Raw genomic sequence first — 54,694 nt, 5'->3', positions numbered from 1 at the left:
TTGAGCTGTATGCCGTTCATGTCACCAGGGAATATCCCTAAGCGGGTGGCGGAGTTGGAGAAACAAGCGGGGCAGTTTGTGTTACCCGATAGGATAGAGCGAAGTTACCCCCGCTGCGTGAAGCCAAGACCGCAGAAGTACAGCGTGAAAAAATCCAATAAAAACAATGCCAGTCAGTCTTAACTGACTGGCATTAGGGCAACTGCCCGGGCTTTTCTATTGCAGCTATGCCCTCAGGGCAACTCGAAGGTCCACTCATCCTTGACGCGGCTAATGGCGTCCACTCGCCGTTTGGCGAGCTGCTCGCGGATCGCCTCCCCCTGATAGCCGGCAGCCACTATCTCCTTCACCGGCACGGTGGCGGCGGCGGCCAGTGCCTCGGCCACATAATCGGGCTGGCTGTAGACCTTCTCCTCAAACCCGGTACGACCGAAGAAATCGGCGCGGCAGGCATCCAGCAGCTGGGCGAAGCGCTCGGGCCTGCGCCAGGCATCCGCCTTGTCAAACACCTTGAGCAGGGTCGCAGGCTTGAGATCGAAGGCGATATGGATATGGGTGTGCAGATCGCTCACCAGCAGGGCCAGATCGCGACAGTCGTTGGGCACCCGCAGCCGCTCGCAGAGGGCACGGATCAGGGGGAGCCCCTTCTGACCGTGACCATGATGGCTCGGCCAGAAGGCCGGCGGAGTGAGCCCTTTACCGAGATCGTGACAGAGGGCGGCGAAGCGAACCGGCAACTCGGGAGAGAGGCGGCACGCCTGATCCAGTACCAGCATGGTGTGCAGGCCGGTATCCACTTCCGGGTGCCACTTGACCGGCGCCGGCACCCCGTAGAGGGCCTCCAGCTCGGGCAGCAACACCTTGAGGGCGCCGCACTCGCGCAGCACCTCGAAGAAGACCCGGGGAGCCGGCCCCAGCAGCACCCGCTCCATCTCCTTCCAGACCCGCTCTGGGGTCAGGTGGGCCAGCTCACCCGCCTCGGTCATTTGGCGCATCAGGGCCAAGGTCTCCGGGGCTATAGTGAACCCCTGGGCATGAAAACGGGCGGCGAAGCGGGCCACCCGCAGTACCCGCAGGGGATCCTCACCAAACGCCGGTGAGACGTGACGCAGCACCCGTAACGCCAGATCCCGCTGGCCGTGGTAGGGGTCTACCAGGGTGCCATCATCGTCTTCGGCAATGGCGTTGATGGTGAGATCCCGACGCAGCAGGTCCTGCTCCAGGGTCACATCGGGGGCGGCGTGGCAGACAAATCCCGTGTAGCCATGCCCCTGCTTGCGCTCGGTGCGAGCCAGGGCATACTCCTCCTGGGTGCGGGGATGGAGGAAGACGGGAAAGTCCCTACCCACCTGCTGATAACCCAGATCCAGCATCTGCTGCACCGTGGCGCCCACCACCACGTGATCCCGATCCCCCTGGGGCAACCCCAGCAGGCGGTCACGCACCGCTCCCCCGACCAGATAGACTCGCAACTTCTTCTCCTTTTCCGTTGACCGGGGGATTATACCCCCTTCATCACGCCCCTTCGATGTGGCTTTGACATCCCACGGCCCGCCCCTGTACCCTGCCGCCCATGGCAATGGAATGAATCCTATGTACACACAATTTTTCGGGCTTGCGGAGGCTCCGTTCTCCATCTCCCCCAACCCCAAGTATCTCTACATGAGCGAGCGTCACGGGGAGGCCCTCGCACACCTGGTCTACGGCCTGCAAGACGGTGGCGGTTTCGTGCTGCTCACCGGCGAGGTCGGCACCGGCAAGACCACCGTCTCCCGCTGCCTGCTGCAACAGCTGCCCGAGGGGACAGAGATCGCCTATATCCTCAACCCCTCCCTGACCGAGCGGGATCTGCTGGCGGCCATCTGCGACGAGTACCGACTCGCTTATGAGCCCGATGCGGGGCTCAAGATCCTGTTCGATCTCATTCGTGACCATCTGCTCGCCAACCTGGCGGCAGGCCGCCGCAGCGTGGTGCTCATCGACGAGGCCCAGCACCTGCTGCCCGACGTCCTCGAACAGCTGCGCCTGCTGACCAACCTCGAGACCGACGAGAAGAAGCTGCTGCAAGTGGTGTTGATAGGTCAGCCGGAGCTGCAGCAGATGCTGCGCCAACCCCTGCTGCGCCAGCTCGCCCAGCGCATCACGGCGCGCTATCACCTGCTGCCCCTGACCCGCAGCGATGTGGACGCCTATGTGCGTTTCCGTCTGCAGATCGCCGGTTGCCTGCAACCCGTCTTCAGCGCCAAGGCGATCACGGCTCTGCATCGCCTCAGTGGCGGCATTCCCCGCCTCATCAACCTGATCTGTGATCGGGCCATGCTGGCTGCCTATGCCCGTGGCGATCACCGCATCAATGCCCGCGACATCGCCCTGGCAGCCTTTGAAGTCACGGGTCAGCGTGACGATGGCAGCTGGGTCAGCACCCTGGGTGTCACCGCTGCCGGCCTGTTGATGCTGGCCGCCGGCTGGTTCGGTTGGCAATACGCCGGCGTGATGCCGGTGCGTCCCGTGGTCAAGGTCGAGGTACCGATCACCGAAGATGAGACCCCGGAGCAGCAGGTCCAACTGGAAGAGGCCATCTCCCAGGCTTACGATCCGGCCCTCGCCCTGCAGAATCTCTACCGGGTCTGGGGCTTCGAGCCCGAGCTCGAAGAGGCGACCTGTGACGAGGCCCCCCGCGCCGGCCTGCGCTGCCTGAATGGCACCGGCACACTGGCTGAGCTCGAGAAGATGCAGCACCCGGCCCAGGTGAGCCTCAAGGACGAACACGGCAACGGTTACTACGCAACCCTGGTCTCCCTCGGTGCCAAGCAGGCCCATCTGCTCATCGGTGAGCAGAGCTGGGACGTGGAGCGCGACTGGCTGACCAAACACTGGGGCGGCGACTACACCCTGCTGTGGCGTCTGCCCAAGGATGGCAGCACCATCATCGGCAACGGCGCCGGCAAGGCCCAGGCCCAGTGGCTGGAGAATGCGGTGAGCAAGGCTCTCAAACAACCCCCGCGCAAGGTGAGCCGTTTCGACGCCGAGCTCAAGCGCAAGGTCGAGCAGTTCCAGAAGTCGGCCGGGCTGGACGTTGACGGCGTGGCCGGCGGCAATACCCTGCTGCGCCTCAACGTCATCGCCGGCGATCCCATGCCCAAGCTGGAGGAGGCCTCCTGATGTCTACCCTGCTCAATGCCCTGCGCCGGGCCGAGACCCCGGTCGGAACACCCCATATTCCGGCCATGGGACTGGCCACACGACCCGAGCCCACCACACCGCGCTGGATCTGGCCCCTGCTGGCCCTGCTCGCCCTGCTGCTGGGGGCGGGTGCCAATTACGGCTGGCACTGGCTCAACAACAAGCCACTCGAGCAGAAGGTAGAGGTCACCCACAAGGTGGTCCCCCCCTTCGTTCGGGTGGAGCCACGCGAGTTTGATACCGAGCCTCTGCCCCCCCCTCTGCCCAAACCCGAACCCAGGGTCAGGACGCCCCAGGGCAGCCCACTACCCACCCTGCCCGGTTATGATCTGAGTGGCGTCTCTCCCGAGCTGGCGCGTCGTTTCGCCCAGGCGGTGGGCAACAGCCAACCCCAGGCCCCCATATCCGAGCCGGCCAACACCGGCAGTGGTGTGCCCTCCCTGGCCACTCTGCCCTATGAAGTGTCGCAGCAGGTACCGCCAATCTCGTACGGATCCCATATCTACTCCTCCAATCCCGCCAAGCGCAGCGTCATCCTCAATGGCCGCGAGCTGCGCGAAGGCGCTCCTCTTGCCCCCGGTGTCGTCATCAAGGGGATAGAGCAGGACGCGCTGATACTGCAGGTCGGCGGCCAACTGGCCAGCCTGAAGGCTCTGCAAGACTGGCATCCCTGATAACGGGGGGCATCCGCCCCCCTTTTTCGATGGACACTCACACGTGAATCACGCGACGTTCGCCAGCCGGGTGCTGGCGTGGTATGAACATTCGGGGCGCAAGACCCTCCCCTGGCAGCAGGAGAAGACCCCCTACCGGGTCTGGATCTCCGAGATCATGCTGCAACAGACCCAGGTCGCCACCGTCATTCCCTACTATGAGCGCTTCATGGCCCGCTTCCCCGATGTGGTTGCCCTGGCCGATGCGCCGGTGGACGAGGTGCTGCATCACTGGACCGGGCTTGGCTACTACGCCCGTGCCCGCAATCTGCACAAGGCGGCGCAGCAGATCCGCGACCGGCACGACGGCCTCTTTCCCGAGCGCATCGAAGAGGTGACCGAACTGCCGGGCATCGGCCGCTCCACTGCCGGCGCCATCCTCTCCTTCTCCCTCGGCCAGCCCCACGCCATCCTGGATGGTAACGTGAAGCGGGTGCTCACCCGCTGGCTGGCCCTGCCCGGCTGGCCCGGCCAGAAGGGGGTGGAGAACCAGCTGTGGGAGCTGACCATTCGCCTCACCCCGCGCCAGGGGGTGCAGCAGTACAACCAGGCCATGATGGATATCGGCGCCACCGTCTGCACCCGCAGCAAACCCAGGTGCGAGCTCTGCCCGCTACAGGCCGATTGCCAGGGGCGTCTGGAGGGGAATCCCACCCGCTATCCGGAAGGCAAACCCAAAAAGAGCACGCCGGTCAGAACGGGTCTCTTCCTGATGCTCAAGCAGAAGGGGGGCGTGCTGCTGGAGCGACGCCCCCCCCAGGGGATCTGGGGCGGCCTCTACTGCTTCCCCCAGTTCGACAACGAGGCCCAGCTCAACGCCAGAGTACGCGAGCTGGACCTGGATCCCGCCGGCTTGCAGGAGCTGGGCGGTTTCCGTCATACCTTCAGCCACTTCCATCTGGATATCCGCCCCTTCCTGCTGGAGGTCGAGGCCCTGCCCTCCCCGCGCCTCATGGAAGGGGATACCACTCTCTGGTATAACTTACGCCAACCCGAAGAGGTGGGACTGGCAGCCGCCACCCGGCGACTGCTCGCCTATCCGGAACTCGCATCATAGAGGTCAATCCATGAGTCGTACCGTTTTCTGTCAGCGTCTGCAAAAGGAGGCCCCTGGCCTCGATTTCCAGCTCTATCCGGGCGAGCTCGGCAAGCGCATCTTCGACAACATCAGCAAGGAAGCCTGGGCCGAATGGCAGAAGAAGCAGGTGATGCTGATCAACGAGAAGAAGCTCAACATGATGAATCTGGAGCACCGTCAGTTCCTCGAACAGGAGATGGTGCAGTATCTGTTTGAAGGGGCCGACGTGCAGATCGACGGCTACACCCCACCCAGCCAGTGATTCAGCCATGATTCGCCGTTTCTGGCCCTTGGCCGGCCTGCTTCTGCTGCTGGCCGGCTGCTCCTCAGCCCCCAAGCCTTCTCCGCAAGACGACGATCTGGTCAACGGCAAGGATGTGCGCGGTTTCGAGCACATGATCAGCGCCCTCTCCCATAACGTGAACGAGCTGTGGGGACGCGAGGCCCTGTTTGCCGGCCGCTTTGACTACGTCAAGTACACGGATCAATACAAGAGCCGGGCTCACATCGACTTCAACGGTGGTCTGATCCAGATTGAGACGGTCTCTACCGTCGATCCCAAGGTTCACCTGCGCCGCGCCATCATAGAGACACTGCTCACCCCGGACGATCCCGCCGAGGTGGATCTCTACTCGGATCGGGAGATCATGCCCGGCACCGATCCCTTCCTCTATGGTCAGGTGCTCGACAACCAGCGTCAGCCAATCCGCTTTCCCTGGCGTGCCGAACGCTACGCAGACCATCTGCTCGCCACCGCCCTCAAGCAGCGTACCCTGGGGATCCGCACCATCTACTACGTGGATATCCCCATGGTGGCGAACCACACGGACCAGCGGGGCTACAAGTATGCCGCCCTGATCCGTGAGGCCTCGCGCAAGTATGGAGTGCCCGAGAGCCTCATCTACGCCGTGATCAAGACAGAGAGCAGCTTCAACCCCTATGCGGTGAGCAACTCCAATGCCTACGGCCTGATGCAGGTGATCCCGGCCACCGCGGGACGCGATGTCTATGTGCGGGTAAAGGGCAAATATGGTCAGCCGACCCGGGAGGATCTCTTCAATCCTGCCTATAACATCGACATCGGCACCGCCTACCTGCACCTGCTGCAAAGCGTCTACCTGGCGGATATCCAGGATCCCCTGTCCCGTCGCTACTCGGTCATCTCCGCCTACAACGGTGGGGCGGGCAATGTACTGCGTACTTTCGCCGACGATCGCAATGCGGCCCCGGGGGTCATCAACCGCCTCTCCCCTCAGGAGGTCTACCAGATCCTCACCGAGCAGCACCCGCTGGCCGAATCCCGCCGCTATCTCTACAAGGTTCATCAGGCCGAACGTAGCTTTAAAGTCTCCCGGTTACGTGCTCCGGGTTGAGCAAGGCGCCCCACGGGGCGCCTCGTTTTTGTCGGCACAAAAAAACGGCAATCCGAAGATTGCCGAGAGGAATGTAGTAAATGCGACCGGGCGTGGGATGAGCGGGCCGCAGGGGAACCTCCCCGGGGAAGGCGAACCTTCTTACAGCAGTCCGGCGATACGCTCCCTCACGTCGGACGGCCACACACCAACCTGCACCTGCCCGATGTGCTCCTTTTGCAGCAGCAACATGGCCAGACGCGATTGTCCAATCCCTCCCCCAATGGTCTGGGGCATGCGACCGGCCAGCAGCGCCTGGTGCCAGTCGTAGGCCAGGCGATCCTCGTCGCCTGTGATGGCGAGCTGACGGCGCAGGGCCTCTGCATCCACCCGGATCCCCATGGAGGAGATTTCAAAGCTGTCTTCGAGTACCGGGTTCCACACCAGGATGTCCCCGTTGAGGCCGGCCAGCCCAGACTCACCCTCGGAGCTCCAGTCGTCGTAGTCCGGGGCCCGCACGTCGTGGCGCTCGCCGTGAGACAGGGCCCCGCCGATGCCGATCAGGAAGACGGCCCCCAGCTCCTTGGCGATGGCGTGCTCACGCCCCTTGGCGTCGAGATCCGGGTAACGGCTCAGCAGCGCTTCGCTGTGCACAAACTGGATCGCCTCGGGCAGGAAGGGGGTGAGCCCATGTTCGGCACAGATGGCACGTTCGGTGGCCTTGATGGCACCCCAGATGGCCTGCACCGTCTCTTTCAGGTAGGCCAGATCCCGGCGATCCTGCGGCATCACCCGCTCCCAGTCCCACTGATCGACGTAGACCGAGTGGATCGGGGAGAGACGGTCCTCATCCGGACGCAGGGCCTTCATGTGGGTGTAGAGTCCCTCGCCCGGCCCGAAGCCAAAACGACCCAGGGTATGGCGCTTCCACTTGGCCAGCGAGTGAACCACCTCGTAGCTCTCTTCGGGCAGTGTCTTCACCTTCACCTGCACCGCCTGTTCGCTGCCGGAGAGATTGTCCTGGGTGCCGTCACCGACACGGCTCAGGATGGGGGCTTGCACCTCCATCAGGCCCAGCTGCTGGGCGAGCTGGCGGGAGAAGATCTCCTTGACCAGGGTGATCTGCTGTTGGCTGCGAATGTAGTGCTGTTTCATGGCGAATCCCTGTTTCAAACTGCGTTGTTGTGTGGATTCTTCAACACAACGGTCATTAAATTCAATATTCAACAACACAAATACGCTTTACGCATTTTTTCATTCAATATAACCTCACCTTTAATATCGAATCGTTAAAGAGCGTTCAAAAAAATGGCGGAAAATTATCGGATCGACAATCTGGATCAGGGCATCCTGGAGGCCCTGATGGAGAACGCGCGCATCCCCTATGCCGAACTGGCCAAGCGCTTCGCGGTGAGCCCGGGCACCATCCATGTGCGGGTCGAGAAGATGAAGCAGGCGGGGATTATCGAAGGGACGCGGGTGCAGGTGAACGCCAAGAGACTCGGCTACGACGTCTGTTGCTTTATCGGTATCAATCTCAAGAGTGCGAAAGACTATCCTTCGGCCCTGGCCAAGCTACAGGCGCTGGATGAGGTGGTGGAGGCTTACTACACCACGGGCCACTACAGCATCTTCATGAAGGTGATGACCCGCTCCATCGATGAGCTGCAGACCGTGCTCATCAACAAGATCCAGACCATCGACGAGATCCAGTCCACCGAGACCCTGATCTCGCTGCAGAATCCCATTCTGAGGGATGTACGCCCCTGATCAGGGCTCCACGTAGGGGATCCCGTGCTTCTCGTAGAGGGCCCTGAGCCGGCCATCCCGCTTCATGCGTAGCAACTCGGCATCGTAGGCCTGCATCAGGGCAGGGGTCTGATCATCGGCGCGCGCCTTGCACCAGGCGTTGAAGTAGGGGCTCGACTTGAAGGGATGGGGCAGATAGTCCACCTTGCCCTCCATCCCCTCGGCATGGATCTGGGCGAAGGCCGTCACCAGCGGCATGGGCACCACATCGATACGCTTCATCACCAGCTTGCGCAGCTGCAGATCGTTCATGGTCACCATCTGCACCCGCCAGGCGGGATCATCTGCGATGGCATTGATCTCGGGGGTGTAGGCGTAGTCCCGTGTCAGGCCGATACGCCAGGGCTTGAGATCCGAGAGACGATCATAGCGAATACTCCCTGCGTCCTCCTTGCGCACGAAGAAGTGCCAACTGTGACGCAAATGGGATTGCTGGGGATAGATGAGATAGCTCTCCCGCTCCGGCTTGTAGGAGTGAGTGAAGACCATGTCGTAGACACCGATCTCGGCATTGCGGGTGAGGCGCGCCCCCGAGTCGGTCAGCTCGACCCGAAAAGGCTGTTTGAGGGCTGCAAACAGGGTGGCCAGAATATCCACATCCAACCCCGCCGGCTCCCCCTTCTCGTTTAAATATTTGAGGGGCGCCTCCAGAGTGCCACCCACCACCAGGGTCTTGGCCGACAGCCAGGGGGAAAGCAGCATGAGGAGTAACAGGAGGCGCATCATGGCGCTAGTCCATAGCGTGCCAACAGGCGGCGGTACTCGGCGGTTTTCTTGAAACGGACAAGCTCTTCAGAAAAACGCACCGCCAGGCGATCGTGACCCGGCTTGTGTGTAAAACCGAGGAAGTTGCGGTTATCCGTGGTGATGGTACGGGGGCTGTGGGTGATCTCGCCACCCAGTTCGAGCTGCCCGAGCCAGTAGGCGCCGACCCACTGGTTGAGCACGACCCCGTCCAGTCGCCTCTCCCGCAGCAGCTGCAACTGCTTGGGAACATTCTTCTCCCCCGTCATGGGCACCCGCTCAAAACCGGTCGCCGACAAAAACTCATGACCATAGGCGTAGTCCGCCTGCACGCCGATCCGCTTTCCCGCCAACGAGGCCGGCCCCTGGTAATCGATGTAGGCATCACGACGGGAGAAGAGCACCTCACCGCTGCGCGAGAGCGGCTCTGACGGGTAATAGACCCAACTCTCCCGCTCTTTCTCGTAGAAGATGTCAACCACCGCATCGCCCTTGGCCTGCCTGGCCTCGAGCAATACCCGCTTCCAGGGAAGTTGGCGTACTTCGACCCCGTAGCCCATTCGCTTGAGCACGACGCGGGCCAACTCCAGATCGGCGCCATCCCCATCGCGCTCCCGCTCTGCCATCACATAGGGGGGCCAGGGCTCGGTCAGCAAGACCAACGAGGGCTCACTCGCCCATGCGCCCCACATCCAGCAAAGTCCCACACATCCCAACCACTTCTTTCCCATACCCGATCCCTGGCAGGCGACACAACCTTCAGCCTATCTCAAAACTCCCCATAAAAAAAAGGAGGCCGATGGCCTCCTTACCTCACTCGGGGTCCCGATCACAGGGCCTTGAGGATTGCCTCGACGCTGGCCTTGGCATCGCCAAACAGCATCTGGGTGTTTTCCTTGAAGAAGAGCGGGTTCTGTACGCCGGCATAGCCGGTGTTCATGGAGCGCTTGAAACCGATGACGGTCTGCGCCTTCCACACTTCCAGTACCGGCATGCCGGCGATGGGGCTGCCCGGGTCTTCCATGGCGGCCGGGTTAACGGTGTCGTTGGCTCCGATCACCAGCACCACGTCGGTATCGGCGAAGTCTTCGTTGATCTCGTCCATCTCCAGCACGATGTCATACGGCACTTTCGCTTCGGCCAGCAGCACGTTCATATGGCCCGGCAGACGACCGGCCACCGGGTGAATACCGAAGCGCACCTTGATGCCGCGATCGCGCAGCTTCTGGGTGATCTCGGCCACCGGATACTGGGCCTGTGCCACCGCCATGCCGTAGCCCGGGGTGATGATGACAGAGCCCGCGCCCTTGAGCAGCTCGGCCACGTCCTCGGCACTGGTCTCGCGGTACTCGCCCATCTCCTGGTCGCTACTGGAGGCGACGCCGTCGGAGCCGAAGCCACCGGCGATCACCGAGATGAAGGAGCGGTTCATCGCCTTGCACATGATGTAGGAGAGGATGGCACCGGAAGAGCCCACCAGGGCACCGGTCACGATCAGCAGGTCATTGGATAGCATAAAGCCCGCCGCCGCCGCCGCCCAACCGGAGTAGGAGTTGAGCATGGAGACCACCACCGGCATGTCGGCGCCGCCGATGCTGGCCACCAGGTGCCAACCGAAGGCAAACGCGATCAGGGTCATGATCAGCAGGGCAGTGGTGGAGCCACCGACCTTGACGAAATAGACCATCAGAGCCAGGGAGACCAGCACGGCCAGCAGGTTCAGCTTGTGACGGTGCGGCAGCATCAGCGGCTTGGAGGAGATGAGACCACGCAGCTTGCCGAATGCCACCACGGAGCCGGTGAAGGTCACGGCACCGATGAAGACGCCGAGGAACACTTCCACCAGGTGGATGTTGAGCATGGCACCGGTCAGGTGCTCGGCCTGGGCAGCCTGGGCAGCCTGCTCGAAGGCGGCACGGGCGGCGGCCAGGGTGGCATCCAGGTTGGAGCCGACGCTCACTACCACTTCGGCCGGGGCGGCCGGGTGCAGATCGATGAAGCTGTTAAAGCCCACCAGCACGGCCGCCATACCGACGAAGCTGTGCAGCACGGCCACCAGCTCGGGCATCTCGGTCATCTCGACCTTGAGGGCCAGACGCACGCCGATGGCACCGCCGATCACCATGGCCAGGATGATCCAGTGCACACCACTGGTCTCCGGGTTGAAGATGGTGGCCAGCAGGGCGATGGCCATACCGGCGATACCGAACAGGTTGCCATGCTTGGCCGTCTCTTGCTTCGACAGTCCCGCGAGACTGAGGATGAAGAGCACGGCGGCAACGATATAGGATGCTGTTACCAATCCTTGAGACACGTTAAACCCCCTTAATCCTTACGGAACATCTTCAGCATGCGCTGAGTAACGGTGAAGCCACCGAAGATGTTGATACTGGCAATCAGCACGGCGATAAACGACAGCCCGGTCACCAGGGCCGACCCTTGACCGATCTGCAGCAGGGCGCCGACCACGATAATGCCGGAGATGGCATTGGTCACCGACATCAGCGGGGTGTGCAGGGCGTGGGAGACGTTCCACACCACGTAGTAACCGACCACGCAGGAGAGCACGAAGACGGTGAAGTGGGAGAGGAACTCTGCCGGCGCGACCGAGGCAATCCAGCCGAAGGCGGCGATACCGAGCGCTCCCCAGACAAACTTCTTGTTGGAGGGCTTGGCCTCCTCCTTCTTGGCGGCCGGCTTGGCGGCGGCAGGCTTCTGCGGCGCGGCAGAGACCGAGATGGCGGGGGGCGGGAAGGTCACTTCACCGGCCTTGATGACGGTCATGTTGCGCATGACAACGTCCTCGAAGTCGATGACGGCGTTACCATCCTTCTCCTTGCACATCAGCTTCATCAGGTTCACCAGGTTGGTGCCGTAAAGCTGGGAGGACTGGGCCGGCAGACGACCCGGCAGATCGGTGTAACCGATCACCTTGACGCCGCTCTCGGTGACGTGCAGCTCGCCCGGCACCGTGTATTCGCAGTTACCGCCGGTGGCGGCCGCCAGGTCGACGATGACCGAGCCCGGTTTCATGCTGTCGACCATCTCTTTGGTGATCAGCTTCGGCGCCGGCTTGCCCGGAATCAGGGCGGTGGTGATGATGATGTCCACTTCCTTCGCCTGCTCGGCGAAGAGGGCCATCTCGGCCGCGATAAACTCGTCAGACATCACCTTGGCGTAACCGTCTGAGGAGGAGCCATCCTCGCCGCCGAAGTCCAGCTTGAGGAACTCCCCACCCATGGACTCGATCTGCTCGGCCACTTCCAGACGGGTATCGAAGGCACGCACGATGGCACCGAGGGAGCCAGCGGCACCGATGGCAGCCAGACCGGCCACACCGGCACCGATGACCAGCACCTTGGCAGGGGGAACCTTACCGGCAGCGGTGATCTGACCGGTAAAGAAGCGGCCAAACTCGTGAGCGGCTTCCACCACGGCACGGTAGCCACCGATGTTGGCCATGGAGGAGAGGGCGTCGAGGGCCTGGGCACGGGAGATCCGCGGCACCATGTCCATCGCCATCACATTGATGTTGCGCTGGGAAAGCTTCTCGACCAACTCGGGATTCTGGGCCGGCCAGATGAAGCTGACGAGGGTAGCCCCCTCTTTGATCAGCGCAATCTCGGCGTCGGTCGGCGCATTGACCTTGAAGATCAGGTCGGCGTTCCAGACGCTCTCGGCCACCTCTGCCCCCGCAGCCACAAACGCGGCATCATCGAAGCTGGAGAGGCGACCGGCGCCGCTCTCTACCACCACCTCGAAGCCGAGCTTTTTCAGCTGCTCGACGGTGGCCGGGGTCGCGGCGACCCGGGTTTCACCGGCGAGACTCTCTCTCGGTATTCCAATCTGCATGACTATTCCCTGATGGTTATTAAATAATCGCAACCTTGCGCCTGTTTGATGACACAAACAGGCTCGGCCCAGCGCAGGCCGACAAGTGTTTTGTTAAGAAAATCAGTGGCAGGCACGACAACATCCTGTTACTGCCCCTCCCCCGCTTTTCCGGTGCGAACGTGATTAGTATCAAATTTTGGAGTTTTATGACAACCGGACCTTCTCCCCCCCCTGTACAGATTTCGAACCGGGGCACCCTTCGCACCAAAAAAACAAACTACATGAATCACTTATAACAAAGCGATTGACTGAATCGAGAACTCCAACCAGTCAAAAAAATTATTTTTGGCGGCCTCTAGCTTAGCGTTTTTTGTTATTACAAAAGTGGTCACTGGCCACGTTCTCGCCATCAAGTCTCAAAAAACAACACTTTTGTAACAGATGCGACCCCGTCGTCCGCCTGTCATGGCGTACGCGGGGTCCAGTGAGTCGTCCCTGTGGAAACGAGGCAGCCGGTTAGCGCGCCGCCTCATAAATATGCCGGCTCAGTGCCAGAGTGACCTTCCCCTGCTCGCCGAGGGCGGTATAACCGCGCGCCTCCAGCTTGGCCAGCATGGTCTCGATGTCCGGCTGCTCGATGCCGTAGTCGCGCAGCCGGGTCGGCACCCCCATGCGCTCGAAGAAGGCGCGGGTGGCGGCGATGGCGCCATCGATGCGCTCGGCCTCGCTGCCGTCGCGCAGATCCCACACCCGCTCGGCGTACTGCAGCAGCTTGGCGCGCTTGCTGTCGCGCTGCGCATCCAGCATCACAGGCAGCACCACCGCCAGGGTCTGGGCATGGTCCAGGCCGTGCCGGGCGGTCAGCTCATGGCCCAGCATGTGGGTAGACCAGTCATGGGGCACACCGGCACCAATCAGGCCGTTGAGGGCCAGGGTAGCGCTCCACATGATGTTGGCGCGCACCGCGTAGTTGTCGGGCTCGGCCAGCGCCTTGGGGCCTTCCTCCAGCAGGGTCAGCAGCAGCCCCTCGGCGAAGCGATCCTGCACCTTGGCATCGACCGGGTAGGTGATGTACTGCTCGATGACATGCACGAAAGCATCCACCACGCCGTTGGCCACCTGACGCGCCGGCAGTGTGTAGGTGAGCACCGGATCGAGCACGGCGAAGCGCGGTATGACAAAGGGAGAGAAGAAGTGCTGCTTGTCACCGGTGCTCTTGCGGGTGATGACGGCCCCCATGTTCATCTCGGAGCCGGTGGCCGGCAGGGTGAGCACGGCGCCAAGCGGGATGGCGCCTTGCACCTCGCCGCCGACGGTCTCCAGGATGTGCCAGGGGTCCTTGTCGGCCGCGTAGGGCGCCGCCGCCGCGATAAACTTGGTGCCGTCCAGCACAGAGCCGCCACCGACTGCCAGCAGGAAGTCGATACGCTCGGCGCGGGCCAGGGCTACCGCCCCCATCAGGGTCTCGTAGGAGGGGTTGGGTTCGATGCCGCCGAACTCGAACAGGGTCATGCCACTCAGGGCCTCGCGGATGCGGGTCAGCACGCCGGTGCGCAGCACGCTGCCGCCGCCATAGGTGATGAGGACGCGAGCATCGGACGGGATCTGATCGCGCAGGGCGGCGATCTGCCCCTCACCGAACAGGACCTTGGTCGGGGTGTGCAACATAAAGTTGTTCATGGGATCTCCTCGCTGGGAACAACCGAAACAGGATTTGTTGCATTTTTCTCCCAAACGCATCTACCATCAAGGCAACTTCCTGCCTATATATTGCCTATTCCTACTGAACTTAGAGAAATGAGCACAGTCAAGCGAATGACACACCAGTCGACCCTGGCCAGCCGCCTCTGCGCCCTGGCTCCCGGCCAGGGCATCACGCCGGCTCCGGTACCCGGGGTGCACCTCATCTACACCACCGAGCACCACGACCGCATCCCTGTGCTCTACCGGCCGCGCATGATCATCATCCTGCAGGGACACAAGGTGGGCTATCTCTCGGACTTCACCTTCCGCTACGACCCCAAGCACTACCTGATGATGACCCTGCCACTGCCGTGCGAGTGCGAATGCTTTGCCTCTCCCGAGCAACCTCTGGTGGGCCTCTCCATCGATATCGACATGGCCGCCCTGCAGGAGTTGTTGCTGGAGATGGGGGACGCCGTGCCGACCCCGATGGCCGACCCGGGACGCGGCGTGCTCTCGGTCCCCCTCTCCGAGATCATGCTGTGCGCCGTCGAGCGGCTCATCGAGGTGATGGACAAACCCTTGCATGCCCGGGTGCTGGGCCCCCAGATAGTGCGCGAGATCCTGTTCCATGCCCTGCACGACGGTGGCGGTCCCGCTCTGCTCGCCCTCGCCAGCCGCCACAGTCAATTGGGCCAGATAGCCCGGGTGCTGCGTATCATGGAGCAGCGCTTCACCGAGAGCCTGACCGTGGAGGAGCTCGCCCGGGAGGCCAACATGAGCGTGTCGGCCTTCCATCACCACTTCAAGGCGGCCACCGCAACCTCACCCTTGCAGTACATCAAGACCCTGCGCCTGCACAAGGCGCGCCTGATGATGCTCAACGACGGCCTCAAGGCCGGGGTAGCGGCCGGGCGGGTCGGCTATGAGAGCGGCTCCCAGTTCAGCCGCGAGTACAAGCGTTTCTTCGGCGACACCCCGAGCGAGCACACCTCTCGTTATCGCGAAGGGCAAATGAACATAGTGGAGGGATAATATGCGCGCACCGCTCCTGGCTTTTCTGCTCCTGGCTTTTCTGCTCCTGCTGACCGCAGCCTGCACCGGCATTCCCGAGGGGCAACAGGTGGTCAAGCCCTTCCACCTCGAGCGCTACCTCGGCACCTGGTTCGAGATTGCCCGCCTCGAACACGGCTTCGAGCGGGACCTCCATCGGGTCACCGCCACCTATAGCCTGCGCGGCGATGGCGGGGTCAGGGTGATCAACCGCGGCCAGGCGCCCGATGGCAGCTGGCGCGAGGCCGAGGGACGCGCCTACTTCGTGGGGGCGCAGGACGAGGGACGCCTCAAGGTGAGTTTCTTCGGCCCCTTCTACGGCAGCTACAACGTGCTGGCGACGGACTATGACCTCGCCCTGGTGAGCAGCTACAACCTGCAGTACCTGTGGATCCTGTCGCGCTCTCCGACCCCCGCCAGGGAAAAGGTGCAGGCCCTGGTCGAGCAGGCCCGCACCCTCGGCTTCGACACCGGTGCCCTCATCTGGGTCGAGCAGAACCCAGTCCCACCCGGCTGATCCCTCATGAAGCAGGGCGGCCACTGGCCGCCCTGTTTCACTCATACACCCCCCTTACAGGCGAAAACGTCCCACCTCTGCCGCCAGCTGTTCGGTAAGCTGACGCAGAGCCGCCGCCTGCTCGGCCTCCTGCCGGGCCTGCTCGGCAAAGCCATGGGCCACGGTGCGGATATTCTCGGTATTGCGGCTGATCTCGGCGGTCACCGAAGTCTGCTCCTCGGCGGCCGTCGCTATGTGGGTCACCATGTCACTGATGGAGCCGATCGCCTCGTTGATGCGCACCAGGCTGTCGTTGGCAGCATTGGCATCCTCCACGCTGGTACCGGCAAGGTCGCGGCTGGTCTCCATGCCACCGACCGCCCGCCGGGTGGTCTGCTGCAGGGTCTCGATCATCCCCTGGATCTCGGCCGTGCTGGCGTGAGTGCGCTGGGAGAGCACCCGCACCTCGTCCGCCACTACCGCAAAGCCGCGTCCCTGCTCCCCGGCCCTGGCCGCCTCGATGGCGGCGTTGAGGGCCAGCAGATTGGTCTGCTCGGCGATACCGCTGATGGTGGCAAGAATGGAGCTTATCTGCTGGGCATGCTGGTCGAGTTCGGTGATCACCTGACCGGCGCCCCCCACCTCGTCCGCCAGACTGTTGATGCTGGTGCGGCTCTGGCCCACCTGGCCCTGCCCCTGCTGGGCCAACTTGACCGCATCACCGGCCGTGCTGGCCGCATATTCGGCGTTGCCGGCAATCTCCTGGGTTGCCGAGGCCATCTCGGTGACGGCGGTGGCGACCATGACGATCTCGTCCTGCTGCTGCTTGACCTGACGCGCCCGTCCCTCGGCCCCGGCGGCCTGCAAACGCGACTGCTCGGCCAGCGCCGTGGCCACATCACGCAGGCGGCTGACGATACCGTGCAGGCGAGAGACAAACTGGTTGAAGCTGCGCGCCAGCTGACCCACTTCGTCCTGACTGCGGGTCTCGATCTGCACAGTGAGGTCCCCCTCACCGTGAGCGATATCGGCCAACGCCCTGGAGACCCGGCCGAGATCGGCGAACAGGTAGTTGAAGATGGCGATCAAGAGCGCCCCGAACACCAGCAGCAACACCAGGGTCAGCCCCACCAACTGCCACAGCAGGGTGGTGAGGGGGGCGTGCAGCACATCCTTGTACATCACCATGGCAAGTAGCCAGTCGCTGTTGGGCACGGCCTGTACCGAGATAAGAACCTCCCGTCCATCCAGGGTTGCCTGCTGCAACACCTGCTCCTGACTCCAGCGCCTGAATCCGGCGCCGGAGAGGCCGGGAGCCAGCTCGCTGACCTGCTTGAGGGCGAGATCCTTCTGCGGATGGCCGACGATGAGGCCACTGCTGTCCAGCAGCATGGCGTAGCCCTCCCCCTGCACCTTCATGGCCAGCACCTCGTCGATCAGCTTGTCCAGCGCCAGGTTGGCACCTACGGCGCCGATGATCTTGCCCTGATGACGTACCGGCTCGGCCAGGGTCACCACCAGCTTCTGCATGGTGACGCTCACATAGGGAGCGGTCACGATCTGCTGACCGGCCTTCACCGCATCCTGGTACCAGGGACGCGCGCGCGGATCATAATCCCCCTTGTTGAGGGAGGGATCATTGCGTGTCATGACCCCCTGCGCCGAACCGAAGTAGGCGAGACCAAACCCTCCCGAGGTGAGAGCCTGCTGCAGATGAGGCACCAGCGCACTGTCGGGATCGGCGGCAATCACGTTAACCAGCGCACTGACTGTCTGGCGGCGATCCGCCATCCACTCCCCCACTCCGGAGGCATAGGCGTGCCCATAGTTGACGGCTTCACTCTGGATAGAGGCGAGGGTTCGACTCTTGAGGGTCTGGAAGGCGACCACGCCGAGCAGGGAGGCCACCAGTAAAACGACACCCAAGCTGGTGGCGAGCAGCTTGCCGCGTAGAGAGAGAGTCATGACACAGCTCCTTGTTACGATGACAGGAGGAAAATACCCCCATATGGTTAATGGCTATCGGCATCGTCAAAGAGGGACTTTAGTGAAGCCAGCTAATAACTGATTGGTCAGGAGTGAAGGGCGAAGATCGCCGGGGCAAAAGGAAGGGCAGGCAACCATTACTGACAATTTAACGGCTACTTTTGGTGTGCCGGCCCGCCCCGAGTGGGTATAGTGCGCAAGAACATGTAAAACAAAAACAGGAATAGTAAACATGAGCAACACCATCACTCTGCAAGGCCAGCCTGTCGAGGTCGCCGGCCACTTCCCCGCCGTCGGTGAGCAGGCCACTGCCTTTACCCTGGTCGGCAAGGATCTGGCTGACGTCACCCTGGCCAGCTTCGCCGGGCAACGCAAGATCCTGAATATCTTCCCGAGCGTCGATACTCCGGTCTGTGCCACCTCGGTACGCAAGTTCAATGCCGAGGCGAGCGCCCTGAACAACGCCGTCGTCCTCTGCATCTCCGCCGATCTGCCCTTCGCCCAGGCCCGTTTCTGTGGCGCCGAGGGGCTGGACAAGGTCATCACCCTCTCCACCCTGCGCGGTGCCAACTTCATGGAGCAGTACGGTGTCGCCATCGCCTCCGGCCCTCTGGTCGGCCTCACCGCCCGCGCCCTGCTGGTGCTGGACGAGCAGGACAAGGTGCTGCACGCCGAACTGGTTAGCGAAGTGACCCAGGAGCCAAACTACGCCGCCGCCCTGGCTGCCCTCGCCTGATATCCCGGTGGGCCCTGCCGGGCCCACCCCATTTTGACCGGGAGGCTATGCTCAACAGAGCCGTTAGCCGAGGTCCAAGCCGTGTATCCACTCCTGCTGTTGCTACTGCTTCTCGCCCCCAGGCTGGAGGCGGCCGAGCTCACCCTCACCCTGCCCGCCTTCGAGGATGGCTCTCATCGCTACTACCACGCGCTGTTGCAAGAGTCCCTTGCGGACACCGGCGTCACCCTGACCATACGCCAACCCTTCGCCCATCTCCCCCAGAAACGCCTGCAGCGGCTGGTCGCGGATAACCAGATAGATCTGCTCTGGATGCTGCAGAGCGCAGAGCGGGATCGCCTGCTGACCCCGGTCCGGATAGACCTGACCCGGGGGCTCATCGGGCAGCGGGTGCTGCTCATTCCGAAAGGGGATGCCAAGAGTTATGAGGGGGTCAGGGATCTGGCGTCGTTTCGCGCCTTGGGCAAGGTGGGGGGATTGGGCGCCGGCTGGTATGACGAACGGGTATGGCAGGCGAATCGGCTTCCCTATCACGTGCGGGACGGGGAGTGGCGCCAGCTCTTTACCATGCTCACCCCGGATCGGGGCATCAACTACTTCTCTCGGGGCGTCAACGAGGTCCAATCAGAGGCGGCGCGCTACCCGGCCCTCGAGATAGAGCCGGGACTATTGCTGGTCTATCACAGAGACTTTCGCTTCTATCTCTCGCCGGCCGCCGCCAAGTACCGGGATACACTGGAACACGCCTTGAGCCAGGCCGAGCGCAGCGGCCTGATGGACAAGTTGCTGGATCATTACTTTCGACAATACCTCAAGCCACTGCGGCTGGAGCAGAGAGTGCGTCTCGAGCTGGAAGCTCCCGAATAGGGTGCCGCCACGAGGGCGGCACCTGAACTCAGCGGGTCACCATGTTACGAATTCGCTCGGCGCGCTCCTCGGCAGACAGCTCGCTGGGAGGGGGTACCAGCAGGCCACGCTGCACCGCCTCACGCTCACCGATCCGGGCCAGCCACCCTTGCAGGGCGCCAAGGCCCGAGATATCGATACCGCTCCACTCGTGGATACGCACCCAGGGGAAGGTGGCGATATCGGCAATGCTGTACTCCTCACCGGCCAGGTAGGGGTGCTGCTCCAATTGTCCATTCATCACCTCGAACAGACGACGCCCCTCTTTTTGGTAACGCTCGATGGCCGCCGGAATCTTCTCGGGGAAATAACGGTAGAAGACGTTGGCCTGCCCCATCATGGGGCCTACGCCACTCATCTGGAACATGAGCCACTGGATCACCTGTGAACGGGCCTTGGGATCGCCGGGCAGCAGCTTGCCACTCTTCTCGGCCAGGTAGAGCAGTATGGCCCCCGACTCGAAGACGGCGAAGTCACCGTTATCGGTGTCGATGATGGCCGGAATGCGCCCGTTGGGGTTGATGGCCAGAAACGCCGGCTGTTTCTGATCCAGCCGCGACAGATCGAGCGGGTGGACCCGATAGTCAATCCCCATCTCTTCCAGGGCGATGGCCACCTTGTGCCCATTCGGGGTGGCAGCGGTATAGAACTCAATCATAAGAGGCTCCTCGGTTCGATGGCATTAGCCCAGGGCCGCGATGGCGGGACGGGCATGAAGTGTCTGGTACCAGCGGCTCAAGTTGGGGTAACGCCCCTCAATTTCGATCTCCAGCCGCTGACGGCAGAAATCGAGCAACACATAGCCCGTGATATCCGCCACGCTGAAGCGATCGATGGCCACGTATTCCCGTCCATCCATGCGGGCCTCGAGGCGGGGTAGCAGCTCCTCGAGGCGCGCTCTGGACTCCACCCCCCAGGCTTCGACACAGCGCTCCCGATCCCGGAAGAAGCCGGTCAGGTTTCTAAAGGCCTGAAAGGCAACCATGATCCCCTCCAGCTCCAGGATGCGGTTCCACATCTCCACCTGGCCCTGCTCCAACGCTGTGTCACCAAACAGGCTCGAAGCACGGGGAGAGCCGGCATCGAAGAAGCGGCAGATGGCCATGGTCTCACACAGACAGGTGCCGTCGTCGAGCTCCAGCATGGGAATACGACCATTGACGCTCTTGGCCCGAAACTCGGGTTTCAGGTTGTCACCACTGCGCAGATCTACCTGCGATCTGGGCACTTCTATCCCCATTTCGGCCAGGAAGATGCTGACTCGACGGGCGCTCGGCGTGGGGGCCAGTTCATGGATTATCATGTGCTCTCTCTTTTTCTGAACGATCAGTTAGGTTAACCTAACGCATAACGGAACGAACGGTCAACAATGACGTTCACCCCTTCATGAGCGAGAGAGTACGATGGCAAGAAGTTGTAATTTTTGCAGAGATGAGAAACTGGAGCAGGCCATGGAGCTCTTCTGGCAGAAGGGGTATGAGGGCACCTCGGTGGCCGATCTGGTTAATCACCTCGGCATCAACCGCTTCAGCCTCTACAACAGTTATGGCGACAAGCTGACCCTCTATCGGGAGACGCTGCGTCACTACCTCTACACCCGGGGACTACCGGGGCTGGCTCGGCTCGAATCGGATCAGGGGACCCTGGACGATCTGCTCGAGCTGGTGGAGGCCTTCGCCGCCAAGCAGAAGGCGCAGAAATACGGCTGCTTCATGCAAAATGCAGTGCTGGAGCGCGGTGTGGCGGATGAAGAGGTGACACGGATCGCCAGCGAACTGCTTACGGCGCTCAACCACGCTTTCGCCAAGGTGCTTGGCCGCACCCTCCCCAGCGAGCGGGCCACTGCCCTGGCCGCCTATCTGGTGATGCAGCTACAGGGAATTCGGGTGCTGGGTAAGGCGGGTCAGTTCGAGCTGCTGGAAAGTGCCCTCCATGTGCTGCGCGAACAGATCCTAAGCTGGAGAACCTGATACACCTCCACGGTCGGAGCCACCCGGTGCACCTGATAAAAGCCAGGGCCGCCCAACGGCGGCCCATCTCTCACATCCTCGACTCAGCGAACCCGCGCCAACGCGGTATTGACCCTCAGGTTGCTCGCCTCCAGCCCGGGCTGCTGGCCGTAGAAGTCAAACTCCAGCTCGACCCCTGGGCGAAACAGCAGGCAGTGTGTTGAGCCGCCGAAGTGGAACATGCCGAGCAAATCCCCCTTCTCGACCCGCTGGCCCTCGCGCACCATCACCTCGCAGCTCGACACCTCGGCCATTCCCACCGGCACCACGCACATCAGACCGATGCGCGGGTTGTCCGCCTCGATGAAGATGAGGGCGCGGGTAGCCACCGCGGTAAGGAAGGGCTGGGACTGGTTGGGGGCGCTCGGATCGGCCCCCGCCGGGTTGGCGAAGCCCTGGTAGCGGTTGGCCAGGTAGTAACTGCCGTTGACCACCTTGACCGAACGTACGGTGCCGCTCACCGGGCTGTGCCAACGGTGATAGCTGAGGGCACTCAGGAACGCCTGGTAGACGGTACCGCCGACGAACCCGGCGGCGCCAGGATCGAAGTCGAGCAGGTTGTCGAGGGAGTAGTGCTGCCCCTTGAGCCAGAACGCCTCCTGACGCTGTACCCTCTTCACGACTTGCAGGGGAGCAGACTCACAGGCGTTGACGATGACAGCGTCGTCATCCGGCGCCGACACTGGACGAACGCCGGATCGGAAAGTACGGGTGAAGAAGTCATCCCAGCTGGCGAAGCCTTCATACTCGGCCTCCGGCGTGCAGTGAAAGATCTCCTCGAACTGCGCCGGCGTCGGGTTCTCCCCTGCCCCCAGAGCACCACGTGCCACCGCCACCATCTGCGACTTGGCCAGCGCCCCCAGCCAGGGAACGATCAGGGTCTGCCGATCGAGGGGACTTACCGACTCGGTCAGCACATAACGGGAGGCGGGGCTTTGCAGGAACTCGGCCCAGTAGGCAAGCACCTTCTTTAACTGCTGATTGACGAGCGTGTTGGCAAAGAAGCCGTAACCTGCGGCCGTGGCCATGGGCCAGTTGAGCAAGGCATTGATGGGAAAACCGATGAGGCCGGACGGCTCCTGGGTCTGCAGATCCTGATAGGCCTCGGGGGCCGTGGTCATGATGCCGTTGAGCAGCAGCAGGAACTCGGCGAAGCTGCGCACCTCGACTTGACCAAGCGGGGTCAGGTGCTGGTGCTGCCAGGCCTCCTCGAACATGGCCTCGGCCTGCCGGTACAGGGCCGGGTCCCCCTCCACCAGCGCCTTGAGCTCGGCCACCGGCGCCACCAGCGGGCGCGGGTGATGGGTCACCGCGTGGCGCAGGCGCTGTACCCAGCGCTCGACATGAGTCTGATCCTTGGGCATCCAGCCACCGGCATGGGCCGGATTCCGATGCATCTCCACTGCCTTGTTCATGGGTCGCTCTCCTTGGGTATCACGCCCTCGCCTGCCCGACAGCACAAACGCCAGAGCGAGGGCAACGCAGCAAGGTGTAGCACAGGAGATCATCGACCGCGATTGACAGAAGCGGCAGCGACAGGCGCTGGAAGAGACGCTGGAGCGGGAGACAGAAAGCGAAAAGCCGGCACTAGGCCGGCTTTTCTTGAAGAAATGGCAGGGGCGGCAGGACTCGAACCCGCAACCATCGGTTTTGGAGACCGCTGTTCTACCAATTGGAACTACGCCCCTGCAGAGAACGAGGCGAATTATACAAAGCGCAGACCAAAGGTAAAGGCTTTTTTCTCCCTCTTTGCACCGTTTGCACAAAGTTACGCCGTTCCGTCCTATTTTCCCCATTTAAGAGAGATAAGCTGCTGATTTTATGGCCGGCTTATCCCTGTGGGGTGGGCAAGCCACGGCTTTGGGAGTAGGGTAGGAAAAGCTGCCGGGAGGGAGGCAAACATGCTTAATTACAGGCTGCTGCAACAGCTGGCACCGCTCAACTTTCGCGATGAGACCCAAACCGAGACACTGGCCGACTATCTGATCCGGGTCGGTCCACTGCTACCCGGCATTCCCCCCAATCTGCTGGCCCAATGGATCTACCGCCACTGGCGTGGCTTCGAATCCAACTGGAGCTTTATCGATCTCTCCCGGATCGAGGTTCTCCCCGCCTGGCTCGACCTCGATATCATCTGCCGCGACATCAACACCCGGCATATGGAGGTGGTCGAACGCTGGAGCGAGATGCTGCGCAGCAATCGCTATGTGCGTCGCTCCTGGCTGGCAGAGTACATGTTGACTCAGGGTACCTGGCCCGAACCCATCATAGTGCTGGCCCCTGACGAGGGAGACCACTACCCGGACGGTACGCCCATGCCCCGCCCCTATGCCCTGCTGGAGGGACATCACCGGCTCGCCTATCTGCGCTGCCTGGCACAGGAGAATCATCCCCTGCAGAGTCGCCATGCGGTGTGGATTTGTCGGCCCGTTGTCGACAGCAAAACGTTTGCCCAACCCAAAATCGACCATTGAAATAATGTTTTGACAAGGATTTTTTCGCCACTATAATCCTTCCGATTTTGCTCAGGGTCTGGTTATGTTATCGCCAATAATGCATCAATTCAGCGTCGCCCCCTTCGGTGCCCAGCACCGCAACGGCGCCGTTTTTATTGGCTCCCGACCCGCAGATCCCCAATTTTTTTTGAAAAAAGCCCCTGTTTCAGGGGCTTTTTTTTTGCCCCCCACCTCAGTCAAAGGGAATGCAGACGATGACCAATCCACTCTATAAGAAACACGTCATCTCCATCTCCGACCTGACCCGGTCCGAGATGGAACTGGTGGTCGAAACCGCACAACGGTTGAAGGCCGACCCGAACCGCCGCCTGCTGCAAGACAAGCTGATCGCCAGCTGCTTCTTCGAGCCCTCCACCCGCACCCGCCTCTCCTTCGAGACTGCGGTGCAGCGCCTCGGTGGTAACATCATCGGCTTCGCCGATGGTGGCAACACCAGCGCCAAGAAAGGGGAGACGCTGGCCGACTCCCTGAAGATCATCGGCTCCTATGCAGATGCCATCGTGATGCGCCACCCCCGTGAGGGCGCAGCCCGGGTTGCCTCCGAGTTCTCTTCCGTGCCGGTCATCAATGGCGGTGACGGCGCCAACCAGCATCCGACCCAGACCCTGCTCGATCTCTTCACCATCCACGAGACGCAAGGGCGCCTGGACAACCTCAACATCGCCTTCGTCGGGGACCTCAAGTACGGCCGCACCGTGCACTCCCTGGCCCAGGCCCTGAGCCTGTTCAACTGCCGCTTCTTCTTCATCTCTCCCGAAGCCCTGGCCATGCCCGAGTACATCTGCGAGGAGCTGGAAGAGAAGGGGATCCCGTTCAGCGTGCACGAGACCATGGAAGAGGTGATGCCCGAGCTCGACGTCCTCTATATGACCCGGGTACAGAAGGAGCGCTTCGACGAGACCGAGTACAAGCACATGGCCGCCAAGTTCATTCTGGATGTACCGACCCTGGAGGGCGCCAAGCCGACCATGAAGATTCTCCACCCCCTGCCGCGGGTCGACGAGATCACGGTCGCGGTCGACAAGACACCGCACGCCGCCTACTTCGAGCAGGCTGAGAACGGCGTCTACGCACGCCAGGCCCTGCTGTCACTGGTACTGAACGAAACTGTCTGAGGGGAAGAGCATGTCTGAGAAATTGCAAGTAGAAGCCATCCGTAACGGCTCCGTTATCGACCACATCCCGGCCGGGCAAGGCATCAAGATCCTCAAGCTGTTCCAGCTGGTGGAGACCCAGGAACGCATCACCGTCGGCTTCAATCTCAAGTCGGGCGCGCTGGGCAAGAAAGACCTCATCAAGATCGAGAACACCCGCCTGACCGAAGAGCAGGCCAACCAGCTGGCCCTGTTCGCCCCCAAGGCAACGGTGAACATCATCGAGGAGTTTGAGGTAGTGAAGAAGCACCAGCTCGAGCTGCCCGAGTTCATCGAAGGGGTGTTCGAGTGCCCCAACTCCAACTGCATCTCTCACCAGGAGCCGGTCGCCAGCCACTTTGCGGTTCGCGAGGTGAAGGGCTCGGTGCGGATGAAGTGCAAATACTGCGAGAAGTCCTTCACCCAGGACATAGTGAGCGCCCTCTTCTAAGGCGTTTATGCAGCAATCATGACTAAACAGGGCCCTATCGGGCCCTTTTTTGAGCCCTGTCACATCGATTTTCGACCTGTTCGCTATAATTCCCGCCCTACGCAGAGGGTTTTTCGAAGGCTTATTGGATAAGCAGATAATTACTCTGCATAAACTGTAAAAGCACAAAGATTAGTGCTGAGGTTGTGCCGTGAGGAGGCGCTCTATGGTCAAGACCCTGTCGGGGCATAGCGAGATTAACCACGATGCGGCGCAACTGGATGCCTGCCGCCAGATCATCGCTCGCCACTGCTACGGCACTCAGGAGGAGATCCGCCGCGAACTGGCCCACTTCGGTTTCCCCGATATCAGCCAGTCCACCGTCTCACGGCTGCTGCGTCGCCTCGGCGTCGCCAAGGCGCAAAACGCCAGCGGCAAGAAGATCTACACCCTGGTGGAAGAACAACTGGAAAACGGGGACAGCGCTCGCTCGATTCACGACATGGTCAAGTCGGTGGAGAGCAATCAGCAACTGGTGCTCATTCACACCACTCCGGGAGCCGCTACCGTGGTTGCCCGTATGCTGGATCGCCACGCCGACCCGGAGATCATGGGGGCCGTCGCCGGTAATGATGTGGTGCTGGTGGCCCCGAGGCACATCAGTCGGACCAAACAGACCAGGGATGCGGTGATCCGCACCCTGAAGAAGGCGCACTGACCGGCGTCAGTTCGCTCGATCAATCCCGTACGGAGCGAGCCTCACGCTCGGCGCGCTCACGAGCCAGCACACGCTTGTACCACCAGCTGTTGCGACGACGATGAGTGTTGGAGAAGCGACGGGACATGGATCAATTCCGCGAGTAACGACAGGGGCGGGCATTATGCGATAAACCGCTTCCCCCTGTCTTTAGCTGGATCAATAAAACCCCCCTCAGGCTCCCACCCGCAGACGTTTATCTCCCTTCTCCACCTTGGGTTGCTCCGGCTTGGCTGAAAGAGCATGCCAGCTGAGCGGTCCATTACTCTCCTGCTCATTTTGGGGAGCACAGATCAGTGGACCACTCTCCAGGTCCAACACGGCCCCCAGACTGTAACGGCGATCCTCATACCAGCAGACTCGCTCGCCCGGATTGACGGGGAGCCACAAGCGGGCATCCCCCTCGGCGTGGGCCGCCCCTGCGCCCACCCCCCAGAGACTCAACAGCCCCAACACATGCCACTTCATCATTCGACTCCTCTTGCCTGTTCCCAGTTAGAGCGACCCCTGGCGTGAAAATATTAATCGCCCCCTCTGGCTTTCCATAACCACTGTGATAGCCTGCGCGCCGACTCGTCTGGCCATTTGCTGTACAGCTTATCCCAAGGCTGCCGGCGGGCCGGAACGCCCCTCTCCTTTCGTTTTGGACTTGCTTCAATGCGTGTTGTTTCCCTTATCAAGGTGACACTGCTCAGCCTGATGCTGAGCGGCTGTATCGCCCCCTTGCTGATCTCTCCGGGTAGCCAGTTGATGTGGGCCCTGCTCAAGCCCCTGGTCGGTTTCGACCCCAACGAGGTCAACCTCTTCGAGCAGCCTCTGGTCAAGGATCGCATGACCGCCATACTGGGACCCCACTACGATACCACCATGACCCTGCTCAAGACTGCCAGCGAGTTGCAGCAAGAGGGGCCTCTCTTCTTTGCCCTGTCACGCGCCGTACCCGGGCTGAGCGACAAGGCGGGGCTGGTGTGGAACTCGGACACCAACCAGATGGCGGTCATGTTGGTTGACCAGCAGGGTCCCAAGGTGTTCGCCGAGCCAGGAGCCCGGCCCAGTTGGCCCAACCCCATGCAGGCCTGGCAGGCCCCCCTCGGCAATGCCCAAGGTGCCGTCGGAGCGCTGGGTGCCGTCGGCTCGACGCTGGAGACCCTGAGCAACCCGCAACAGGCGGTAAATGGTCTGGTGCAAAGCGGTACCCGGACTCTGGTGGAGAGTGCTCAACAGGGTGTGACTCAGGCGACGACGCAAGCCACTACCCAGGCCACAAATCAAGCTCGGCAGGCCGACACGCAAGCGGCCATCGAGGCGGTAAACCAAGCCAGCCAGACCAGGACTCAGGTTGCCACCCAGGCCACGAACCAAGCCCTTCAGGCCAGCACGCAAGTGGCCATCGAGGCCACAAATCAGGCCGGGCAGAAAGCCGCCAGCAGTCTCCAGCAGGGCGTCGTCCCCCTGCCCACCCATTCGGCCATCGACCAGGCCCCGGCGGTCGTCACACCTGCCGCCTTAGCCCAAAAGGGGAAAGCGCCGGCCAAGGAACCCGGAGCACAGGGGCAAGCAGAGGCGCCTGCGAGCGTCGGGCAACAGGTTGCCGACAAGGCCAGGGAGCTGGAGCAGCAAGGCAAGGCCATGACCGACAAGCCAACTGCGGCAGCGGCCAAGCAGGCTGCAGCCAGTGCGACCGCGGGAGAAGAGAGCCGCGCCGCCGCCGAGGCCGAGCTGGAGAAGCTGCTGAACTAAAGCGCAATCGAAACGAAGAGGCCACCCTTGGGTGGCCTCTTGGGTTTATGGGTAGTAGCGCTCCCGCTCTCGGGGGCGCTCCTGATGCAGCTGAGATGGCGGCTCGGCAGACGGCTGAGAGTGGCGGGTACCAAACTCGATGGAGGTACGGATGAGGTCCACACCGGCCCTGATGATGATGACCCCCATGTGAACCAACTTGACGCAGACCCAGAGGAAGGCCATCAAGAGGATCAGCTTGAGCACGGTCTGGAAGGCTTCAAGGAAGTTCTGCTCCAGATTGGCGGTCAGGCCGTTGGCACTGGTCATCAACCAGTTGTAGACCTCTCGCACGAAGGGGATACGACTCGGCATCTCCAGTACGTCGAGTGCCGCCGGCAGCGCCTGGAAGATCACCACTGTGCCGAACAGGATCAGGATCACCCCCAGGGTGATGCCGAGGAAAAACGCAAACTGTTTCATGTCTTGACCACTGATAATAAGAACCTGCCAACTATAGCCGCCGCAGGGGGGCCATGTCATGGGATGAACCCGGGAGCCTATACTCAAACACATTCCATAATCTTCGCCGTGATGGAGGCGTGATGAGACATCTCCTTATCCTGCTATGGTGTTGCACTCTACCTCTTTGGGCACTCACTTATTACTCGGAAGAAAACCAGCCCCTCAATGGCCAGGGCCCCCGTGGTGAGGCGAGCGGATTCTCCGTCGAGTTGCTAAAGCTGGTCTGGCAGGAGATGGGGGAAAAGGAGCACCCCATCCACTTCTTGCCCTGGTCCCAGGGCTGGTACCTGCTCACCCAGCAGCCCGGAGTGGTACTCTTTGCCACCTCTCGCACCCGTGCCCGTGCCCCCCATTTTCTCTGGGCCTGCCCCATCAGCGTTTCCCAAATCTCACTCATCGGCCGTAAACAGGACAAGCATGTCATTCACTCCCTCGAAGACCTTCGAGCCTTGCGTATTGGCGCCATGAAGGCGGATGTGGGCGAACAACTGCTGCTCAATGCGGGCCTCTCTCCACAGGGCATAATGTCGGTGGATCGCATGGAGCAAGTGGTGCGCCAACTGGCCCTGTCTCGTACCGACCTGGTCTCGGCCAACCAGGACTTGCTCCTGCACCAGATAGGCAGAATGGGCTTCAACCGGGATGAGTTCGAGATAGTCGCGACCTTGAGCCAGCAAGAGAGCTGTTTCGCCTTCAACCCGACCACCTCGCCCGAGGAGGTACAACATTTCCAGCAGGCTCTGAAGCGGGTAATGAAGAGCCAGGCCTACCGCGCCCTGACCGACAAATACGCCCACATGCTCAACTTTACCCTCAACCCGACGGCCACACCCCTGCTGAAGTAGTTGCCCCCTCCTCCCCTTTCTGTGACCCTGTAGCCATTCGAGGCGAGGGAAAAGATCGTGGTTCGCATCCTCTTCATCATGTTCTCCCTGCTGGCGGGACAAGCCAGCGCGGCGGCACCGACGGCGGCCGTCTGTGTGGTACAGCATCAAGACAGGGTCCTGATGGTACAAGACAGTGTCTCGGGCCGCTTCGGCCTGACCGGTGGCTATATCGATGCCGGAGAGACGCCGGAGCAGGCGGCCCTGCGCGAACTCTACGAAGAGACGGGGCTAAAGGGTGACATTCTCGCCCCCATCGGCCGTTGGCAGCAGGCGGCACTGTTTGCCTGTCGCACCACGACCCCGCTGCAGGCGACCCCCCAGGGGCGCGTCAATCTGCTTCATGCCCCGAATCTGGGGGGCGAGATTCGCCAGGCCAGACTCATCAACCCCCGTGCTCCCGAGGTCGAACTGCGCTTTCCAGAACAGACTCGCTGGCTCGCCGAACAGTTGCCTGCCAATAGCGACAGCCCACGACAGGAGCTGACCGACTTTAGCCAGCAGGGCAATCTGCTGCATCGAACCGAGCTGCCCTGGCTGGAACGACTGCAAACCGGGCTCACTCCTCTGGCCCCGCTGCTGGCGGTAACCAACCTGTTTGGTGAACAGGCCCTCTATCTGGTGCTGCTTCCCCTGCTGCTGCCCTGGTTGGGTTGGCCCAGGCTGCGCGCCATGCTCTTCACCCTGGGCACCCTCGCCTTCTGCATCACCCTCGGCAAGCTGGCCATCGGCTGGCCACGCCCCTTCCATCTGGTGCCCCAACTGGCCGAGCAGGCCAGTGGGGGCTTCGGTATGCCCAGCGGCCACACGGCCACCGCCCTGCTCTTCTGGGGCCTGCTGCTGCGCCAGTGGCGGGGATGCCGCCACCCCCTGATCTGGGCACTACTGGCGGCCCTGCTGACTGGCCTGGCCCGTATCGAGCTGGGAGTGCACTTCATCTCCGATGTATTGGGAGGCTTGCTGCTGGGGGCTCTGCTGCTCAGCCAGTCCGAATTACTGGCCCGGCTCTCTGCCCGCCCCCAGGCATGGTGGGCCCTGAGCCTGCTCGCTCTGGCGCTGGCCTGGCCGACCCAGTCCGGCTCACTGGCCGCCCTGGCCAGCCTGGGAGCCGGTCTGAGCCTGGGACAATCGCTCCCCCTGCGGCGCCATGCCAGCCCTCCCCTGCCGACGGCCCTGCTGGCCCTGTTGGGCAGCCTGCTGTGTGGCCTGCTGCAGTGGCAGCTCCCCCATCTGATGAGCAGCTCTTTCACCATCTTGTTACTACAATGGAGCTCCCTGCTACTGCTCGGCCTCTGGCTGAGCGCAGGCATCTGGCTCCTCTCTCCCACTGCAACCCCTGGAAACGACACCTATGCCCGAGAAGAAGCGTGACCTGGCCAAAGTAACCCTGGGAGTGCTGTTTATCGGCATTCTCATCATCTCCAGCCTCTGGGTCCTCAGGCCTTTCCTGCCCGCCCTCATCTGGGGCACCATGATCACCATTGCCACCTGGCCCCTGCTTCGAATGGTACAGCGCCTGCTATGGGGACGACGGGCCCTGGCCGTGCTGGTCATGACCGGCGCCCTGCTGTTGCTGTTTGTCATTCCGCTCTCCATGGCACTGGCCACCATGGCCGAGAAGGTTCCCCTGCTGCTGGAGTGGGCCGGAACCTTCAACCACTCGACCCCACCCGAGCTCCTCTGGCTGCAACAGATCCCCCTGGTCGGTGACAAGCTGCTGGAGTTGTGGCGCCAGATCCTCGCCAGCGGCGGTCAGGTGCTGTTTGCCAAGCTGACCCCCTATCTGGGTCAGACGGCCAAGTGGCTGGCGGCCCAGGCAGGCAATCTCGGCATGCTGTTTGTCCACTTCCTGCTGACCGTCGCCGTCTGCGGCATGCTCTACCACTCCGGGGAGCGGGCAGCCAACGGCATTCGCCGCTTTGCCCACCGGTTGGCCGGTGAGCGGGGAGACAACGCCACCGTGCTGGCCTCTCAGGCGATCCGCGCCGTGGCCCTCGGGGTAGTGGTCACCGCCCTGGTGCAATCCACCGTGGCCGGTATCGGTCTGCTGATCGCCGGTATCCCCTACGTGATGGTGCTGGTGGTGTTGATGTTCGTGTTGATCATCGCCCAGATAGGCCCCTTCCCGGTGCTGCTCGGTGCCATCGGTTACCTCTATTGGAGCGGCGACAATACCTGGGGCACCTTCCTGCTGGTGTGGTCCCTGTTTGCCGGCAGCATGGATAACTTCCTGCGCCCCTACCTCATCAAGCAGGGGGCCGACCTGCCCCTGATCCTGATCCTGGTGGGGGTTATCGGTGGCCTGTTTGCCTTCGGCATCATAGGCCTCTTCATCGGCCCGGTTGTGCTGGCCGTGGCCTATACCCTGCTCGATGCCTGGATCCGGGAAGGGGAGGAGAAAGAGGCCGCCGCACGGGTACAGGAACCCACTGCGGCCACCTGACCCGACTTCCCTCAGGACGGTTGATGCAGGGTGATGCAGTGGATCCCACCGCCCCCTGCCGCCACCGGGTCTATGTCCACGGGCACTATCTTGCGACCGGGGTAGAGCGCCCCGAGCAGGGTCTGGCAGTGGACATCGGCCTCGGGATCACCAAACCGGGGGATCACGACGGCGCCGTTGATCGGCAGATAGTTGATATAGCCGGCGGCAAAGTCGGGGCTGCGGCTGAAGCGGTTATCCCTGGGCTGGCGCGGTGGGGGCAGAAGATGCAACTGCAGCGCCCTGCCATCGGCATCCCGCGCCCCCTGCAAGATGGCCAGGTGTTCGCGGGTCACGGCGTAGTCATGGGAGTCAGGGTCGTTGTCCAGATTGACCACCACCACGCCGGGACGCACGAAGCGGGCATAGAAGTCCACATGGGCATCTGTGATGTCCCGCCCCTTGATCCCCGGCAACCAGATGATCTTCCGTAACCCGAGCAGCCCCTTGAGCTCGGCCTCCAGCTCGGCACGGGCCACTCCGGGGTTACGATTGTCGTTGAGCCAGCAGCTTTCGGTCATGATCGCCGTGCCCTCACCATCCACCTCTATGCCACCTCCCTCGCCCGTGATGTTGGCCCGCAGATGACGCGCCCCGCTGGCCCTGGCCACCACCGCCGCCAACCGACTGTCGCTGGCGTGTTCCTGCTTCTCCCCCCAGCCGTTGAAGTTGAAGTCCACCAGGGCGAGTCCGTCCCCATCCCGCACGAAGACGCCCCCGCTGTCACGCACCCAGATATCGTCCAGAGCCACCGGGATGAAACGGGTATTGCTCTCGCCACACAGTCGCCGCGCCAGGACCTCCTCACCCGGTCGACACAGCACGGTGACCGAAGTGAAAGGGGTCATGGCGCGCACCAGTCGGCCTATGGTGGCCTGCACCTCCTGAAACGAGCGCCCCCAAATGGCACGACTGGCGGCAAACGCCACCCAGACTCGCTCCTGAGGCGCGCTCTCGTCGGGCATGACCAGAGACTCCTCTGCATCGGCCCACCCCAGGGGGGTAACGGCCAGCACGCCCAGGGCGGCCATCATCTTGAGCAGGATACGGCGAGTGTTCATCTTGACTCCTATCATTAGTTTTTATTACAGGTTCACAACACAGTGATAGGCTAGATGTCCAATGCATGCGGAACAAACGATCAATTTAGCGACAAAGTGATAAGCAAGGCTAATCAATGAAACTCAAACAGTGGCCCCCGCTCAACGTGCTGCGCGGCTTCGAGGCCGCCGCCAGACTGGGCAGTTTTCACAGGGCGGCAGAGGAGCTGCATCTCACCCAGTCTGCCATCAGCCAGCAGATCCGAAGCCTGGAGGAGATGCTCGGCCAGCCCCTCTTCCTGCGCCAGGGCCGCGGCGTGATCCTCACCGATGCGGGTGCCGACCTGCAGGCCACCACCTGTGAGGTATTACAACAACTGGTCGCGGGCCTAAAGCGACTCGACCAGTATCAGAAACCCAACCAGGTGATCCTGCACACCAGCCAGGAGTTGGCCCGCTACTGGCTGGTGCCCCGCCTCCCGGCGCTGCGCCAGTGCCACCCGGAGATCGATCTCTGGCTCGTCACCGGCAGCGAGCCCCCCGACATGCAGGGCGACACCATTGACCTGGCACTCCATGCGAACCTCAAGGCCCAGGCCGATTGCGACCTCTACAGCCTGTATCAGGATTGGCTGCTGCCGGTGGCGGCACCGGCCATCGCCCACCGGTCACCCGAGGAGCGACTGACCCTGCACGGGGAGCGGGAGATGGATTGGCAACGCTGGCTGCTGCAAGGGGGAGACGGGCTCGGGCTGAGAGAGGAAGGATTCAACTTCTCGGATCCCGGCCTGCTGCTGGAAGCCGCCATCGGAGGTGTGGGCGTGGCCCTGGCCTGCGAACTACTGGCCCGACCGGCTCTCGAGGAGGGGCGCCTGCTTCCCCTTTCAGCCCACAGGGTCAAGGGCCCCCGCTGGGACCTGCTGATCCACAGAGAGAGCCGCGAGATACCCCACTGCCGTACCCTGCTCACCTGGTTGCGCCAGGCATTCTGAGCCCCGTCACTGACAGGGGAGGCTCAGGCTGCTCTAATGGATAACCCCATCACTGGAGTCCGATGTGAACATCTACCCACAGTGGCTGATCGCCTCCTGGCAGCGCTGCAGCCTGCAAAGCGCCCCCACCCCCTGGCAACCGCCTCACCAGGCCCGTGGCCAGACCCTGCAGAGCATGCTGCAACGCAAACGGGATCTGGTGGTGACCGGCGAGATGGCCCTCGAGGATCTCTACGAGTACATGGAGGGGCGCCGCTGCGCCCTGCTGCTCACCGACGAGAGCGGCTGCCTGCTGGCACGGGTCGGCCATGGGGAGATCCTGGCGGCGCTCGGTGAGCTCGGGTTGCTGCAGGGGGCCTTCCTGAGTGAGGGGCGCCTCGGCAGCAATGCCATCAACCTGGCGGGCTACCTGGGGACCCCCCTGACCCTGCGTGGCAAGGAGCACTTCAAGGAGGCCCTGCACGGCTGGGTCGGCTCGGCGGCGCCCGTCTTCAATCCCCAGGGACGTCTGGTGGCCATGCTGGCCCTCTACTGCCCCCTCGAAGAGGCTCAGCCGGGGGATCTGGCGCTGGCCGTCGCGGCGGGAAGAGAGCTGGCCAACCAGCTACAGATGGAGGGGCTGATGCAAGAGTCCCAGCGTCACCTGAGTGAGCTCTATGCCCTGCTGGAGGGGATGGACGACGGCGTGCTGGCCTGGGATCACCAGGCAAAGATCCGCTACCTCAACCGGCTCGCCGCCGAACGCCTTGGATTGGACCCGGCCCGGGTGCTCGGGCAGCCTCTCGCGCTCTATCTGCGCCTGCCGAGGCGACTGGAGCTGGCCATCGAATCGGACGAGCCATTGAGCCACGTAGATCTGACGCTGGAGTGCGAGGGACGGCTCCTCCCCGTGCTGCTCAGTCTCAAGCGTGTGCCAACCCCGCTGGGGGCCCACTTTATCGCACTGCTTCATCCGGCCGAGCGCCTCGAAGCCCTCTGGCTTCGGCGCCAACCGCCCCCCATCCTGGTCGCCGATTCCCAATCCATGACCCGAGTCCTGCGTCTGGCCCGTCAGGCCGCCCACGGCAACGGCCCCGTGCTGCTGCGCGGTGAGCCCGGCAGTGGTAAAGGGGCGCTCGCCGCCTATCTGCATCAGGAGGGGAGTCAGGCCGATGGCCCTCTGGTCACCGTGGATTGCCAGGCCATCCCGGCGACCCGCCTGGAGCAGTTGCTGATGGGATGTGACGAGGAGGGGCTGGAGCGGCCCGGCAAGATAGAAGAGGCCCATGGCGGCACCCTGCTACTGGAACAGATAGAGCACCTGACCCAGCCCCTGCAGGGGGCGCTGCTGCATTGGCTCAAGAGCGGGCGGCTGCAGCGCTTCGACTCCCCCCGGGTACTGCTGCCGAAATGTCGCCTCATCGCCACCAGCACTGCCGATCTCGAGGAGTGGGTGGAACAAGGGGGCTTCGGTCGTCAGCTGCTCTTTGCCCTGCAGGGGTTCGAGCTGTGGCTGCCCCCCCTGCGCGAGCGCATCGCCGATCTGCCTCGCCTCATCGCCCAGCAGCTGGAACAGCAGGGGGATCCCCGCCGCCTCTCGGCCAGGGCTCGGGAGCGGCTGTTGGCCCACCCCTGGCCCGGTAACCTGACCGAGCTGCACGCGGCCATCGAACACGCCAGGCTCAGGGCCGAAGGGGAGTCTATCGAGCCGGAGCACCTGCCATCCACCCTGCGACACACCCGGGTCGAGACCGTGGAGCCCCCCTCCCTGATGACACTGGCCGAGCAGGAGCGCCGTGCCCTGCTTGAGGCGGCGGCCCTTTGTCAGGGACGAGTGCAGCAGATGGCCGAGCGGCTCGGCATCAGCCGCACCACCCTATGGCGCCGGCTCAAGGCCCTCGACATAGACATGTCACACTACCGGGATCACTCGGCATCACCGAAGCGCTCGGCCGCCAGCTGACGAAACGCCATCAGGGCCAGGGCCCCGTCGCCACCACGGGCGTAGAGGGTGAGGGTATCCCCCCGCTTTACATCGAGCAGGGCCAGCCGGCTCAGGCTGCGCGGGTTGGCCTCCTGATCCCCCTTGCACAGGCGTAGCTCGGCATTGAAAGGCTTGAGCGCCGCCACCAGGCGCGCCGCCGGCCGCACATGCAGCCCATGGGGATTCTCCACCACCACTTCACAGCTCTGCCAGGGGTCGGCGATCGGCTCGGGCTCAGCCAACTCAACCACCTGCGGCTGTGCCTGGTGTGCCAACATGGCCTGCTTGGGTGCCAGGGCCCCTCGCGCCTCGGCGGCCACCGCCTCCAGTCCCATACCGGCGCCGGCCGCCACCACGGCGGCCAGGGTCCCCTCCACCAGCGGTGCCGGGCAGAGACAGACTCGCTCGGCGAGATCCTCGGGCAGCAGATCCAGCGCCGTCTCGGCACTGAGCAGGGCACTGCCGAGATCCATCAACACCAGCACCCCCTCCCCGTCATCCGCCGCCTCGATGGCGCTCATCACGGCGACCGCATCGGTTCCTATGGGGTGAGCGGGATCGTCCACCCCGGCCGCCAACTCGAGACGTGCCGCCGAGCCGAGCTGGCTCACCAGCTCCTGAATGCCGGCCGCCAGGGTGGCGCTGTGGGAGACCACGACGATGCCGATCATGCGCCACCTCCTGCGCTGCGAGCCAGAGCGGCGAGCAGCAGACAGGTAGAGGTCGCCCCCGGGTCCTGATGCCCTATGCTGCGCTCACCCAGATAGCTGGCGCGCCCCTTGCGCGCCTGCATGGGAATGGTGTCCCGGGCCCCCTGCTCGGCGGCGGCCACCGCCTCGGCCAGGGCCTGGGGCAGCTCGGCGCCTCGCACTTGTGCCTGCCCGAGGGCAGCCAGCGCCGGCCACCAGGCGTCGCACATGGTCTTGTCACCGGGCTCGGCCCGACCACGTGCCACCACCCCTTCGACCCCCTCACCCAGCATCTGCTGCAACTCGGCCAGGCTCAGGCACTGATGGGCATCGGCCACGGCTGCGGCACGAATGAAGAAGGTGCCGTAGAGTGGCCCGCTCGCCCCGCCCACCGAGGAGAGCAGGGTCATGCCGGTGGTCTTGAGGATCTGGCCTATGTCCTTGTCGGCCACACTCGGCAGCTTCTCGGCCACCTTGGCGAAGCCACGCTGCATGTTGATGCCGTGATCCCCGTCGCCGATATCGGTATCGAGCCCGGTCAACACGTCACGCTCCCGCTCAAACACGCCGGCGCACGCCTGCAGCCAGGCCACGATCTGTTCTCTGGTCAGCATGAGACCTCCTTAGCAACCACGACGCAGGGCCGGGGTATGGACCGGGGCATCCCACAGCCCCATCAGCTCGTCGTCCACCTTCACCAGGGTGATGGAGATGCCGCTCATATCGAGGGAGGTGCAGTAGGGGCCGATGAGGTTGCGCACCAGGTGGATGCCCGCCGAGTCACACAGACGGGCCAGCTTGCCGTACACCCCGTAGAGCTCGGAGAGGGGGGTGCCGCCGAGGCTGTTGACCAGGGCGATGACCCGATCCCCCTCTCCCAGCGGAGCTATGGTCACCTCCTCCTCGAGCCAGTTGCCGAGCTCCCGATCCCAGCGGCGCAGAGTCCGGCTGTAGGGGGTCTTCTCGATCAGAGTGAGGAACATCTGCTCGACCAGGGTGTCGAGATCCTGATAGCCGCGCCGTTCGATGCCCGGCTCCCCGTGGATGCCGACCCCAAACTCCAGCTCGTCGTCGGCCAGGGTGAAGGAGGGCTTGCCCGCGGCCGGCACGGTACAGGCGTGCAGGGCAACGCCGATACTGCGACTCTGGTTGTTGATACGCCGGGCCAGGGCCTCGCAGCGCTCCAGGTCATAACCCGCCTCGGCCGCCGCCCCTACCAGCTTCTCGATCACCACGGTCGCCGCCACCCCGCGCCGACCCGCCGTATAGAGGCTGTCTTTCACCGCCACATCGTCATCGACCAGGGCAAAGCCAACCTTGGCCCCCTCCCCGTGCAGCAGCTCGACCGCCGTCTCGAAGTTGAGCACGTCGCCGGTGTAGTTCTTCACCAGAAACAGCACCCCGGCGCCCCCATCGACCGCCTGGGCACACTCATACATCTGATCCGGTGTCGGTGAGGTGAACACCTCCCCCGGGCAGGCACCGTCGAGCATGCCTCGCCCGACCAGGCCACCGTGCATCGGCTCGTGGCCGCTGCCGCCCCCGCTCACCAGGGCCACCTTGCCCGCCACAGGCGCGTCGGCACGGGTGATGAAATGGGGCTCGATACGCACCTTCAGCTCGGGGTGGGCGGCCGCCATCCCCATCAGTTGTTCGCGTACCACGGCATCGACGGCATTGATCAGCTTCTTCATCGTGACTCCCTCCTGGCCCGACGGGCATAAGTGATATGGCCAGTCTAGGGGGCCATCGGAAGGAACCAAGCTCATCCCGATCCGATTCAGAATGAAACACAATGAGAGGGAGGCCTGTTCCACAATGAAACAAGTCATCAGGAGAGAGAGAAAAAATGTGAAGCCACCCAAACGACACAGGGCGCCCGAAGGCGCCCTGTTCATTCGACATGGGATCAGATGGCCCAACCGCCGGCGTAGAAGGCCACCAGGGCCACGGCGATAAGCATGGTGCCCAGGTTGAGCCGCTTGGCTTCACCGGCCACCAGACGACCGACCACCAGAGAGGCGAAGCCAATCATGATGCCGGTGACGATATTGCAGGTCAGTACGATAAAGACGGCGCACAGCATGCCACAGAGAGCGTCGACGCTGTCCTTGAAGTCCAGCTTGGTGATGTTGCCGAGCATCAGCAGGCCCACGTACATCAGGGCCGGAGCGGTGGCGTAGGCCGGTACCAGGTAGCTGAGGGGCGAGAGGAAGATCATCAGCAGGAACAGCACCCCGACCACGGTGGCGGTGAGACCGGTCTTGCCACCGGCGGCGGTGCCGGCGGCCGACTCGATGTAGACGGCGGCCGGAGCCCCGCCCACCACGCCGGAAACGATGCTGCTGACCGAGTCGGCGGTCAGCGCCTTGCCACCGCTGATGATGTGGCCGCGCTCGTTGATGAGGCCGGCCTGGCCCGCCACGGCACGGATGGTGCCGGTGGCATCAAACACGGCGGTCATCACCAGGGCCAGCACGCTCGGGATCACCGCGGCGTTGAGGGCCCCCATGATGTCCATGCTGCCCACCAGGGAGCCCTGCTCACCGGTCAGGCTCGGCATGGCGAAGAAGCCCTGCCAGGTCACCTTGGGATCGAAGGCCAGCCCCAGCAGGGAGATGGCGACGATCACCATCAGGATCCCGCCCGGTACCCGGCGGCGCTCCAGGCCGAAGATGGCCGCCAGCCCCAGCAGGGTCATGATGACGGGGAAGGAGGTGAAGTCGCCGAGCTGTACCGGCAGGCCGGCCCCCTCGTTCTTTACCACCAGGCTGACGCTGTTGGTGGCGATCAGCAGCAGGAACAGGCCGATGCCGATGCCGGTACCGTGGGCGATGCCGAAGGGGAGGTTGGCCAGGATCCACTGGCGCACACCGGTGGCGCTGATGAGGGTGAAGAGCACCCCCATCCAGAAGATGGCGCCGAGCGCCACCGGAATCGAGATGCCCTGACCCAGCACCAGGCTGAAGGCGGTGAAGGCGGTCAACGAGATGGCGCAGCCGATGGCCATCGGCAGGCGCGCCCACAGCCCCATCAGCAGAGAACCGAAGGCGGCGATGAGGCAGGTGGCCACAAATACGGGCCCCTGCTCGAAGCCGGCGGCTCCCAGCATATTGGGCACCACTATGATGCTGTAGACCATGGCGAGGAAGGTGGTGAGACCGGCGACCAGCTCCTGGCGCACCGAGCTGCCCCGCTCATGAATCGAGAAATATGTGTCCAAAAATCCGCCCCGTTCCGTCGAAGCGACTGCGTGTTGCTCTGCCATTGCCTTGATCTCGCAAAAGTGTGAAGGAAATCGTTTGTCTGATGGGCGCGCAAAATAGCAGGAAACAGGGGGAAATGCAGCGAATTCGTCAAACGTTTTCCTGTCTTTTGCCGAACTTGCATCAATTTGGAGTCGATCTGAGCCAACGGTTCCCACTCCTCGCTTATCTATACTGAAACCAGTCCGCCATGGAGGTCAGATCATGCATATCGGCAACCTGCTCAAGATGCTCCCCGACTCCCTGCCCTGCGAGCTGTTTGAAGACATCCTCAGCACCGATCGCCTGCGCATCGAGCGTATCCTGTCACGGGGGCAGAGCACCCCCCAGGGAGAGTGGTACGATCAAAACGAGCACGAGTGGGTATTGCTGGTGGAGGGAGAGGCGGTGCTGAGCATCGAGGATCCCCAAAGTGGCGAAGCCCGGCTGCTGCGCCTCGGCCCCGGCGACTACCTCAATCTGCCAGCCCATCAGCGCCACCGGGTGGAGTCCACGGCGCCGGATCGCACCACCATCTGGCTCGCCATCTTCTACTGAGAGCGACACGGTTATGTGATGAAAACGTCACCATCTCTTGCCTCGTCTGGTTGAAGCGAAGCGAATTGATTAACCTGTCAACAGAGGCGACAAGGAGATCCCTATGAACCCCAAAATCACCGCCCGTCAGCAACATCTGACCGCACTGCTGGCATCGGGGGAAGAGATCCGCATCGGTAACGAGCAGCGCTGCCCCCTGCCCCTGGCCGAGCTGGGACGGATCGGTGCCGATCACCCCGCGGTGATCCAGCGGTGCGACAGCGGACTCACCGCCGAGGTACTGCATCTTGAGCTGTCCGGTGAGCAGTGGTGCCTGAAACGGGCGCGTCCCGTCTCCCGCGTCGCCAATCCGGACGGCACGACCGCCTTCCTGACCGAGCTGCAGCGACGCCAGGAGATTGAGAGCCTGCGTGAGCTCCACCCCGACCTGCTGCCCCAGGTCGTCAGCACCCGTTTCGGCTCTCTGCAGCACGGCCTGTTGCTCTCTCCCTGGTTGCCGGGCAAACCCCTGTCGCGCATCAATGAGCGCGTGTTGCAGCAGATGCTCAATGCCGAGGGTGAGTTGGCACACTGGGGATTCTTCGACTGGGACCCGAGCCCGGGCAACTTGCTCGACGACGGCCACCAGATCCGCCTGTTCGACTTTGGCTACATGTGGCCCTTCGACCCCCTCCACGAGTTCAACTCCAACGGCCTGAGCGATCCCGATTTCCATGTCCCTGAGCGGCTCGAGACCCGCGCCCTGTCTGGGATCTGGCTCGGGCTGGACGATCCCCTGCCCCAGTTCCACCTGTGGCGTGAACTCTGCCTCGAGTGGGCACGATGGGAGCTGGCCAGCCTGCGCCGACGGGGGGCCTCACTCCCGGTGCTGACCCGACTGGAGGGGCTCATCGCCCGCTGGCGGGAAGCCCTGAGCGGCCCAGAGGCCCTCTGGGCCCACTGGCTGCGGGACATGTATCGCAGCCACCTGCTCGACGTGCTGGACGATCTCAGCGGCCAGAGCGCGACGCCCCTCACCCTGCAGCGTGTCGACTGGCTGGTGCAGCATCTGGAGCGAGACTTCAACCTGCTGCAGGGGCATCTGATGCCCGCCGATGCGGGGCTCGGGCGGGCCGCACTGGGCGAGCGCTACCACACTCTGCGCCGCCAGGTGGAAGCCTGCCAGCTGGCCTGACCGGCAACAAAAAGCCCCGCCAAGGCGGGGCTCACTCTGCACCGGACGGGCTTAACGGCCCGATTCGGCGATCACGCGGGCGACGATGTCGGCACGCTTGCCCGGCTCCATCTCTTCGAGGGCGATCAGGGCCGCCTTGATCAGCACCCCCTTGGGAATGCTCATGTCGTCAAAGGTGATGGTGGCGTCCAGGTGCAGGGCGTGCAGGCGGCTGGCATCCTTCGGACCCAGGTTCAGCTGCATGGTGAGCGGGGAGCCCTTCTTCTTGGCCTTCTCGGCCTTGTTGGTGTCGAAATCAGACATAGTGGTTCAAACCTGTTGTGTGAGCGGGACTTACCAGTCCTCGTTGCGAATAAAGGCGCGCCAGGAGGTCAGCACGGCGGCGAAATCCTCGAGGCCGCACAGGGCCAGCTGTTCATCGTCATAGTAGGCGAGATCGTCGAGATCCTCGTCCAGGCTGATGTTGAGCACGTTGGCTTTGACCTCGGCCTCCTCCTGGGTCAGGGTCAGGGAGTAGTCACGCCCGGGACGGCGGAACTCCTCCTGCTGGCGGGCCGAGAGGCGGTCGATGACGGCGAACAACTCGTCGAGCACGGCCTCGTCCTTGCCCACCTCGTCGATCAGCCACTGGCCGATGGCCTCGTGGCCCATGGAGAAGCGGGCACGATAGCCGCCGAAGCCATCACGCCGAAATTCATAATCCATCGTGGGGTCCAACTGGGGTAAAGTGGGCCCTATTCTAACGGCCCGGGCTCGCCAGCAACAGCCCGACCGACCCAATCACGCCGGAAGCAGCATGGAACTGGACGATAACATAGCGCGCCAGATAGTCGCGCGGGCCATGAGGATCCTCCCCTACTCGGTCAACGTGATGGACAGGCACGGCCACATCATCGCCTCGGGCGACCCGAGCCGCCTCCATCAACGCCATGAGGGGGCCATCCTGGCGCTTACCGAAAACCGTGTGGTGGAGATCGACGACGCCACGGCCCTGAGCCTCAAAGGGGTACGTCCCGGTATCAACCTCCCCATCGCCTTCCAGGAGGAGTTGATCGGCGTCATCGGCATCTCGGGGGCGCCGGAGCAGGTGCGCGCCTTCGCCGCCCTGGTTCAGATGACGGCCGAGTTGATCCTCGAACAGGCCGCCCTCTCCGAGCAACTGCTGTGGGATCGCCGCCACAAGGAGGAGCTGGTGCTGCAGCTGGTTCGCGGTGACGGCAAGCCGGCCCAATTGGCGCAGTCGGCACGCCTGCTCGGCATCGATCTAAGCCAACCCAGGGTCGCAGCAGTGATCCGCCTCGAGCAGGCGGATCCGACCCGCTTGCGCGAGCTGGTCCATCTGCTGGAGAACCCGGAGCGTGACAACCTGGTTGCCATCCACGGCCTCGACGAGATTGCGGTGCTCAAACCCATCCGGCTCGGCGAGCAGGGATGGCAGACCGAAGGGGAGCGGGAACGGGTCAAGGAGCTGTTGGGACGCATCGCCGGTTTTCGGGTACGCATCGGGATAGGTGATCACTTTCCCGGGGTTGAGGGGCTCGCCCTCTCCTGGCGTACCGCCCGCGAGACCCTGCTGCGTGGCAGCCGTCAGGCACCACGACGCCAGGTCTACTTCTTCGAGGACTACAAGCTGCCGGTACTGCTTGGCACCCTGGCTGACTCCTGGCAAGGGAGCCGTCTCACCATCCCGCTCCAGCGGCTCGCCGATGAAGATTCCAAGGGAACCCTGCGCAAGAGTCTCGAACACTATTTCGGCGAGAATTGTGATCTGCATCGGGCCGCCGCCGCCCTCTTCATCCACCCCAACACACTGCGCTACCGACTCACCCGGATAGAGCAGATAACAGGCTTGAATATCAATGTGTTGGAAGAAAAGCTGCTGCTCTACCTGGCCCTGACCCTGGCACGATAATTTGTTTGAAAATACAAAATCGACCATTTCTGGTGCATCACATTTAGCGGGTTGAACAAAGACACCGGCATGGAAGCCGCCATAATGCGGCCACTATTCCAACAACCGGTACCCGACATGACACCCATCACAGCACTGGGGGCCCTCGCCGCCCTCGTCATTGCCATCGCCCTCATCCTCAAGAAGGTGCCGCCCGCCTATGGCATGATCGTCGGCGCCCTCGCCGGCGGTCTCATCGGCGGTGCGGACTTGACCCAGACCGTCGCCCTGATGATCGGCGGCGCCCAGGGGATCACCACCGCAGTGATGCGCATCCTGGCCGCCGGCGTACTGGCCGGCGTGCTGATCGAGTCGGGTGCCGCCACCACCATCGCCGAGACCATAGTACGCAAGCTCGGTGAGACCCGCGCCCTGCTCGCGCTGGCACTGGCCACCCTGATCCTGACCGCGGTCGGCGTCTTCGTCGACGTGGCGGTCATCACGGTCGCCCCCATCGCCCTGGCCATCGCCCGCCGTGCCGACCTCTCCAAGCCGGCCATCCTGCTGGCCATGATCGGCGGTGGCAAGGCGGGCAATGTCATGTCTCCCAACCCCAACGCCATCGCGGCGGCTGATACCTTCCACCTGCCCCTCACCTCTGTGATGGCCGCCGGCATCATTCCGGGCCTGTTTGGCCTCGCCATGGCCTACTGGCTGGCCAAGCGCCTCAACAACCGCGGCAGCAAGGTGGACGCCAAGGAGGTGGTCGTGGTGGACGAAAGCGCCCTGCCGCGCTTTGCCGCCGCCATCAGTGCACCCCTGGTCGCCATCCTGCTGCTGGCCCTGCGCCCGGTGGCCGGCATCGTCATCGATCCCCTTATCGCCCTGCCGCTCGGCGGCCTGGTGGGTGCCCTGATGATGGGCAAGTTCGGCAACCTGAACCAGTACGCCGTCTCCGGTCTGTCACGTATGGCGCCGGTCGCCATCATGCTGCTCGGTACCGGCACCCTGGCGGGCATCATCGCCAACTCCGGCCTCAAGGATGTGATGATCGCCGGCCTGACCGCCTCGGGCCTCCCCTCCTACCTGCTGGCGCCGGTCTCGGGAGCCCTGATGTCACTGGCTACCGCCTCCACCACCGCCGGCACCGTGGTCGCCTCCAGCGTCTTCAGCCACACCCTGCTGGAACTGGGGGTCAGCGCCCTGGCCGGGGCCGCCATGATCCACGCCGGCGCCACCGTGTTTGATCACATGCCCCACGGATCTTTCTTCCACGCCACCGGTGGCAGCGTCCACATGGGGGTCGGGGAGCGGCTCAAGCTGATCCCCTACGAGACCGCCGTCGGTCTCACCATCGCATTCGTCTCTACCCTGATGTTCGGCGTGTTCGGTCTCGCCTGAGGAGAAACTTCATGAAAATCGTCATCGCCCCCGACTCCTTCAAGGAGAGCCTGAGCGCCATGGAAGTGGCCGACGCCATCGAGGCAGGCTTTCGCCAGGTGCTGCCGGACGCCACCTATCTCAAGTTGCCCATGGCCGACGGCGGTGAGGGGACTGTGCAGTCCCTGGTGGATGCCACCGGCGGGCGCATCGTGCCGGTCGAGGTCACCGCTCCCCTCGGCAACCGGGTCGAGGGCTTCCTCGGCCTGCTCGGCGACGGCAAGCGCGCCGTCATCGAGATGGCCGCCGCCTCGGGCCTGCACCTGGTGCCCCCCGAGCGGCGCAACCCCCTGCTCACCACCAGCGTCGGTACCGGCGAACTGATCCTGACCGCCCTCGACCTGGGGGTCGAGCACCTGATCCTCGGTATCGGTGGCAGCGCCACCAACGACGGCGGTGCCGGCATGATGCAGGCCCTTGGCGCCCGTCTGCTGGACAAGGAGGGGCAGGCCCTGCCTCCCGGGGGCGGCGCTCTAGACCAACTGGAGAGGATCGATCTGAGCACTCTGGATCCCCGTCTGGGCAAGCTGCACATCGAAGTGGCCTGCGACGTGGACAATCCCCTGTGCGGCCCCCAGGGTGCCTCCGCCGTCTTTGGCTCCCAGAAGGGGGCGACCCCCGCCATGGTGGCCCGGCTCGACGCCAACCTGGCCCACTATGCCGCCTGTATCGAGCAGGCACTTGGCAAGCAGGTCAAGGAGAGTGCAGGGGCCGGCGCCGCCGGTGGCATGGGAGCCGCCCTGCTCGGCCTGCTCGGGGCCGAGCTCAAGCCCGGTGTCGGTATCGTCATCGAGGCGCTGGGGCTGGCCGAGGCCGTGGCCGATGCGGACCTGGTGATCACCGGTGAGGGGCGCATCGACAGCCAGACCATTCACGGCAAGACCCCCATCGGCGTCGCCCGCTGCGCCAAGCAGTTTGGCAAACCGGTGATCGGTATCTCAGGTTGCCTCACCGATAACTGTGGCGTGGTACATGAGCACGGGCTGGATGCCGTGTTTGCCGTGGTCAACCGGGCCATGGCCCTGCCGGAGGCCCTCGCCACCGCCCGTTGCAACATAACGCTGACGGCCCGCAATGTGGCGGCCCTGTGGCGCCTCGGCAGTCGCTAACGCCAACGCCGGCCAACAGGCCGGCTTTTTTACGCCTGCCGCTGCCTTTGAACTGTGGCTTGGGGCATCATGGGGTGAGCACATTGCCAAGGAGGTCCTCATGCTGCCGCTCACCCTGGGGCTGCTGCTGTTTGCCCTGCTCCACCTCTATCCCGCCCTCAGCCCGGGGCATCGCGCCCATCTGCTGACTCGTCTCGGCGAGCAACGCTACAAGGGGCTCTTCTCCCTCGGTGTCCTGGTTGCCTTCGGCCTGATCTTCGCCGGTTGGCGCACCATCCAGCCTGACCCCCTCTATGCACCCCCGGCCTGGGGGCTGCCCGTGGCCATGGGCATGCTACCGCTCGGGGTCTGGCTCGTCTGCTGCTCTCTCGGCCCCAACCATGTGCGCAAATGGCTGCGCCACCCGCAACTGCTCGGCTTTCTACTCTGGGCGCTGGCCCACCTGCTGGTGAACCAGGAAGGACGCTCCCTGCTGCTCTTTGGCTCCCTCACTCTCTGGGCCCTTCTCAACCTGTTGCTCATCATTCGTCGCGACGGCTGGCGAAGCACGGTTTCACAGGCTGACTGGCGCGCCGATCTCGCCAGCCTGGTGGCGACCATCGCCCTGCTGGCACTCCTGCTACTGGGTGGTCACCAGTGGCTAACCGGCATCCCTTTGCTTGCGCGCTAGGCGCCCCACTGCCACAAGGAGCGTGTGATGAAAATCCTGCTGAGTGCGGCCTTGCTGGCCGCGACCACGGCTCAGGCCTGTCCCGATTACCTGAATCTGGAGCTGCGTGAACTCGCCACCACCACCCGCCATCATCTTTGCCAGCTGACCGAGGGCAAGGTGGTACTGGTGGTCAACACCGCCTCTTACTGCGGCTATACCAGGCAGTTTGCCAGCCTCGAGCGCCTGCACCGGCAGTATGCCCAGAGAGGGCTGGTGGTACTGGGCTTCCCCTCCAACGATTTTCGCCAGGAGGATGGCAGCGAGGAGAAAGCGGCCGGTGTCTGCCGCCGTGACTACGGGGTCACCTTCCCCATGTTTAACTTCAGCCATGTGCGCGGCGCCGAGGCCAATGCCCTGTTCAAGGCGCTGGCCGCCTACTCCAGAGCCCCCGACTGGAACTTCAACAAGTACCTGCTGGGGCGCGACGGCAAGCTGATCGCCCGTTACGGGGCCGGTCAGACGCCGGATCGCAACCCGCTGCTGCGCCAGATCGAGCAGGCCCTCAGCCAGTAACCCTGCCAAGAGACGGCCCGGTTTGCCATAATGGGCTTTTGTCCACAATGGGAAACTGTGATGCTGCAACGGCTGCCCCAGATGCTGATCCTCGACACCCTGGTCCGCGAGCAGGGTTTCTCCGCCGCCGCACGCCGCCTTGGCGTCTCCAAGTCCTACATCAGCAAACAGCTGGCCCAGCTTGAGGCGAGTCTGGGAGCCCAGTTGGTACAACGCACCACCCGCCGGATCGCCCTGACCGAGCTTGGCGAGGCCTACGCACGTCACTGCCGCGCCCTGGTGATCCAGGCTCAGGAGGCCGATTCCATGGTGGCCGAACGTCAGGGAAGGGTGAGCGGCGTGCTGCATCTGGGACTCGGCCAGTCGTTTGGACGGCTCCACGTCGTACCACACCTGCAGGAGTTTCAGCGCCGCTACCCGGAACTCGAGCTCGAAGTCTCCCTGTTCGATCGGCGCAGCAACCTGGTGGATGAGGGGCTGGATCTCTGGGTTACCACGGTTGAGGACAAACCGGAGGGATTGGTCGGCCAACGGCTGGCCGATCTCGGTTTCGTGGCTGTGGCGTCGCCGGACTACTTGCTGCAACACGGCACTCCCCTCACCCCCCAGGATCTCCAGCACCATAACTGCATCACCTACCAGAGTCGTGAACGCCGCTACGATCAGTGGCAGTTTCGCCGTGGCCGGGAGCGACTGGCGGTGCAGGTGAGTGGCAACTATCGGGTGGATCTGGCCGAGGCGGTCCGTGATGCCGCCCTGGCCGGCCTCGGCATCGCCTATGTGGCCAACTATTTGCTGGAGGACGAGCTGCGCCAGGGACGCCTCATTTCGCTCTTTCCCGAATGGGAACCCAGCCAGAAGATGGCGGTACACGCCGTTTATGCCCGGCGTGAACACCTGCCTCCCAAGGTGCGCCACTTCATCGCCTTTCTCAAAGAGATCTTTGGCCAGCCCCCCCACTGGGAAGAGCGGCTGAAACCCTGGCTGGGTCGATTGTCCGTGAACAGGGAATAATTGTTCTCATGGAGAAACAAACGAAACGAGTATAAATAGAATCAGCAACTTAGAGAGGTGGAAAACGATTTTCGCCATACGATAACAGGGAAGCAACAAGCCCGGGTTGCACGGTGACGGCGGCAGGCGCAGAATCCGCGCCCATCCCGTTTCTGCCACCCGGAGTCACCATGATTGCCCTGCTCGGCATGCTGGCCATTCTGGCCCTTGCCACCCTCTGTTCCACCGACCGTCGCGCCATTCCCCTGCGCACCGTCTCCCTCGCCCTGCTGCTGCAACTGCTGTTCGCCGCCCTGGTGCTGTGGCTACCGGCCGGTCAGAGCGCACTCAATGGCGTGAGCCAGAGCGTCAGCGCCGTTATCGACTACGGTCAGGAGGGAATCGCCTTCCTGTTTGGGGATCTGGCCAAGTTCAAGCTCGGCTTCATCTTCGCCTTCAACGTGCTGCCGATCATCATCTTCTTCTCGGCCCTGATCGCCATCCTCTACCACATCGGTCTGATGCCGCGAGTCATCGCCCTGCTCGGTGGCGCCCTGCAGAAGTTGCTCGGTACCGGCCGAGCCGAGAGTCTCTCGGCCACCGCCAACATTTTCGTCGGCATGGTCGAGGCTCCTCTGGTGGTCAAGCCTTACCTGTCGCGGATGTCCGACTCCCAGTTCTTCGCCGTGATGAGCTGCGGTCTCGCTTCGGTCGCAGGTGGCACCCTGGTTGGCTACGCCAGTATAGGGGTAGAGCTTAAGTTTCTGATCGCCGCCGCCTTCATGTCGGCCCCGGCCGGGTTGGCCATGGCCAAGATCCTGGTCCCGCCCGCCGCGAATGAAGCCGAGTACCACGACGATGTGGAGATACCGCGCGCCACCAACGTCATCGAGGCTGCGGCTGATGGCGCCATGTCCGGTCTTAACATCGCCGTGGCCGTTGGGGCCACCCTGCTCGCCTTCGTCGGTGTGATCGCTCTGTTTAACGGCCTGCTCGGCTGGGCCGGTGGCCTGGTGGGGTTGGATCTGAGCTTCCAGATCATTCTGGGCTGGTTGTTCGCCCCCGTCTCCTGGCTGATCGGCATCCCCTGGCAAGAGGCCCAGGCGGCCGGCGCCCTCATCGGCACCAAGATAGTGGTCAACGAGTTCGTCGCCTTCATCGCCCTGGTACAGGATCAGACCCTGAGCGAAGGCAGCAAGGCCATCGTCACCTTCGCCCTGTGCGGGTTTGCCAACATCTCCTCCATGGCGATCCTCATCGGCGGCCTCGGCTCCATGGTGCCGGAACGCAAAGCCTTCATTGCCCGCTTCGGCATGCGCGCCATCCTGGCCGGCGTGCTGGCCAACCTGATGAGTGCCTGCCTGGCCGGCCTCTTCTTGACCCTCTCATGACAACTGCACCTTGTCATTTTCAGCCCGCCATCCGGCGGGCTTTTTTTGAGGCAAAAAAAGCGCCTCAAAGAGGCGCAGGGGAAAATCACAGATTGGAAGCGTCACATGGGTGCCACTCATCACCACCATGGGCTCGGAGTGTAGAGACACCTTACCCCTGCCTCTCTGAAGCAGATATGAGTCGTCACTTCATCCACCGTTCATCTTTGCAACACTTTGCTCGTGGGCCAGCAACCAGGCCTTGATTGGCAATCCTCCTGCGTAACCGGTAAGACTCCCGCCACTTCCGATCACCCGATGACAGGGCACCACTATGCCAAGAGGGTTGCGTCCGTTGGCCGCCCCTACGGCTCGCACCGCTCCGGGATTACCGATGGCGTTGGCAATATCGCGATAGCTTACCGTGTGGCCAAAGGGAATCTCCCGCAGGGCGGCCCACACAGCCATCTGAAACGCAGTGCCGCGAGCCGCCAGAGGCAGATCGAAATGGGTCAGCCGGCCCGCGAAGTAGTCGTCGAACTGGGTCAGATAGGGGCGCAGTGCCGCCTCATCGTGGCGCCACTCCGGCAGTACGGGCTGGGGCCGTTCGCCGTCACAAAACTCTACGTGACGCAGACCATCCCGATCGATGGCGACCAACAAGGGGCCGAGACTCGTCTGGCAAAAGGCGTAATACACGGGATCACCTCAAAAGAGCGGGGGCCTCACGGCCCCCGGGGTCATGACTGGGGTTGTGGTGCCTTGCACTGGGTGTGGGCTCCGGGCTCCAGATATGGGGTCAGGATCGGCGCCATCCCCTTGAGCACCTGAACCGGCAGAGCCGAAGTGAAGCGGAACTTGTCCGACTGGCTGCCCGGTACGAAGGCGGTGAGGGTACCAAAGTGGTCGGGGCCCAAATAGAAGACGAAGGTTGCAGTCCGGTTACGAGCCAGGGAGCTGATCACCCCACCACCGCGGCCAACCGTCTCGATTCGGTTGTCGCCAGTCCCTGTCTTCCCCCCCATGACGAGAGGAGTCCCGTCGGCCAGCTTGAAGGCGCCGGCAATGCGCCGCGCCGTTCCCGCCTCAACGACCTGGGAGAGGGCCCCGCGCAGGGCGGTAGCGACTTCGCTCGGCAAGACTCGAACCCCTGCCGCCTGCTTGGGCATAAACTCGGTTTCAAACGGTGTACCTTTGGCGAACTCGAGACGATCGATGCGCAAGGTCGGCAGGCGTACCCCATCGTTCATGATGATCCCCATCAACTCGGCCAGGGCTGCGGGTCGGTCACCGGAACTCCCGAGCGCGGTGGCGAGCGACGGAACCAGATGATCGAAGGGGTAACCCAGGCGCTGCCAACGCTGATGGATATCCAGGAAGGCCTCCACCTCCAGCATGGTACGAATACGACTGTCACGGGCACTGCGATGGCGGGTCTTGAACAACCAGCCATAGACCTCCTGGCGCTCATCCCGGCTCGCCTGAACCGCATCGGAGAAGGTGGCCTTGTCGAAATCGCGCAGATAGCTGAGCAGCCAAAGCTCCAGAGGGTGGACCCGGGCGATATAGCCTTGATCCGGTAAGGAATACTTGCCGGGACCATAAGCCTCATAGAGCTGTGCGATCCGTCTCTCCGTCACCGCGCTGCGCATCGCCTTGGGCAGGCGTGCGTCGAGGAAGGTCCGGAACTCATCCAGCGACGCATTGGGGAAGAGATAACGGTGCACGGCCGCGAGCCGAGAGGCGCCGGGTTTGAGACCGTCGAGGAAGGTATCGAGCCGCTCCTCGGCACTCTTGCCCTGATACTTGCGCCAGAAACGCAGCAGATAAGTCTGCCCCTCTTTATCGGCGAAACGCACCAGATACTCGGTACGGCGCGGGTCCCTGTCGTCCTTGAGCAGCAGCGCCCGGTTTCCCTCCTTGTAGAGGGTATAGCGTTCGATATCTCTAAGCAGCCTCACAAACGGCAGGTTGATCGACTCCCGCAAGGCGTCGCGCATGCTGGGCATGCGGGCATTATCCTCCCTGCGGAAGTTGTTGAAGGTATGCATGCCGCCACCGGTGAAGAACCCCTCATAGGGACTGGCGGAATAGGTGCGATCGAGGGCGGCCTCCAGCATGACCGGAAGATTGCGCTCCTTGTTAGTGATGAGCCAACCGATGGCCCAGCGGCTGAGGTTATCCTGTGCCTCTATCTTTCGCAGGGAGTCTACCGGCATGTCTCCATATCGCTCATGAAGCTCGGCGACTATCTCCAGATAGGTGGTCAATACCCGCAACTTGGCGGTGGAGCCCAGCTCCAGTTTACTCATCTCATTGATGTCAAAAGGCTGGTCTGTGTTGTCTGTCTGCACCCTCACCTGAAAGCCCCCGGGCGTCCTCTCAAACAGGGTGAAGCTATAGCTCACATCTCCCGTCTTCTCGGGCGAGAGCAGGCGCTCTCCGAAGAGTCCGACCTCGGCGGCAAAGGTGGGATCGGCCAGCTTGTGCAGATAGGCGGTCACCTGATCCTGAAGCTGAAAGTTGAGGCTGGTATCGGCGTTGAGATCCATTCGGTCAAGATCGTAGAGCTGAACCCCCAACTGCCGGCTCAGGCGGGAGCGAGCCACCTGCAACCCCTTGTTACTCTCGACCTTGAGCGAGGCGGGATCCTTGGCAAAGTTTCGAAACGCGAGGGGAGCCTTGAGAGCCGCCTCCATCAAGGGGGGGTCAATCATGCCCTCCTGGACGAAGAGGCGCAGATAGCTATCTGTCAGCGCAGCCAGGTCCTCCCGCCCCTGGGCCAGATAGTAGGAGGGTCGCCGGTGAGCGATCATCAGGGAGACCACCTGACGCAGGGCCAATCCCTGTGCAGCCAGGTCGGTGCCCTGGTTGCGCATGGGATCGAGTAGCAGGTTGACTCTTGCCGGATCAGCGCCAAACCAGACCCACAGACCATCTCCCAGGCCATGGACCTCTCCGTATCCAGGTGCCGCCGACAGGGGAACCGAGTTGAGATAGGCCCAGGCAACCAACTTGCGGGCCTCCAGGGTCTCAGGCCCCAACCGATAGGCGCGCACACTGGCCGAGACCATCTGACGCAGCTTCTCTTTGGGTGAGAGGGTCAAACCGTCCGGGGAGTGGCGATACTTCTCTACCTGGGTTGCCAGGGTGCTGCCACCGGCCGACTGATCCTGCATATCCAGCGCCTTGCCTACCTGGGAGACAGCCGCTTTGGCGAAACGGGGCCAGTCCACGGCGGGGTTGGCCAGCGGCTCTTCAGTGCTCAGAAGCTCCCTGTTTTCGATAAAAAGCAGGGACTGCACAACGAGGCCGGGAATTGCATTGAAATTTGCATAGTAATGGCCGGGATAGCGGAAGCGGTAGACATCGTCTCCCCGGCAATCTTGCAATGTGAGCCCTGCCTGTACCTTCTCGGTATAGGGCACGAAGAAGCCATGAGAAGCATAGCGATAGAGCGCATCGGAGAAGCGCACCTGATGTGCGACCTCAAAACCCCGCTGCAGCAAGCGCTCCTGTACCTCAGGCAGCGAGACATAGCCCAAACGCTTGTCAAAAGGCCCCTGGGTCGGGAAGGAAATCTGTTGGCTAGGTCCCGGCTCCACACGATAGGTCAGCCCGGTGGCGTAACGAGAGATCTCTCTGGACTGCAGGGTAGAGGTCTTCATCTCGAATAGCACCAGAGCAACCAGGGCCCCGACAATCAACAGAAAAACAATCCCAAACAGCCATTTGAACCAAGAACGACGAGGTTTTGGCGGCTTAACCACCGGAGAATCCTCTGATGCCACTATATTCGAATCCATCTGCCTTGGTGCGCCCATATGAGACCCCAGCATGGTTGCACAATTTATAGTCTTTTTATCCTACGGAGGACTCACCGATCGCAAAGTCATCCTCAGAAATGATGGTAACAGGGGCTTGGGGAGAAAGGCAAAAAGGGAGTCAATGGTCACACCAGAAAGGCAGCAAAAAGCCGGCTCAAAGGCCGGCTTTCTCGGTAGGCAGGAAGTCCCTTACTTGTGGGCACCCATAGCCTTGAGCTTGGCACTCAGCTCACGGCGCTCCTTGGAGAGCTCGGCGTTCTTGATGATGTGGTCATCGACACGCTCTTCATAATCGAGACGCATATTGGCAATGATGGCCTGCACCTCTTCAATGCTCATACCGGGCTTGATGTAGTCACTCAGGTTATCCAGCAGGAGAACACGCTTCTGGTTATCGCGGATCTTCTTCTCATTGTCCTGAATCTCACGCTTGAGCTTGTTTTGGCGACGAGACATACGCACGTATTCCAGGACATCGCTGAAGGCAGACTTGTTTACTTGTTCCATATCAGTACCGCTGTTAAGTATCACAACCTGTTGTGTGGAGAGCACCTCCACAGACGATGCCATTACTCTACCTGCTTCAGTTTACGAAACAAGCGTGAGTCGAACTTTACCATCAAGAAACACGAATTCGTTGATCCCGCTCAGATGCCAGCGATACCACTGCAACCACCCAGTGACACCGTATCGAACAATGCACCAACGCAAAAAGGCCTTCCCGTTTGGGAAGGCCTTCGAAATGGGTGGCGGAGCGGCAGCCGCGCCAGCGGCTGAAGTGGAGGGCGCAGCCCGACCTCCTTCAGCAGTCCGGCTCAAGCACAAAGGACAACAGACAGGGACCGAGTTGCCAGTGGCAAGTCGCAGCCCTGTCTGTTGTCCCTTGTTTCCTTATTCCTGTCCGCATTCGCCAGAAAGCAAAAAGGCCTTCCCGTTTGGGAAGGCCTTCAAATTTAGTGGCGGAGCGGACGGGACTCGAACCCGCGACCCCCGGCGTGACAGGCCGGTATTCTAACCGACTGAACTACCGCTCCGCATTCGGTTAGCATATTGCTAAATTGGGTGCCTGGCAGTGTCCTACTCTCGCATGGCATCTGCCACACTACCATCGGCGCTACGGCGTTTCACTTCTGTGTTCGGCATGGAAACA

The 54,694-nt window shown here is 62.8% G+C and carries 53 protein-coding genes, 2 tRNA genes and 1 pseudogene; 31 read left to right on the top strand and 25 right to left on the bottom strand.

Going from position 1 to position 54,694, the window contains the following annotated elements; all coding sequences use genetic code 11:
• Positions 1 to 183, top strand: a pseudogene (locus tag AB5Y48_RS03670) (IS4 family transposase); the annotation flags it as partial.
• Positions 184 to 233: 50 nt separating this feature from the next.
• Here AB5Y48_RS03670 and AB5Y48_RS03665 read toward each other — a convergent pair.
• On the bottom strand, positions 234 to 1,472 hold the full coding sequence (locus tag AB5Y48_RS03665; RefSeq protein WP_224160321.1) for a multifunctional CCA addition/repair protein: 1,239 nt from the start codon (positions 1,470 to 1,472) through the stop codon (positions 234 to 236).
• Between the two features lie 121 nt (positions 1,473 to 1,593).
• Here AB5Y48_RS03665 and AB5Y48_RS03660 point away from each other — a divergent pair, with 121 nt between their 5' ends.
• From AB5Y48_RS03660 to mltC, 5 genes are read left to right on the top strand one after another with little or no spacing between them, the layout of a single operon-like run.
• Positions 1,594 to 3,162 (top strand): ExeA family protein, encoded by a 1,569-nt coding sequence (locus tag AB5Y48_RS03660; RefSeq protein WP_136612792.1) that lies wholly within the window; start codon positions 1,594 to 1,596, stop codon positions 3,160 to 3,162.
• Positions 3,162 to 3,857, top strand: a complete 696-nt coding sequence (gene gspB, locus AB5Y48_RS03655) for a type II secretion system assembly factor GspB (protein WP_368163769.1) — start codon at positions 3,162 to 3,164, stop codon at positions 3,855 to 3,857. The genes AB5Y48_RS03660 and gspB overlap by 1 nt, the downstream gene beginning before the upstream one ends.
• 43 nt (positions 3,858 to 3,900) lie before the next feature.
• Positions 3,901 to 4,953, top strand: a complete 1,053-nt coding sequence (mutY, locus tag AB5Y48_RS03650) for an A/G-specific adenine glycosylase (protein ID WP_368163768.1) — start codon at positions 3,901 to 3,903, stop codon at positions 4,951 to 4,953.
• Between the two features lie 10 nt (positions 4,954 to 4,963).
• The gene (locus AB5Y48_RS03645) at positions 4,964 to 5,236 is read left to right on the top strand and encodes an oxidative damage protection protein (protein WP_050667753.1); all 273 of its coding nucleotides are present in this window, start codon (positions 4,964 to 4,966) and stop codon (positions 5,234 to 5,236) included.
• Between the two features lie 7 nt (positions 5,237 to 5,243).
• Positions 5,244 to 6,347 (top strand): membrane-bound lytic murein transglycosylase MltC, encoded by a 1,104-nt coding sequence (gene mltC / locus AB5Y48_RS03640; RefSeq protein WP_368163767.1) that lies wholly within the window; start codon positions 5,244 to 5,246, stop codon positions 6,345 to 6,347.
• A 141-nt stretch (positions 6,348 to 6,488) separates the two neighbouring features.
• Here mltC and asnA read toward each other — a convergent pair whose 3' ends face one another.
• The gene (asnA, locus tag AB5Y48_RS03635) at positions 6,489 to 7,481 is read right to left on the bottom strand and encodes an aspartate--ammonia ligase (RefSeq protein ID WP_060583899.1); all 993 of its coding nucleotides are present in this window, start codon (positions 7,479 to 7,481) and stop codon (positions 6,489 to 6,491) included.
• Positions 7,482 to 7,634: 153 nt separating this feature from the next.
• Between asnA and asnC the strand changes: the two genes are divergently transcribed.
• The gene (gene asnC, locus AB5Y48_RS03630) at positions 7,635 to 8,096 is read left to right on the top strand and encodes a transcriptional regulator AsnC (protein ID WP_050667756.1); all 462 of its coding nucleotides are present in this window, start codon (positions 7,635 to 7,637) and stop codon (positions 8,094 to 8,096) included.
• Here the strand turns inward: asnC and AB5Y48_RS03625 are convergent, their stop codons facing one another.
• The 5 genes from AB5Y48_RS03625 to yqhD all read right to left on the bottom strand — a co-directional run bounded on the left by AB5Y48_RS03625 (position 8,097) and on the right by yqhD (position 14,393).
• Positions 8,097 to 8,858 carry an ABC transporter substrate-binding protein gene (locus tag AB5Y48_RS03625; protein WP_060588204.1) on the bottom strand — a complete coding sequence of 254 codons (762 nt, stop codon included), beginning with the start codon at positions 8,856 to 8,858 and terminating at the stop codon, positions 8,097 to 8,099.
• The gene (locus AB5Y48_RS03620) at positions 8,858 to 9,541 is read right to left on the bottom strand and encodes an ABC transporter substrate-binding protein (protein ID WP_224160318.1); all 684 of its coding nucleotides are present in this window, start codon (positions 9,539 to 9,541) and stop codon (positions 8,858 to 8,860) included. The genes AB5Y48_RS03625 and AB5Y48_RS03620 overlap by 1 nt, the downstream gene beginning before the upstream one ends.
• A 167-nt stretch (positions 9,542 to 9,708) precedes the next feature.
• Positions 9,709 to 11,193, bottom strand: a complete 1,485-nt coding sequence (gene pntB, locus AB5Y48_RS03615) for a Re/Si-specific NAD(P)(+) transhydrogenase subunit beta (protein ID WP_060583896.1) — start codon at positions 11,191 to 11,193, stop codon at positions 9,709 to 9,711.
• An 11-nt stretch (positions 11,194 to 11,204) separates the two neighbouring features.
• Complete coding sequence (gene pntA / locus AB5Y48_RS03610; RefSeq protein WP_050667760.1) at positions 11,205 to 12,731, bottom strand: Re/Si-specific NAD(P)(+) transhydrogenase subunit alpha; 1,527 nt, start codon at positions 12,729 to 12,731, stop codon at positions 11,205 to 11,207.
• A 498-nt stretch (positions 12,732 to 13,229) separates the two neighbouring features.
• Entirely contained in the window at positions 13,230 to 14,393 is a 1,164-nt protein-coding gene (gene yqhD, locus AB5Y48_RS03605) for an alcohol dehydrogenase (RefSeq protein ID WP_368163766.1), read from the bottom strand.
• 135 nt (positions 14,394 to 14,528) lie between these two features.
• On the opposite strand from yqhD, the gene AB5Y48_RS03600 reads away from it, so the two are divergent.
• Both AB5Y48_RS03600 and AB5Y48_RS03595 read left to right on the top strand, forming a co-directional pair.
• The gene (locus tag AB5Y48_RS03600; RefSeq protein WP_368163771.1) at positions 14,529 to 15,431 is read left to right on the top strand and encodes an AraC family transcriptional regulator N-terminal domain-containing protein; all 903 of its coding nucleotides are present in this window, start codon (positions 14,529 to 14,531) and stop codon (positions 15,429 to 15,431) included.
• Between the two features lies 1 nt (position 15,432).
• Positions 15,433 to 15,966, top strand: coding sequence for a lipocalin family protein (locus AB5Y48_RS03595; protein WP_368163765.1), 534 nt, complete (start codon positions 15,433 to 15,435; stop codon positions 15,964 to 15,966).
• A 54-nt stretch (positions 15,967 to 16,020) separates the two neighbouring features.
• On the opposite strand, the gene AB5Y48_RS03590 is transcribed toward AB5Y48_RS03595, so the two are convergent.
• On the bottom strand, positions 16,021 to 17,910 hold the full coding sequence (locus tag AB5Y48_RS03590; protein ID WP_136612785.1) for a methyl-accepting chemotaxis protein: 1,890 nt from the start codon (positions 17,908 to 17,910) through the stop codon (positions 16,021 to 16,023).
• Positions 17,911 to 18,163: 253 nt separating this feature from the next.
• Between AB5Y48_RS03590 and tpx the strand changes: the two genes are divergently transcribed.
• Positions 18,164 to 18,667 (top strand): thiol peroxidase, encoded by a 504-nt coding sequence (gene tpx / locus AB5Y48_RS03585; protein ID WP_050667765.1) that lies wholly within the window; start codon positions 18,164 to 18,166, stop codon positions 18,665 to 18,667.
• An 81-nt stretch (positions 18,668 to 18,748) separates the two neighbouring features.
• Positions 18,749 to 19,534: a hypothetical protein gene (locus AB5Y48_RS03580; RefSeq protein ID WP_224160314.1), complete on the top strand. Its 786-nt coding sequence runs from the start codon at positions 18,749 to 18,751 to the stop codon at positions 19,532 to 19,534.
• 28 nt (positions 19,535 to 19,562) lie between these two features.
• On the opposite strand, the gene AB5Y48_RS03575 is transcribed toward AB5Y48_RS03580, so the two are convergent.
• Positions 19,563 to 20,231, bottom strand: coding sequence for a glutathione S-transferase family protein (locus AB5Y48_RS03575; protein WP_050667767.1), 669 nt, complete (start codon positions 20,229 to 20,231; stop codon positions 19,563 to 19,565).
• Between the two features lie 24 nt (positions 20,232 to 20,255).
• Positions 20,256 to 20,876, bottom strand: a complete 621-nt coding sequence (locus AB5Y48_RS03570; RefSeq protein WP_050667768.1) for a glutathione S-transferase family protein — start codon at positions 20,874 to 20,876, stop codon at positions 20,256 to 20,258.
• 148 nt (positions 20,877 to 21,024) lie between these two features.
• Here AB5Y48_RS03570 and AB5Y48_RS03565 point away from each other — a divergent pair, with 148 nt between their 5' ends.
• Complete coding sequence (locus tag AB5Y48_RS03565; RefSeq protein ID WP_368163764.1) at positions 21,025 to 21,543, top strand: TetR/AcrR family transcriptional regulator; 519 nt, start codon at positions 21,025 to 21,027, stop codon at positions 21,541 to 21,543.
• Positions 21,544 to 21,626: 83 nt separating this feature from the next.
• Here the strand turns inward: AB5Y48_RS03565 and AB5Y48_RS03560 are convergent, their stop codons facing one another.
• Positions 21,627 to 22,997, bottom strand: a complete 1,371-nt coding sequence (locus AB5Y48_RS03560) for a phosphatidylserine decarboxylase family protein (protein ID WP_368163763.1) — start codon at positions 22,995 to 22,997, stop codon at positions 21,627 to 21,629.
• Positions 22,998 to 23,193: 196 nt separating this feature from the next.
• Positions 23,194 to 23,270: transfer RNA gene (locus tag AB5Y48_RS03555), tRNA-Trp, on the bottom strand.
• Positions 23,271 to 23,483: 213 nt separating this feature from the next.
• Here AB5Y48_RS03555 and AB5Y48_RS03550 point away from each other — a divergent pair.
• The 4 genes from AB5Y48_RS03550 (at position 23,484) to AB5Y48_RS03535 (ending at position 26,379) form a co-directional block, all read left to right on the top strand.
• On the top strand, positions 23,484 to 24,056 hold the full coding sequence (locus AB5Y48_RS03550; RefSeq protein ID WP_050667771.1) for a hypothetical protein: 573 nt from the start codon (positions 23,484 to 23,486) through the stop codon (positions 24,054 to 24,056).
• A gap of 236 nt (positions 24,057 to 24,292) precedes the next feature.
• Positions 24,293 to 25,213 carry an aspartate carbamoyltransferase gene (gene pyrB, locus AB5Y48_RS03545; RefSeq protein ID WP_050667772.1) on the top strand — a complete coding sequence of 307 codons (921 nt, stop codon included), beginning with the start codon at positions 24,293 to 24,295 and terminating at the stop codon, positions 25,211 to 25,213.
• A 10-nt stretch (positions 25,214 to 25,223) separates the two neighbouring features.
• A complete protein-coding gene (pyrI, locus tag AB5Y48_RS03540) occupies positions 25,224 to 25,682 on the top strand; it encodes an aspartate carbamoyltransferase regulatory subunit (RefSeq protein WP_368163762.1) in 459 nt (152 codons plus the stop codon).
• 205 nt (positions 25,683 to 25,887) lie between these two features.
• Positions 25,888 to 26,379 (top strand): arginine repressor, encoded by a 492-nt coding sequence (locus AB5Y48_RS03535; protein ID WP_050667774.1) that lies wholly within the window; start codon positions 25,888 to 25,890, stop codon positions 26,377 to 26,379.
• Positions 26,380 to 26,592: 213 nt separating this feature from the next.
• Here the strand turns inward: AB5Y48_RS03535 and AB5Y48_RS03530 are convergent, their stop codons facing one another.
• Positions 26,593 to 26,889 (bottom strand): DUF1496 domain-containing protein, encoded by a 297-nt coding sequence (locus AB5Y48_RS03530; RefSeq protein WP_136612777.1) that lies wholly within the window; start codon positions 26,887 to 26,889, stop codon positions 26,593 to 26,595.
• 186 nt (positions 26,890 to 27,075) lie between these two features.
• On the opposite strand from AB5Y48_RS03530, the gene AB5Y48_RS03525 reads away from it, so the two are divergent.
• On the top strand, positions 27,076 to 28,158 hold the full coding sequence (locus tag AB5Y48_RS03525; protein WP_368163761.1) for a hypothetical protein: 1,083 nt from the start codon (positions 27,076 to 27,078) through the stop codon (positions 28,156 to 28,158).
• 45 nt (positions 28,159 to 28,203) lie between these two features.
• On the opposite strand, the gene AB5Y48_RS03520 is transcribed toward AB5Y48_RS03525, so the two are convergent.
• Positions 28,204 to 28,620: a hypothetical protein gene (locus AB5Y48_RS03520; protein ID WP_050667777.1), complete on the bottom strand. Its 417-nt coding sequence runs from the start codon at positions 28,618 to 28,620 to the stop codon at positions 28,204 to 28,206.
• Positions 28,621 to 28,742: 122 nt separating this feature from the next.
• On the opposite strand from AB5Y48_RS03520, the gene AB5Y48_RS03515 reads away from it, so the two are divergent.
• Genes AB5Y48_RS03515 through ydiK form a run of 3 tightly spaced genes read left to right on the top strand, consistent with a single transcriptional unit; the run spans position 28,743 to position 31,989 of the window.
• Positions 28,743 to 29,507 carry a substrate-binding periplasmic protein gene (locus AB5Y48_RS03515; RefSeq protein WP_368163760.1) on the top strand — a complete coding sequence of 255 codons (765 nt, stop codon included), beginning with the start codon at positions 28,743 to 28,745 and terminating at the stop codon, positions 29,505 to 29,507.
• Positions 29,508 to 29,564: 57 nt separating this feature from the next.
• Entirely contained in the window at positions 29,565 to 30,917 is a 1,353-nt protein-coding gene (locus AB5Y48_RS03510; protein WP_368163759.1) for a bifunctional NUDIX hydrolase/phosphatase PAP2 family protein, read from the top strand.
• Positions 30,898 to 31,989 (top strand): AI-2E family transporter YdiK, encoded by a 1,092-nt coding sequence (gene ydiK / locus AB5Y48_RS03505; protein WP_368163758.1) that lies wholly within the window; start codon positions 30,898 to 30,900, stop codon positions 31,987 to 31,989. The genes AB5Y48_RS03510 and ydiK overlap by 20 nt, the downstream gene beginning before the upstream one ends.
• An 11-nt stretch (positions 31,990 to 32,000) precedes the next feature.
• Here the strand turns inward: ydiK and AB5Y48_RS03500 are convergent, their stop codons facing one another.
• Positions 32,001 to 33,089, bottom strand: a complete 1,089-nt coding sequence (locus AB5Y48_RS03500; RefSeq protein WP_050667781.1) for an agmatine/peptidylarginine deiminase — start codon at positions 33,087 to 33,089, stop codon at positions 32,001 to 32,003.
• Positions 33,090 to 33,205: 116 nt separating this feature from the next.
• On the opposite strand from AB5Y48_RS03500, the gene AB5Y48_RS03495 reads away from it, so the two are divergent.
• Positions 33,206 to 34,060 (top strand): LysR family transcriptional regulator, encoded by an 855-nt coding sequence (locus AB5Y48_RS03495; protein WP_060583854.1) that lies wholly within the window; start codon positions 33,206 to 33,208, stop codon positions 34,058 to 34,060.
• 64 nt (positions 34,061 to 34,124) lie between these two features.
• On the top strand, positions 34,125 to 36,002 hold the full coding sequence (dhaR, locus tag AB5Y48_RS03490; protein WP_368163757.1) for a dihydroxyacetone kinase operon transcriptional regulator DhaR: 1,878 nt from the start codon (positions 34,125 to 34,127) through the stop codon (positions 36,000 to 36,002).
• Here dhaR and dhaM read toward each other — a convergent pair.
• The 4 genes from dhaM to AB5Y48_RS03470 form a co-directional block, all read right to left on the bottom strand.
• Entirely contained in the window at positions 35,966 to 36,694 is a 729-nt protein-coding gene (dhaM, locus tag AB5Y48_RS03485) for a dihydroxyacetone kinase phosphoryl donor subunit DhaM (protein WP_224162306.1), read from the bottom strand. The genes dhaR and dhaM overlap by 37 nt on opposite strands.
• The gene (gene dhaL, locus AB5Y48_RS03480) at positions 36,691 to 37,326 is read right to left on the bottom strand and encodes a dihydroxyacetone kinase subunit DhaL (protein ID WP_368163756.1); all 636 of its coding nucleotides are present in this window, start codon (positions 37,324 to 37,326) and stop codon (positions 36,691 to 36,693) included. The genes dhaM and dhaL overlap by 4 nt, the downstream gene beginning before the upstream one ends.
• Before the next feature lie 9 nt (positions 37,327 to 37,335).
• A complete protein-coding gene (gene dhaK / locus AB5Y48_RS03475) occupies positions 37,336 to 38,406 on the bottom strand; it encodes a dihydroxyacetone kinase subunit DhaK (protein ID WP_050667786.1) in 1,071 nt (356 codons plus the stop codon).
• Between the two features lie 215 nt (positions 38,407 to 38,621).
• The gene (locus AB5Y48_RS03470) at positions 38,622 to 39,980 is read right to left on the bottom strand and encodes an NCS2 family permease (RefSeq protein WP_060583846.1); all 1,359 of its coding nucleotides are present in this window, start codon (positions 39,978 to 39,980) and stop codon (positions 38,622 to 38,624) included.
• 202 nt (positions 39,981 to 40,182) lie between these two features.
• On the opposite strand from AB5Y48_RS03470, the gene AB5Y48_RS03465 reads away from it, so the two are divergent.
• Together AB5Y48_RS03465 and AB5Y48_RS03460 are read left to right on the top strand one after the other, a co-directional pair.
• A complete protein-coding gene (locus tag AB5Y48_RS03465; protein ID WP_136612770.1) occupies positions 40,183 to 40,515 on the top strand; it encodes a cupin domain-containing protein in 333 nt (110 codons plus the stop codon).
• Between the two features lie 103 nt (positions 40,516 to 40,618).
• Positions 40,619 to 41,689, top strand: a complete 1,071-nt coding sequence (locus AB5Y48_RS03460) for a hypothetical protein (protein ID WP_224162304.1) — start codon at positions 40,619 to 40,621, stop codon at positions 41,687 to 41,689.
• A 51-nt stretch (positions 41,690 to 41,740) separates the two neighbouring features.
• On the opposite strand, the gene AB5Y48_RS03455 is transcribed toward AB5Y48_RS03460, so the two are convergent.
• Together AB5Y48_RS03455 and AB5Y48_RS03450 are read right to left on the bottom strand one after the other, a co-directional pair.
• Positions 41,741 to 41,992, bottom strand: a complete 252-nt coding sequence (locus AB5Y48_RS03455) for a hypothetical protein (RefSeq protein ID WP_050667790.1) — start codon at positions 41,990 to 41,992, stop codon at positions 41,741 to 41,743.
• 30 nt (positions 41,993 to 42,022) lie between these two features.
• A complete protein-coding gene (locus AB5Y48_RS03450; protein WP_005354391.1) occupies positions 42,023 to 42,394 on the bottom strand; it encodes a YacL family protein in 372 nt (123 codons plus the stop codon).
• A gap of 91 nt (positions 42,395 to 42,485) precedes the next feature.
• Here AB5Y48_RS03450 and AB5Y48_RS03445 point away from each other — a divergent pair, with 91 nt between their 5' ends.
• The 7 genes from AB5Y48_RS03445 (at position 42,486) to AB5Y48_RS03415 (ending at position 49,738) form a co-directional block, all read left to right on the top strand.
• Positions 42,486 to 43,601: a sugar diacid recognition domain-containing protein gene (locus tag AB5Y48_RS03445; protein ID WP_368163755.1), complete on the top strand. Its 1,116-nt coding sequence runs from the start codon at positions 42,486 to 42,488 to the stop codon at positions 43,599 to 43,601.
• 117 nt (positions 43,602 to 43,718) lie between these two features.
• The gene (locus tag AB5Y48_RS03440; protein WP_050667792.1) at positions 43,719 to 44,981 is read left to right on the top strand and encodes a GntP family permease; all 1,263 of its coding nucleotides are present in this window, start codon (positions 43,719 to 43,721) and stop codon (positions 44,979 to 44,981) included.
• Positions 44,982 to 44,992: 11 nt separating this feature from the next.
• Positions 44,993 to 46,129, top strand: coding sequence for a glycerate kinase (locus AB5Y48_RS03435; RefSeq protein WP_368163754.1), 1,137 nt, complete (start codon positions 44,993 to 44,995; stop codon positions 46,127 to 46,129).
• Positions 46,130 to 46,229: 100 nt separating this feature from the next.
• Complete coding sequence (locus AB5Y48_RS03430; RefSeq protein ID WP_050667794.1) at positions 46,230 to 46,799, top strand: NnrU family protein; 570 nt, start codon at positions 46,230 to 46,232, stop codon at positions 46,797 to 46,799.
• 27 nt (positions 46,800 to 46,826) lie between these two features.
• The gene (locus tag AB5Y48_RS03425; protein WP_060583833.1) at positions 46,827 to 47,354 is read left to right on the top strand and encodes a glutathione peroxidase; all 528 of its coding nucleotides are present in this window, start codon (positions 46,827 to 46,829) and stop codon (positions 47,352 to 47,354) included.
• Positions 47,355 to 47,414: 60 nt separating this feature from the next.
• Entirely contained in the window at positions 47,415 to 48,368 is a 954-nt protein-coding gene (locus tag AB5Y48_RS03420) for a LysR family transcriptional regulator (protein ID WP_050667796.1), read from the top strand.
• A gap of 170 nt (positions 48,369 to 48,538) precedes the next feature.
• Positions 48,539 to 49,738: a NupC/NupG family nucleoside CNT transporter gene (locus tag AB5Y48_RS03415; RefSeq protein WP_050667797.1), complete on the top strand. Its 1,200-nt coding sequence runs from the start codon at positions 48,539 to 48,541 to the stop codon at positions 49,736 to 49,738.
• Between the two features lie 189 nt (positions 49,739 to 49,927).
• Here the strand turns inward: AB5Y48_RS03415 and AB5Y48_RS03410 are convergent, their stop codons facing one another.
• The 4 genes from AB5Y48_RS03410 to AB5Y48_RS03395 form a co-directional block, all read right to left on the bottom strand.
• Positions 49,928 to 50,416: a methylated-DNA--[protein]-cysteine S-methyltransferase gene (locus AB5Y48_RS03410; protein ID WP_050667798.1), complete on the bottom strand. Its 489-nt coding sequence runs from the start codon at positions 50,414 to 50,416 to the stop codon at positions 49,928 to 49,930.
• Between the two features lie 41 nt (positions 50,417 to 50,457).
• Positions 50,458 to 53,541, bottom strand: a complete 3,084-nt coding sequence (locus AB5Y48_RS03405) for a transglycosylase domain-containing protein (protein ID WP_368163770.1) — start codon at positions 53,539 to 53,541, stop codon at positions 50,458 to 50,460.
• A 192-nt stretch (positions 53,542 to 53,733) separates the two neighbouring features.
• Positions 53,734 to 54,051, bottom strand: a complete 318-nt coding sequence (gene tmaR, locus AB5Y48_RS03400; RefSeq protein ID WP_050667799.1) for a PTS system regulator TmaR — start codon at positions 54,049 to 54,051, stop codon at positions 53,734 to 53,736.
• Between the two features lie 450 nt (positions 54,052 to 54,501).
• Positions 54,502 to 54,578: transfer RNA gene (locus AB5Y48_RS03395), tRNA-Asp, on the bottom strand.
• Positions 54,579 to 54,694: the final 116 nt, after the last annotated feature.

The organism is Aeromonas sp. R6-2 (assembly GCF_040908155.1).
Taxonomy (GTDB): Bacteria; Pseudomonadota; Gammaproteobacteria; order Enterobacterales; family Aeromonadaceae; genus Aeromonas; species Aeromonas schubertii.
This window is presented reverse-complemented; position numbering and strand designations above follow the sequence as displayed.

Bases quoted from the DNA above. Each gene is read 5' to 3' on its own strand.
- AB5Y48_RS03660 (WP_136612792.1), top strand. From the start codon at position 1,594: ATGTACACACAATTTTTCGGGCTTGCGGAGGCTCCGTTCTCCATCTCC.
- gspB (WP_368163769.1), top strand. From the start codon at position 3,162: ATGTCTACCCTGCTCAATGCCCTGCGCCGGGCCGAGACCCCGGTCGGA.
- AB5Y48_RS03645 (WP_050667753.1), top strand. From the start codon at position 4,964: ATGAGTCGTACCGTTTTCTGTCAGCGTCTGCAAAAGGAGGCCCCTGGC.
- mltC (WP_368163767.1), top strand. From the start codon at position 5,244: ATGATTCGCCGTTTCTGGCCCTTGGCCGGCCTGCTTCTGCTGCTGGCC.
- asnA (WP_060583899.1), bottom strand. From the start codon at position 7,481: ATGAAACAGCACTACATTCGCAGCCAACAGCAGATCACCCTGGTCAAG.
- asnC (WP_050667756.1), top strand. From the start codon at position 7,635: ATGGCGGAAAATTATCGGATCGACAATCTGGATCAGGGCATCCTGGAG.
- AB5Y48_RS03625 (WP_060588204.1), bottom strand. From the start codon at position 8,858: ATGCGCCTCCTGTTACTCCTCATGCTGCTTTCCCCCTGGCTGTCGGCC.
- pntA (WP_050667760.1), bottom strand. From the start codon at position 12,731: ATGCAGATTGGAATACCGAGAGAGAGTCTCGCCGGTGAAACCCGGGTC.
- yqhD (WP_368163766.1), bottom strand. From the start codon at position 14,393: ATGAACAACTTTATGTTGCACACCCCGACCAAGGTCCTGTTCGGTGAG.
- AB5Y48_RS03600 (WP_368163771.1), top strand. From the start codon at position 14,529: ATGACACACCAGTCGACCCTGGCCAGCCGCCTCTGCGCCCTGGCTCCC.
- AB5Y48_RS03595 (WP_368163765.1), top strand. From the start codon at position 15,433: ATGCGCGCACCGCTCCTGGCTTTTCTGCTCCTGGCTTTTCTGCTCCTG.
- AB5Y48_RS03590 (WP_136612785.1), bottom strand. From the start codon at position 17,910: ATGACTCTCTCTCTACGCGGCAAGCTGCTCGCCACCAGCTTGGGTGTC.
- tpx (WP_050667765.1), top strand. From the start codon at position 18,164: ATGAGCAACACCATCACTCTGCAAGGCCAGCCTGTCGAGGTCGCCGGC.
- AB5Y48_RS03575 (WP_050667767.1), bottom strand. From the start codon at position 20,231: ATGATTGAGTTCTATACCGCTGCCACCCCGAATGGGCACAAGGTGGCC.
- AB5Y48_RS03570 (WP_050667768.1), bottom strand. From the start codon at position 20,876: ATGATAATCCATGAACTGGCCCCCACGCCGAGCGCCCGTCGAGTCAGC.
- AB5Y48_RS03565 (WP_368163764.1), top strand. From the start codon at position 21,025: ATGGAGCTCTTCTGGCAGAAGGGGTATGAGGGCACCTCGGTGGCCGAT.
- AB5Y48_RS03560 (WP_368163763.1), bottom strand. From the start codon at position 22,997: ATGAACAAGGCAGTGGAGATGCATCGGAATCCGGCCCATGCCGGTGGC.
- AB5Y48_RS03550 (WP_050667771.1), top strand. From the start codon at position 23,484: ATGCTTAATTACAGGCTGCTGCAACAGCTGGCACCGCTCAACTTTCGC.
- pyrB (WP_050667772.1), top strand. From the start codon at position 24,293: ATGACCAATCCACTCTATAAGAAACACGTCATCTCCATCTCCGACCTG.
- pyrI (WP_368163762.1), top strand. From the start codon at position 25,224: ATGTCTGAGAAATTGCAAGTAGAAGCCATCCGTAACGGCTCCGTTATC.
- AB5Y48_RS03535 (WP_050667774.1), top strand. From the start codon at position 25,888: ATGGTCAAGACCCTGTCGGGGCATAGCGAGATTAACCACGATGCGGCG.
- AB5Y48_RS03530 (WP_136612777.1), bottom strand. From the start codon at position 26,889: ATGATGAAGTGGCATGTGTTGGGGCTGTTGAGTCTCTGGGGGGTGGGC.
- AB5Y48_RS03525 (WP_368163761.1), top strand. From the start codon at position 27,076: ATGCGTGTTGTTTCCCTTATCAAGGTGACACTGCTCAGCCTGATGCTG.
- AB5Y48_RS03520 (WP_050667777.1), bottom strand. From the start codon at position 28,620: ATGAAACAGTTTGCGTTTTTCCTCGGCATCACCCTGGGGGTGATCCTG.
- AB5Y48_RS03515 (WP_368163760.1), top strand. From the start codon at position 28,743: ATGAGACATCTCCTTATCCTGCTATGGTGTTGCACTCTACCTCTTTGG.
- ydiK (WP_368163758.1), top strand. From the start codon at position 30,898: ATGCCCGAGAAGAAGCGTGACCTGGCCAAAGTAACCCTGGGAGTGCTG.
- AB5Y48_RS03500 (WP_050667781.1), bottom strand. From the start codon at position 33,089: ATGAACACTCGCCGTATCCTGCTCAAGATGATGGCCGCCCTGGGCGTG.
- AB5Y48_RS03495 (WP_060583854.1), top strand. From the start codon at position 33,206: ATGAAACTCAAACAGTGGCCCCCGCTCAACGTGCTGCGCGGCTTCGAG.
- dhaM (WP_224162306.1), bottom strand. From the start codon at position 36,694: ATGATCGGCATCGTCGTGGTCTCCCACAGCGCCACCCTGGCGGCCGGC.
- dhaL (WP_368163756.1), bottom strand. From the start codon at position 37,326: ATGCTGACCAGAGAACAGATCGTGGCCTGGCTGCAGGCGTGCGCCGGC.
- dhaK (WP_050667786.1), bottom strand. From the start codon at position 38,406: ATGAAGAAGCTGATCAATGCCGTCGATGCCGTGGTACGCGAACAACTG.
- AB5Y48_RS03470 (WP_060583846.1), bottom strand. From the start codon at position 39,980: ATGGCAGAGCAACACGCAGTCGCTTCGACGGAACGGGGCGGATTTTTG.
- AB5Y48_RS03465 (WP_136612770.1), top strand. From the start codon at position 40,183: ATGCATATCGGCAACCTGCTCAAGATGCTCCCCGACTCCCTGCCCTGC.
- AB5Y48_RS03460 (WP_224162304.1), top strand. From the start codon at position 40,619: ATGAACCCCAAAATCACCGCCCGTCAGCAACATCTGACCGCACTGCTG.
- AB5Y48_RS03455 (WP_050667790.1), bottom strand. From the start codon at position 41,992: ATGTCTGATTTCGACACCAACAAGGCCGAGAAGGCCAAGAAGAAGGGC.
- AB5Y48_RS03450 (WP_005354391.1), bottom strand. From the start codon at position 42,394: ATGGATTATGAATTTCGGCGTGATGGCTTCGGCGGCTATCGTGCCCGC.
- AB5Y48_RS03445 (WP_368163755.1), top strand. From the start codon at position 42,486: ATGGAACTGGACGATAACATAGCGCGCCAGATAGTCGCGCGGGCCATG.
- AB5Y48_RS03440 (WP_050667792.1), top strand. From the start codon at position 43,719: ATGACACCCATCACAGCACTGGGGGCCCTCGCCGCCCTCGTCATTGCC.
- AB5Y48_RS03435 (WP_368163754.1), top strand. From the start codon at position 44,993: ATGAAAATCGTCATCGCCCCCGACTCCTTCAAGGAGAGCCTGAGCGCC.
- AB5Y48_RS03430 (WP_050667794.1), top strand. From the start codon at position 46,230: ATGCTGCCGCTCACCCTGGGGCTGCTGCTGTTTGCCCTGCTCCACCTC.
- AB5Y48_RS03425 (WP_060583833.1), top strand. From the start codon at position 46,827: ATGAAAATCCTGCTGAGTGCGGCCTTGCTGGCCGCGACCACGGCTCAG.
- AB5Y48_RS03420 (WP_050667796.1), top strand. From the start codon at position 47,415: ATGCTGCAACGGCTGCCCCAGATGCTGATCCTCGACACCCTGGTCCGC.
- AB5Y48_RS03415 (WP_050667797.1), top strand. From the start codon at position 48,539: ATGATTGCCCTGCTCGGCATGCTGGCCATTCTGGCCCTTGCCACCCTC.
- AB5Y48_RS03405 (WP_368163770.1), bottom strand. From the start codon at position 53,541: ATGGGCGCACCAAGGCAGATGGATTCGAATATAGTGGCATCAGAGGAT.
- tmaR (WP_050667799.1), bottom strand. From the start codon at position 54,051: ATGGAACAAGTAAACAAGTCTGCCTTCAGCGATGTCCTGGAATACGTG.